Below are 57,671 nucleotides of genomic sequence, written 5' to 3'. Positions count from 1 at the left end.
AGCATCATAAATGCCAAAACAAAAAAGTACTGCTTCTTCATAATAGTTTGAGTATTGATTAATTATTGAGCTCTTTGAGTGCTTTTTTCTCAAAGATTTGCTGAATATCTTAAATATTTATTAAAGTCTCTAATTTTTTCGATGAACTACACAAAAATTTTTAACAATAAATTAAGAGTATAAGCTTCTATTAAAAACATTAAACAAAATGATAGGATTACGTACTTTTAAAGTGTGAAAGACGAAACTATTCTTACCGTAAAAAATCTCAAAATTCAATTTGAACGTCAGGGTAAATATCATACCGTTGTGCACGGTATTGATTTTGAATTAAATAAGAATGAGATTCTCGCTATCGTTGGGGAGTCGGGATCGGGAAAATCCATATCAACACTAGCCATTTTAAGCCTTTTACCTAAAAAGAAAGCGGTGATTTCTGGTGATATCGATTTTAACGATCAAGAACTTTCAACATTCTCAGAAAAGGAATTTAGAAAAATACGTGGGAACAAAATTTCGATGATTTTTCAGGAGCCTATGAGCTCGCTTAATCCTTCTATGAAATGTGGAGCACAAGTGACGGAGATTCTCCTGCAACATACAGATGTCTCCCGTGCGAGGGCAAAAGAAGAAACCATTACGCTATTTAATAAGGTTAAACTCCCGAGACCAGAAGAAATTTTTAATACTTACCCGCACGAGATTAGTGGGGGACAGAAACAGCGCGTGATGATTGCGATGGCCATTGCCTGCAAACCTGATATCCTCATTGCAGATGAGCCCACGACTGCTCTTGATGTGACTGTTCAGAAAGAAATTATTTTACTTTTAAAGGAACTTCAGCAGGAGACGGGAATGAGTGTGATTTTCATTTCGCACGATCTTGCACTAGTACGTGAGATTGCAGACAGGGTAATGGTAATGTATCAAGGTGAGATTGTGGAGTCCGCTTTCGCGAAAGCGATATTCCAAACCCCTAAACACCAGTATACAAAGGCGCTTTTAAGTGCCAGACCCTCTTTAGATAGCAGGTTAAAGGTATTACCTACGATTTCAGATTTTTTAAACGGAACTCCAAAAACCGAAGTTATTACGACAGATCAAAGGTCAAGGAAACATAAGGATATATACGCCCAAAAACCACTACTTGAAGTTGTTAATGTGGAGAAGACCTATTTCTCAAGTAGTGGTCTATTTGCAAAAAACAAAGCTGTAAGAGCTGTGGACGATGTTTCATTTAAACTTTATGAGGGCGAAACTTTAGGTCTAGTGGGAGAGTCCGGATGTGGCAAATCAACATTGGGCAAGGCCATATTGCAACTTGATCCAGCAACTAAAGGAAGCATCTTATATAAAGGAATAGACATCACGAAGCTCAAAGGGAAGGCATTGCGAAACTTACGTCGGGAAATCCAAATTATCTTTCAAGATCCATTTGCCTCTCTTAATCCTCGTTTAACGGTTGGGCAGGCGATTATAGAACCTATGGACGTTCATAAGCTATATGGCTCTAAACCTGAACGCAAAGAAAAAGTGATGGAATTGCTAGAACGGGTAGGATTAGAACGTGAGCATTATAATAGATATCCTCACGAGTTTAGTGGAGGGCAGAGACAGCGCATAGGCATTGCCCGTACTATTGCTGTGCAACCTAAACTGATAATTTGTGATGAGTCTGTGAGTGCGCTGGATATCTCAGTACAGGCGCAGGTTTTAAATCTTCTTAATGAACTTAAAGAAGGGTACAATTTTACATACATCTTTATTTCACACGATCTTGCTGTGGTAAAATATATGGCAGACCAACTAGTGGTTATGCAATCTGGAAAAATAGAGGAACTGGGAGAGGCAGATGCTATTTATGCTAATCCTCAAAGTGGCTATACTGAAAAATTAATAGGAGCTATTCCTAGAGGTTAATCCTCTTACTAGAACATAAATAAAAATACCTTCTTAGCGAGATGGGCGCAATTGCCTACAAATTGAAAAGCTTCTTTTGTGTTTTGGGCTAGCGTTCTTAATGTTTGCATCTGTAGGATATTTTGACAAAAATTTAAAAACAAAATCCGCAGGGCTCCCCCCGCGGATTTCTAACAAATCATAACTCGTAACACTCGTATGAGGTATCAAAGTTATACTTTCTGATGATACACAATCGCAACGTGGGGGCGAAGCGTTTATGTTTTCATCACTATTTCAATTATGTTTTTGGGGACTGCTAAAGTAGCATAAAAATCCAATCCACCAAACTTTATTCTTAATTTTTATAGATAAATGTTAAAAAAACGTGTATTTCATCGAAAATATTACGTTTTTAATCGGATAAAAATGAATCAAAAGATTAAAAGTAGATTTTGACGTCCAAATGCATAGGCCCCATTTTGATCCTTTTCAACACTTTTAAGAGCGGGTACTCACTAAAAATCCCAAGATCAAAATTTTGATCTTGGGATTTTTAACTAGTTATTGTGTAATCTCAAAATTGCATCTCAGGAATTCCCCCCCCTACTATTAAATTTCCTTCTGTAGATTTATCTATCTCCTCTACCGAAACTCCTGGAGCTCTTTCTAAAAGTTTGAAACCTCCATCCACTACTTCAAGCACTGCTAGATTTGTAACGATTTTCTTAACGCACTTTACTCCCGTAAGTGGGAGACTGCATTTTTTTAGAAGTTTAGATTCACCAGCTCTGTTCGTATGCATCATCGCAACAATGATATTTTCGGCACTGGCTACAAGATCCATGGCCCCGCCCATACCTTTTACCATCTTACCGGGAATTTTCCAATTTGCAATATCACCATCTTGAGAAACTTCCATGGCGCCTAATATAGTGAGGTCCACATGTTGCCCGCGTATCATCCCAAAACTTGTAGCACTGTCAAAAAAGCTTGCTCCAGGTAAAGTGGTTATCGTTTGCTTTCCAGCATTAATCACATCTGCATCTTCTTCACCTGCATACGGGAATGGACCCATCCCCAGGACGCCATTCTCACTTTGAAATTCCACGTCAATATCCTCCCGCACATAATTTGCTACGAGCGTAGGAATCCCGATACCTAGATTTACGTAGTACCCATCCTTTACCTCTCTTGCAATGCGTTGTGCAATTTGATTCTTATCTAAAGCCATAATTTTATTTTAAAGTTTCCGCTATTGCGAAATTTATCTCGAATTTATTTTGGGAGCACACTAAACATTAAATTCTAGTAATTGTATATAATTCCCATTGTCATCGTCAAAAACGGCGTCAAACCCATAATCCGTTTTTGTGAGTTCCTTTTTAAAAGTGACCCCTTTTTCCTTAAGCTCCTTAACTGTTTTCTCAATATCCATTGCGCTAAAAGATATTATAGGATAACCCATTTTATAGATTTGCGCTTTAAATTTTTTAGCAATTTCAATACCTCCGGGTTCTGTAGGTTCAAGTAGGATGTTTACCCCATCTGGATCTAATGGCGATTTTACAATCGCGAGATAATTAACAGGGTCGTACATCACCTCTTCAAAACCTAAAACTTCTGTATAATAAGTAAAGGCCTTTACAGGGTCAGCTACAAGAACACTCACCATTGCAACTTTCATAGGATGTTTCATTCGTGACATCGTATTTTGGTTTTACTAGAGAACTTTAAAAGAGCGATAGATGCCTTAAACTTATGTCGTCTTTTCTCTCACTGTGCGTTGCTCGATACGCTTTTCGTAGTCTTTTCCTTCAAAAATGCGTTGTACAAAAATCCCTGGAATATGGATTTGATTTGGGTCTAGTTCACCCACAAGGACTAGTTCCTCTACTTCGGCAACGGTGATTCTTGCAGCTCCACACATATTCGGATTAAAGTTGCGTGCAGTTCCTTTAAAAATAAGATTACCAGCGGCATCACCTTTCCAAGCTTTTACAAAAGCAAAATCGGCATCAAAGGCATATTCTAGTATGTGCATTTTTCCGTTAAATTCACGAGATTCTTTTCCTTCGGCCACCTCAGTCCCGTATCCCGCAGGAGTCCAGAAAGCTGGAAAACCTCCCTGTGCCGCTCTGCAACGTTCTGCCAGTGTACCTTGCGGAATAAGCTCTACATCGAGTTCGCCGCTGAGCATCTGTCGTTCAAACTCTGCATTTTCTCCTACATAGGAGGACACCATTTTCTTGATTTGCTTTTTCTGCAGTAAAAGTCCTAGCCCAAAATCATCAACACCTGCATTATTAGAAATGCAGGTAAGGTTATCTACATTGAGCTTTACAAGCTCTGCAATGGCATTTTCTGGGATTCCACTCAACCCAAAACCTCCCAGCATCATCGTCATCCCGCTTTTAACACCTTTTAAGGCTTCGGTTACATTGGCTACTTTTTTTGTAATCATCTATTCTGTTATTTGACTTAAAAATACGAATAAATATTATGGCGCTTTTAATTTTTAGTGAGGCGATATTGACCCTATTATACCTTTTACAAAGGTTCTATTCTTTAAATTCCTTTAAAACGGTTGCGAGAAAAATAGTAGCGCCTGTATCTTTGAGAACAGACCAGAATCTATACACATTAATGCTCAAAATCGCCTTCCACCCCATCTACAAACACCCACTCCCAGAAGGACACCGCTTCCCGATGGAAAAATACGACTTGCTCCCCCGCCAACTCAAACACGAAGGTACTTGTAGCGAAGACAATCTTTTTGCTCCAGAGAAAGTAAGAGACGAGCACGTACTCCGCTGTCATACTCAAGAGTATTTTGAAAATCTAAAAGCGCTTAATATCACTCCAAAAGCACAACGGAAGACTGGGTTTCCGCTTTCGCAGGAGCTAGTAGACCGTGAACTTATCATTACCCAAGGAACTATAGACGGTTGCCACTACGCCCTAGAAAATGGCATCGCAATGAACATTGCGGGCGGTACTCATCACGCCTACACCGACCACGGTGAGGCTTTTTGCTTGTTAAACGACCAAGCTGTGGGCGCGCGCTATTTACAATCCCAAAACCTTGCTGAAAAAATACTGATTGTAGACCTAGACGTGCATCAAGGCAACGGCACGGCAGAAATATTTCAAGATGATGAGTCCGTTTTCACCTTCTCTATGCACGGCAAGGCAAACTATCCCTTTAAAAAAGAAACTTCAGACCTCGACATTGCCTTAGAAACCAATACGGAAGATGAGGAATACTTGAAAATTTTAAAAGAAACCCTACCAAAACTCATTAAAGAGCAACAACCCGACTTTATTTTCTATCTGTGTGGAGTGGATATTTTGGCAAGTGATAAGCTGGGAAAATTAGGCTGTTCTATTGAAGGATGCAAAGAGCGCGACCGCTTTGTCCTACAGACGTGTCACGACTTAAAAATCCCTGTACAATGCAGTATGGGTGGTGGATATTCTCCAGATATCAAGGTCATTATAGATGCGCACGCAAACACCTTTAGGCTGGCGCAAGAGATCTATTTTTAGAAACTACCCTTGCAGTCGCTCTTTCAATTTTATATGGGGCGCAGTATCGCGATTACTAAAACCGTGCAATCCCACAATTACAAATAAAACGATGGCCCCTAAAAGTGCATAATATGCCACACTCTCCAGACTGTCCTTATGTCTTACAAATATGGCGATAAGCGCCCAGATGGCCACTCCAGCAAACTCCCTCATATTGCGCAACCAGACCATAAGAACGTTTACCAAGACCGCAATTGTAATCATCACCATTGTCCAGATGATTTGATTGAGTTCGCTCCCGCCCATATCCATACTCACTAGAAAAGCGCTCACATTTGCAATAGTCGCAACGGCAATCCACCCAGAATAAATACAGATAGGCCACCAGACAAAGGCGATAACCTCAATGGGCGCATCCCAGCGTTCCATATTTGTTTTTCTGACGATCTGTAACAAACTCACTAAAATACCTAACATAATAATCACAGAAAGTCCCACGTAGCCATACATAAAAGCAACGACCCAAGCCGAGTTAAAAACATTTGCGAGTGCAAACCACCATCCCGTTTGTTCTATAAATGGCGACTCTTTCTTGCTAAAAAAAGCGCGCCTTATTTGAAAAATGGAGTACCCCACAAGCATCAAAAAGATTAGCCCCCAAATTGCAAAGGCGTAACCCGCCGGTGTAAAAAGATTGCTATACTGGTCAGACATCTCGCCTATGGTCGTATCATTCCACCGTTGGGATTGGGAGAATCCGTTTACGGCAAGCACAAGGATGACAGAAAGTGCGTTTACAATAGCGTAGGTTTTTTTCATAATGCCCAAAATTTTATATAAAGGTAATTACGCTTTCGCGAAAGCGTACCCAAAATTATCCTAAGAATTTACAGCTCAACCCTCTATCTCTGAAGCAAAACGCTCGCACAAAGCCAAAGTATCCTTCACATCCTGAAACGTCGTGCGCGGATTTATCAAGCACATACGCAACACCACCTGCCCGTTGAGCACCGTGGTGACCAGTTGTGCCTCTCGAGAATCCATCACGGCCCCAGAAATTTTTTGATTTAACGCATCAAGTTGTTTTTCCGAATAGCTGTTCCCTATAGGATTAAATCTAAAGTTTATTATAGCGAGCGTGGCAGGAGAAACCACTTCCCATTTGGCACTTTTCCGGAGGAAACGTTCGGTTTTTTCGGCGATTTCTATGTTGTAGGTGATGGCGTTTCTAAAGGCCTTGAGGCCAAAAGTCTTGATGGATATATAAAACTTTAAAGCGCGGAAACGTCTGGTGAGTTGCACGCCGTGGTCGTAAAAATTGATTTCAGATTCGTTACCCTCAATATCTCTTAAATACTCAGGCTTCTCAACAAAAGTGCTCTTTAAGTGTTTGTGATGTCTTATGAGGAGGCATCCCATTTCATACGGTTGAAAAAACCACTTGTGCGGGTCTACGGTGAGTGAATCTGCCTTTGAAATGCCTTTGAGGAGCTGTTTACCGTTTTTGGCAAGAATGGCCGCGCCACCGTACGCTCCATCTATATGAAACCAAAGATCCTCTGCCTTACAGATTTTTGAAATATCTCCCAGCGGGTCTACAGTTCCCGTGTTTGTCGTTCCCGCTGTCGCTATGACACAAAAAGGTTGATAGCCTTCCAGTCTATCTCTAGCGATGGCACTTTTTAACTTTATGGTTGAAAATTTGAACTCAGAATCTGTTGGGATGAGTCGTATTTGCTCTTTAAGAAATCCAATAATTCGTAGCGCCTTAATGTTAGAAGAGTGCGCTTGGTCAGAAAGATAGATAACCGCCTTAGAGAAATCGTCTCCACATTTTACTCGTCTTGCGGTAACGATTGCCGTCAGATTTGCCATAGAGCCACCGCTTGTAAAAATCCCACCTCCCTTTTTTACAGGAAAACCAAAAATCTTGAGCAACCAACTTATCGTCACAATTTCTAACTCAGCTGCAGGTGGTGATTGCGACCAGCCTCCGCCAAAAATATTGAATCCAGTGGCCAGCGTATCTGCCATCGCACTAATATAGTTGCTCGGTCCCGGCACAAATGAAAATGCTTTGGGATGTGAGGGAATGGCACTCTTTTTCATCACTTTTTCCACCACAAAATCGAGTACCTCCTGTGGGTCAGAAGATTTTTCTGGAGCTTCTTCTAAAAAGAGTGTATCCATCTCTTCTCGCGTTCCAGAAGCATTGGGCTGTTTTTCTCGTTGCGTATGAAAATGCTCTACAACCGTATCTACAATACTGTAGCCGTAGCTTCTCATTTCTTCGGCAGAGAGCTCTAAAGTGTCTTTATTCATCATTCTCTTTTAGGGAATGACAAAGGTAGACTATTGCTCAGACCATTAAAAATAATGAAGGTGTTGTGTTGTGGGGATTCCGCTTTCGCGAAAGCGTAAGAAAAAAACCTATTCCACAAGAATTACCTCATCTGGGGTCACGACAAAAATCTCATCTCCATCCTTTGGCTCTAGCATGTAATTCCCTGTAAATTCTCCAAATGCCGGTAATATCATCTGACTAGGCTTCTTAAAAAAGCAAGGCATCTTGAGAATTTGCCTCCCCATACCCTTAAGTCGAACGCCTGGGTGTATATGACCACAAAAATTAAACAGATTTTCTCGTTCCTCGGGATGATGCGTGAGTAAGAAGCTTTCTAGAATACGCTCCTCATATAATGTAATACCAAGCTTCTCAAAGCGCAACGGCGATATAATATCGTGGTTTCCTATGACGAGTGAAAGTTCTGTCTCCTGACGCTGTACCCATTGTTCAAAATGCAACCACTCTGTATTAAGAGTGGAATGAAAAAGGTCGCCGAGAAAACAAATTTCCTTTGCCTCACAACAGTCAATTGCTGTGTCCAATTGTTCAAAGTTCTTTGAAATAGCTTCTTGAGGAACGGCACTCCCGTGCTTTCTAAAATGAGCTACTTTTCCCAAATGCACATCTGCAATGAGAAGCATTGCTCGCTCTTCCCAAAACATTGTGCCCGTAGGCTGTAGTCTAAACGTATTGTTGTGTATGGAAATGGTTGTCATAAAAGCGTGCCGCTTTTCCTAATATTAAGCGATCATCGAATATAGATTTCATCCAGAAGCAAGCCTCATTAAATTTAATCCCAGGGTATCATTACGCGGTTAAAAGAAATCTTCAAGTTCCTCTGGAAGCTCGTCACTTACACCTTCAGAATTGTACTTGTCACAATCTATTTCAATAGTAAGGTTATCTGGTTTTTCAAAGGCATCATCAGAGATTTCTAGATCTTTATCCTTATAAACATCTCTCATATACATTCCCCATATAGGTAATGCCATTGTCGCTCCCTGCCCGTAACGCAAGCTTGGGAAATGAACTGCGCGATCATCTCCTCCTACCCAAACGCCCGTCACAAGGTTAGGGACTATTCCCATAAACCAACCGTCAGATTGATTCTGAGTAGTTCCTGTTTTTCCTGCGATAGGGTTTGTAAATCCGTAAGGATATCCCGTAACTGCTTTTTTATAATCGGCGCGGTTAGATGCCCACGTTGTTCTCAATCGTTGTCCAGAACCTGCTTGAGTCACGCCTTCCATAAGTTGCAGGGTTACATAGGCCGCCTCTGCACTTAATACATCGCGTGTCTCCGGTACGTGTTGATATAAGATTGTTCCATTTTTATCCTGAATGGTACTTACGATTTGTGGTGTCACATAAACACCTTGATTTGCAAATGCAGAGTAGGCACTTACCATTTCGTACAAGCTCAAATCTGCAGTTCCCAAAGCAATAGATGGAACTTCTGGGATATTCTTTGTGTCGATACCTAGCTTTTCTACAAGCTCTAGAACTGGTCGTGGCCCCACTTTGTCCATAAGTCTGGCAGAAACTGTATTTACAGATTGTGCTAGCGCTTTTTTCATTGTTATCATCCCACCGTATTCTCCTCCGGAGTTTTTAGGAGCCCAGTCTTTTGTGTTTCCGTGTTTTCCAGCTGGAATACTATAAATGGTGTTAGGCAAAGTATCGCAAGGCGACAAGTGTAACTGGTCTACGGCAGTTGCATATAAGAAAGGTTTAAAGGTTGAACCTACCTGACGTTTTCCTGTCTGTACGTGGTCGTATTGGAAGTGTTGCATATTAATTCCCCCTACCCAAGCACGTACTTCTCCTGTTTGTGGTACCATAGACATCACACCTGTGCGTAAGAAACGCTTGTAATATCTAATAGAATCCTTAGGGGTCATTATGGTATCGATGTTACCTTGCCAAGAGAAAATACTCATATCCGTTTTTACATCAAACGACTTCCGTATTTCTTCTTCGCTTTTTCCTTCACGAGCCATAAGTCTCCATCTGGAGGAAGATTTCATTGCTCTTTCAAAAATGAGGTCTATTTCGGACTCATCTATATCTCTAAATGGAGCCGTTTTGTTCTTCTCATTCTGACTATCGAATTCCGCTTGTAGCTTTGACATATGCTTTGCTACAGCTTCTTCGGCCATTTTTTGCATACGACTGTCTATAGTCGTCGTAATGGTGAGACCATCCCGATAGATATTGTAGTATTCTAAGTTTCCATCTGCATCCTCTCCTTTCGGGTTTTCTTCAATCCACTCTGCAAGGAACTTCTTGAGGTTTTCCCTAAAGTACGTCGCAATCCCATCTGCGTGACCTTCTGGGGTGAACTTCACCTCCATAGGCAACGCCTGTAGGGAATCCTTTTCGGCAGTAGTAATCATACCGTTAATCTCCATCTGCTTGAAGACCTGATTTCTTCTCCCCAGTGATTTTTCTCTTGAAATGGTGCGGTAAGGATTGTATTGTCTCGGATTTTTAAGCATTGCCACAAAAACAGCGCTCTCGTGCAGTTCTAAATCTTGTACTTCCTTATTAAAATAAATACGAGAAGCACTACTGATCCCAATGGCATTAAAAAGAAATCCTTGCTTGTTTAAGTACATCGCAATGATTTCTTGCTTGGTGTACTGACGCTCAAGTCGCGTAGATATCACATACTCCTTTACTTTCTGAATAAGCCGCTCAAATGTGGAGCTAGGAGGATTAGAAAACAAAAGCTTTGCCAGTTGTTGCGTCACCGTACTTGCACCACCTTTTTGTCCCAGATATGCTACGGCTCGTGTAGTACCCCAAAAATCAATTCCAGAATGCTCATAGTATCTCTCATCTTCTGTAGCGACAAGTGCATCTACAAGGTTTTGAGGTAGATCTTCATATTTAATCGGTGTACGGTTTTCATTATAATACGTACCAAGCTGTTTCCCATCAACAGATAAAATCTTTGTCGCAAGGTTACTCTCCGGGTTTTCTAATTCCTCAAAGGTGGGCAACTCGCCAAAAACATTCCAACTCGCGAGCAAGAACAATAAAACAAAAGCTAGCACTCCTCCTAGAAAGAGTCCCCAGAACCATTTTATGTATCTCGTAAAAGAGTTTCCAGCCACTGCTGTTTTCTTTTTTGTTGTTTTTTTCTGCTGTGCCATTAATTTATTCCGCTTGACGTTCTATACGTAATCCTATTTCGGTGATTCCTTTTAATTTTTGGTCTGCCGCGACATTTCCGTTTGCGCGCATTGCTTGTTCTATGGTAACGGTGTAGGTTCCGCTTTCGCGAAAGCGTACTCCTTCCTTATACCACAATTTATTTTCCTTTATATCTCCTATACCTTTACCTAAGAGCTCCCCCGAGGGTTCGGCCATTTTGTACTCTAATGTGTCCGTCTCAACCTTGCCGTTAGGGTAACCCATACGCGTTATCAAAAAAAGATTACTATAAGCGTACTCGTGATTTACACGCATAGTAATAAAGGTATTATATGATGCAACACTATCTAGCTCTGGTAATTTAAAAGTAACTGGCTCCTGTTTGTCCCAACCACCATTTAAAGTCTCGTAACTAGTATAAATACTGGCATCGTCACAGGAAACAGAAAACGCCAAAACAATAATCAAACCTAAAAAGCTACGCATCTGTACCTGGTTTTGGTTTACGTGGAGTATCACGCCTGCGCGTTTTAGGTTGCGATGTCTTGCGCTTTGTATCCATGCTGGATTGCTGGTCATTGTTACGCTTTGGTCTCGGCCCCTTTGGGTTATCTTTTGTACGTTCCTGCCTCGCTTTTGGATTTCTTTGATTTCCTTTTTGAGCAGTTGCGGGTTGTTTTTTCTTTCGGTTATTGCGACGTTTTTTATGGGTCTTGGGTTGATCAAAACGGGTTAAACTGTCTTGTCCTACAACGTTACCAAAATCGATTTTAGTGTCTGCAATAAGTTCGGCGGCAAATTCTTCTAGGCTAGCTATAGGTTCTTTGGCACGGTTTGCAGCAATAATCTCGTTTGCGTGAGCGGTGGTGAGCTTGTGCCAGTTCATCCATTCTCCTTCATAAGCATACCAAAGTTCGCCCCGGAAAATGTCAATTTTCTGGCAAACGGCAATCCCCTTCTGAGTATATAATTTTTGATCTGTTTTAGGAAAATCCTTGAGCGCATCCATATAAGCATCCAGCTCATAGTTAAGACAACATTTAAGTTTCCCGCATTGCCCAGCAAGCTTTTGCGGATTGAGAGAAAGTTGCTGGTATCGCGCTGCACTTGTGGTTACCGATCTAAAATCTGTTAACCAAGTAGAGCAACACAACTCGCGGCCACAAGAACCTATGCCACCCAGACGGGAAGCTTCCTGGCGCAGACCAATCTGTCGCATCTCGATCCTCGTTCTAAATTCTTGAGCAAACTCCTTGATAAGCTGTCTAAAATCTACACGATCTTCTGCCGTGTAGTAAAAAGTACATTTAGAACCGTCACCCTGAAACTCGATATCCGAGATTTTCATCTGTAAGTCCAGCCGTATGGCAATTTGCCTTGCCTTAACTTTCATCGGCTCTTCTTTCTCACGTGCCGTTGTCCAGATGTCGATATCACGTTGAGAAGCCTTGCGGTATATTTTAAGCGTTTCGTCTGTATCTGCTTTGACCTTCTTACGCTTCATTTGTACTCGTACAAGTTCTCCGGTGAGTGTTACCATTCCTACATCGTGACCAGATGCAGCCTCTGTCGCCACAATATCACCAATACTTAATTGTAAGTTCTCACTATTTTTATAGTAATCTTTTCTACCGTTTTTAAAGCGTACTTCCGCATAGTTGAAAGGTTCTTGCCCTTCAGGAAGTTGCATATTAGACAGCCAGTCAAAAACGGTAAGTTTATTACATCCATCGGTACCGCAGGTACCATTATTCTTGCAGCCTTTAGGTTGCCCATCGGCACCCGTACCGCAATTTCCACACGCCATATTCTATCTATATATTGAGGTAAGCCCCTAAAAACGTGTTACTAACACCCGATTATAAGTTGCATTACTCGTGATTATTATTATATTTGGTAATCAAAGTCCGTTAAAGATAGTATTTTTAAGACATCTTTATCTTCATATTTTGAGGAGTGTATCGTTGTTATCCACAAATGATGTAACGATTACGCTTTGCGCGAAATAAATTAAGCATAAATCGCGGAAACAAAATTATACTAATACGACGACCTATGAAACATTTTACCCACCGAGCTTTAGCTGTCGCTATCCTCCTTTTTTCTGGACTTGCGATGTATGGACAACGCTCTGTAGTGCCTCAAGGAGGTGAGTTACATCCTAATCCAGAAGGTGTTCCCTGCCTTACTGACGAAGATTATGACTTTTATCACCAAGCCGTTGCAGAAAATATAACAAATCTCGAGGCACAAAATAAACGTGCCTTTAATGTAAATAGAGCTTCCCAGCAAGTTCTTTTTGACTGGCCTATAGCTCAAGCAGATGGTTTTGATTACAATAGCACGTGGGCAATTTCAAACTACGTAGATCATAATACATCCTTCCCAAATCAAATTTCAGATTGGGATTGTGGTACACGCTCATATGATACTGGAGGTGGTTATAATCATCAAGGAATTGACATTTATACTTGGCCTTTCTGGTGGAAACAAATGGACGAAGATCAAACAAATATCATTGCAGCACAAGCTGGCCAGATTGTTTACAAAAACGATGGTTCCTTTGATCGTAATTGTGCCTTTAATAATGATCAATGGAATGCCGTATATGTAGAACATAGTGATGGAAGCATAGCTTGGTATGGACATATGAAAGACGGAAGTCTTACCACAAAAAGTGTAGGCGATATGGTAGAGATAGGAGAATACCTAGGAGTTATAGGAAGCTCTGGAAACTCAACAGGGCCGCATTTACATATGGAAATATATGATAGTAACAACAACCTCATAGACCCTTATGATGGGAATTGCAATGATCTTAATTCTTCTACTTGGTGGAGCGAACAAAAACCATATTACAATCCAAAAATCAATACATTACTCACACACAGCGCTCCACCTCAATTTAATTTTAATCAATGTGGCGTGACAGAAGTTCCCAATGATAGTGATCAGTTTACCCCGGGTGATGATGTAATTGTGGCAGCCTACTATCGTGCACAACAGAATGGGACATCTGTTTCTTACAACGTAAAAGACGGCAATGGCGATACCGTTGCTGCTTGGACACAGGACTTTACAGACACCTTTGGCTCTTCTTACTGGTATTATACGGTTCCTACCACATCTGTAGAAGGAGTTTGGGAATTTAGCGCATCCTATGAGGGAGAAACGGTAACTAAGACTTTTAACGTAGGGCAACTTTCAGTTACTGATGAGGCTCTTATCCAGCTAGAGGCATACCCAAACCCAGCAAGTGATCAAATAAATATTCAAGCAGCTGTTCCATTAAGATCCCTTGTTCTTTATGATATTTCTGGAAGAATTCTTTCTCAAGAGCAAGCTGTAAATGACTTTAAATCTACTATCGACCTTTCGGCGTATGCAGCTGGCGTTTATTTTATAAATGCTAATGCACTTAACAGTGATGCGCAAATGACGATACGGGTTGTAAAACAATAAGCTTATTATTGTATATAATAAAACGGGCAGCAAAAATTTGCTGCCCGTTCTTTTTTAATCATTTTTAAAATTAAGTCTTCTTCTGGAATTTCAACTTCTCAGAGCGTCCTTTCTTAAATATTTTATTACTGTTTCCTTTACCGCTACGTAATGCCTTTTGCTCCTCGTAAGGAAGTCTATTTATCTCCATACAATCCGTACTACAGCAATTTTCCATTACCGCTGCACATTCTTCACATTGTATAAAAAGCAAGTGACAGGCCTCGTTTGCACAATTCTCATGAGTATCACAAGGCTTACCGCATTGATGACAATTGGAAATTACATCATCAGAAATACGTTCACCACGACGATGGTCAAAAACGAAGTTCTTTCCCTTAAATTTATTCTCTAGATGTTGTGACTTTACTTGGCGCGCATACTCGATAATTCCACCTTCCAACTGGTACACATTTTTAAAGCCCTTGTGTTTAAAATAGGCACTCGCTTTCTCACATCGTATGCCACCTGTACAATACATCACAAGTTTCTTGTCTTCCTTGTGGTCTTTTAAATCTTCTTCGATGATATCTAATGAGTCTCTAAATGTATCTACATCTGGAGTAACGGCATTTTTAAAATGGCCGATCTCACTCTCGTAATGATTGCGCATATCTACCAAAACAGTATTGTCATCCTCAATAAGTTCATTAAAAGCTGCCGCATCTACGTGCACTCCTTTATTAGTAACATCAAAGGTTTCATCATTCAGTCCATCTGCTACAATCTTGTTGCGCACTTTTACTTTAAGTTTTAAGAAAGATTTGTTGTCTTGCTCTATCGCAATGTTGAGACGCACATTTTCAAGAAAATCGATACCGTCTAGAAAATCTTTAAATTCATTGAACCGCTTTGCAGGAACCGAAAGTTGGGCGTTGATACCCTCGTGAGCCACATAAATGCGCCCTAAGACTTCCATTGCATCCCAAGCAATGAATAAGTGATTTCTAAATATTTCTGGATTCCCAATACGGGCATACTGATAGAAAGACAGCGTAAATCGTTCCTCTCCCGCTTTGTCGATGAGGGCTGCTCTTTCAATAGCGCTTAGTCTGTTGTACAGTTGCATGCTATACTTTTTTAAGGGTTATGAAAAATGAGGTGCAAAGATAGGGAAAAGACTGCAGGAAGCAGGAAGCAGGAAGCAGGAAGCAGGGAGATGGGAGATGGGAGATGGGAGATGGGAGATGGGAGATCTAAAGAAGTAAGTACTTTGCTGTTTGTAAGGGGCTTTCTGTATTTTCGTCTTAAGACAACATAATAACCAAAAACCAACTAATATGAAAATTGTAAATTTAATCATCCGCGTAGGACTCGGTCTTTTGCTCCTCACCTTTGGACTCAATAAATTTTTCTGGTTTATGCCTGACTTTGATTTTACGGGCTACCCAGAAGCAGAACATCTCTTTAGAGCACTTCGTTTTTCTGGGCAGGAAGCTACTGGAAAAGGATATGTTATGGGTCTTGTGGGCTTTACAGAGGTCCTTGTAGGATTGTTACTGGTTATTAAGAAATGGGTGCCACTCGCACTTGTAATACTCGTTCCCATTTCGGTAAATATTGTCTTGTTTCACGCATTTGTAAATCTTCCTAATATAGGACCAGCACTTTTAGTTGCAGTTTTAAATGGATATTTAATGTACAAGTACTGGAATCACTATAGACCATTATTTGCTTAGTGACTTAAATGGCGTATGCTGTTTGAACTCTGTCATTTTAATCTGGCGAATTAAAGGTTTAAACAGCATATTTGCTACAGAACGTTTGTGTTTAACATAACAGCGTAAATGCTCTGGAACAGCACCTAATGTGCTCTTAATTTCAGCGGCGGTCCGTCCTAGATTTACCTCTGCAACACCTAAATCGATTGCCATTCTCACATAATCATTGAGCATACGCGGGTAAATGGCAAACTGTTTATTGTACTCATAATCTATCCCGATAAAATGTGCATCTAGTTGCTTTCCGACCTTAAATCCGGTTGCAAAGCCCACTAATTCTTGATCTTTCCAATAGGTGTTGAAAATTAAATTTTTACCGAAGGCATCTTTTAACTGGACATAGGTTTCAATATTGAGTTTGCCTGCATTAAAAGTGGCTCCTTCTGTTACGTTACTGTATAATTCTTCAAGTCGTTTTTTGTGTTCTAAAATTTCTGCAGAGTTCAAATGCTTAACGATCAGAGACGCACTTGTCGTGTCTGCCTTGTTCACCTTGACACGGTATTTTGACTTTAGACTTTCTTTATATCTCTCAAAACTTGGCCAATTTATCGCTAGTCTCATGTTCGGCTCCATCGTAAATGATTGAAACTGGTGTTGCTCAGCTACGTTTGCGTAGGCATCTTCTTGTGCATTGAAGTCCTTGAGGAAAAAAACATTGCTGGAACGCTGAGTTTTGAGACTTTTGAACTCCCGAAATAAGTTCGGGGCAAGTTTTCGCGAAAGCGTATCGTACACCATTCTCTTAGAAAATCCATTTTTTACATACAACCCAAAAGAACCGCTCAAGAAAATGTTCCCGCAAACTAGAACTCGGGATTTTCTGTTGTTAAGATAGCATTGCACTGACCTCGCAATCCTATCCGAAAGCGGAAGATTCTCTATAGCATTGTCTAGTGCTACATCCATTTGTTGTAAAATGGCAAGCGCAACAGGACTCTTATCCTCGTAAAAAAGCAAGTATGAAAAGGAGATGTGAGGATTTGAGGTTTCAAAAGCGGCGAGAAAATGCCTTGAAAAATAGAAACTATGGTCGCAACCTAAAGTCCTAAAAGTATCCTCTGACACTTCAGAAATAGAGAAACAATACTTAGTTTTTAATACCTTCAACAGCCTTCTTGTTTTTTCTTGTACTCAAATATACGCCTAAGAAAATAAGTGCGGCCGCAAGAACACGGATGGTTGTAAGAGAATCTGCGCCCAAAAGTATTGCCACTAAAGTTGCAATAACGGGCTGCAAATAAATAAAAGCTCCTATTGTCGAAGGACGTAATTGCTTTAACGCAAAAACATTAAAAAGATACGTAAGATAGGTCGTCCCTATGACTACAAACGCCATCACACCCATTACCCGAGGAGGCAGCTCCGTCCATTGTACTTCCAGGAATTGGGGTAGCGCGACAGGTGCATTTGTAAATACCGCGATTAAAAAGAACCATTTCATTAAGGTTACAGACGAATATTTTGCAGTTAAGGGTTTTACCAAAACAAGATAAAAAGAATATGCCGTCGCATTAATAATAAACAAAATATTGCCCAGCGGTATATTAGGCGCATTTTCCTGCTGCTGCGCTCCAAATAAAATCAGGACTAACGCTCCAACAAGTCCAATCACGATTCCTGCCCCTTTAAGTAAGGTGATTTTTTCTTTAAGCATAAAGGCTGAAAGAATGAGCAATATCACAGGTGAAAGTGTAATAACAACACTACTATTAATAGGAGTCGATAGCTCTAATCCCTTAAAAAACATCAACATATTAATGGTCATCCCAAAGAGAGCACATAGAATCATTCTCCACCAGTCTTTACGGTAAATCTTCTCGCGAGGAAAAAATAAACTCGTAATCCAGAACAAAACAGCCGCGCCCAAAACCCTCAGCATTATAAACCCATATGCTTGAATATAGGTAGGCATTAAATCTTTGGCAAGGGTGTGGTTTACCCCGTAAATAAAACTAGCGCCAAAGGCTGCAAGAAACGCAAGGTGGCGCTTAGACATAAAACGTTATTTAGAAAATGCTTCTGTCGCAGCAGCGACTACTTTTTTACTATTCCCTACCAAAATCTCATCGTTTACAATCATCACAGGACGTTTAAGGAAGGTGTAATGTTCTAGAATCAATCGTTTATAATCATCTTCGGATAAATTTTGCTCGTTGAGTCCTCGCTGTCGGTACAATTGTGCCCGCTTGCTGAATAATGCTTCATAAGTGCCGACCATAGCCTTCATTTCCTCTAGCTGCTCTTCAGTAATAGCCTCAGTTTTTATGTCTTGTAAAATGACATCGTCGCTTGGGTTTATTTCCTTGATAATACGCTGGCAAGTGTTACAAGTGCTTAAGTGGTATATTTTCTTCATAATGATAATCGATTAAAAAAATGATAGCGTTTAATCTTTTTTTCAAGTGCAAAAATACCTTCTCTCATTTCAGATTTGGGTATTTTTAGAAAAAATTAAACAGTATGGACTACTCTTTTGATATTAATTTAAAAAACAGAAAAATATTAGAACGCTTTATAGACGGCCACACGCTGGCGCAGCTCAATGCAATTCCGTCAGGTTTTAATAATAATATTATCTGGAATATCGGTCACTCACTTGCTACACAACAATTACTTACTTACGGACTTTCTGGGCTCACGCCTAAAATCCCAATGGATTTTATAAGTAGCTATAAAAAAGGAACAAAACCAGAGCGCACCGTTACTCAAGACGAAGTAGATAGTATTAAAGAGATGCTCTATACTACGCTACAGCAACTAGAAGCAGACTATAATGCTGGCGTATTTAAAGACTTTAAAGAGTACACCCTATCGACTACCGGAGGTGTGCTTTCTAAGGTGGAGCACGCGATTGAGTTCAACAATTTTCACGAGGGATTACATTTAGGATGTTGTATCCAGCTTTCACGTTTAGTTAAAAGCTAAGATACGCTTCGGCAGTTTCCCAGGGGATAATGATTTCTTGTGCGCCGTCTGCATATGCAGAGACTTCATAAGAATTGTAATAAAGTACCATTCCCTCGTCTGTAAAACCTATGTTTTCAGGTAATGCAAACACATCGTCTTCAAACATAAATCCTGTGCTGTTTATGGATGCTCCATCAGGTATTTCTTGTTGGGTGCGGAATTCCGCTTTCGCGAAAGCGGTAAACGCCTCCACATCTTTAAACAGTTCTGGGATGGTCATTTCGGCACCGGTCTTGACATTAAAATTTTGAAAAAGTACGCCACCATATCCGTGTGCTCCACCTGAAAATTGATAAAAATTGGTTTGTATACTTAACACCTCATCTGAGGTATAGGTGGGCGTAAGAATCATTTCTAGCTCGTGCTGAGCAGACATTATAGAGTCTTCTGGATATGCGGTCTGGCTGTTATTTAAATAAACTTCGGCAGCTTGTTGTATCGTCTCGGACTGCTGCCCATCGATAACCAACTGAGAGATGAATTGTTTCTTAATGGTGAGATTTACCGTTTCGGTGAGGGATTTTGGGGAAGTGAGCTCAAAATAATCTAAGAACAAGGTGGGACATTGCTCATCTACACATTCCTTAAAGTCTTCTGTTTGTATAGTAATGGGCTTAAAATCATATATAACTGCCTCTTTACAACTTGAAAAAAAGAAAAACAGAATTAAAGTGACGATAGAAATACGCATACTGTAGCAAGGGGTGTTAATCATAGCCTAAAGGTAGGAGCAATTTTGGGATTGCACAAAGGGAGTGGTACATTTATAACTCGAGTAAGACACTACAAATTACATTTATGAAATTTAACACAAAGACCATTCACGGCAAGCAACATCCAGATAAAGCCTATGGAGCAGTTATGACTCCTATTTATCAGACCTCAACGTACGCACAGTCTGCTCCTGGCGACCATAAAGGCTATGCTTATAGTCGTTCTAAAAATCCTACACGCCACGCCCTAGAGGAAGCTTTTGCAAGTATTGAAAATGGTGAATTTGGGTTGGCCTTTGGTTCTGGGCTTGCGGCTATAGATGCTATTATAAAATTGCTCGATCCAGGAGACGAGGTTATATCTACCAGCGACCTTTACGGAGGAACCTACAGATTATTTACCAACATTTTTAAAAAATGGGGGATTAAGTTTCATTTTGTTAAGATGCAAAATGCAGAAAATATTGCAAACTATGTAACTAATAATACAAAACTCATCTGGGTAGAAACCCCTACGAACCCTATGATGAACATCATAGATATTAAAGCGGTTGCACACGTTGCCAAAGCGCATAACATCCTCCTAGCGGTAGATAATACATTTGCCACACCTTACCTACAACAGCCATTAGACTTAGGAGCAGACATCGTGATGCACAGCGCTACAAAGTATATAGGAGGGCACAGCGATCTCGTTTTAGGAGCTCTTGTTGTAAAAGATAAAAAACTTGCAGAAAGGCTATATTTTATTCAAAATGCCAGCGGTGCTATTTGCGGCCCGCAAGACAGTTTTCTAGCTCTGAGAGGTATCAAAACTTTGCATGTACGAATGCAGCGCCATTGTGAAAATGGAAAAGCCATAGCTCACTATCTAAAAAACCATCCTAAAGTAAATAAAGTGTACTGGCCTGGTTTTGAAGATCACCCCAATCACCATATTGCAAAGGATCAGATGAGCGATTTCGGAGGGATGATGTCCTTTTCAACTAAGGAAGACTCGCTCGCGGGAGCGTTACAGATTTTAAAAAAATTTAAAATAATAACACTTGCTGAAAGTTTAGGAGGTGTAGAATCTCTTGCTGGACATCCAGCAACAATGACCCACGGCTCTATTCCCAAAAAAGAACGTGAGGAATTAGGCATAAGCGATTCTTTAATCAGATTAAGTGTAGGCATTGAAGATGAAGAAGACTTAATAAACGATCTTAAACAAGCGTTGGGATAAGCACCCGCTGCTTTGTAAACAAACAACAGCCTCTAAAGTAGGAGGCTGTTTTATTTTTATCTTGCTTTCGCGAAAGCTTAAACACCTTTAATCTAAGTAATAAATATACCCTACATTTAACCAGAAAATCCAATCGTTTGCTCTGTTAACTGGTCTCGGATCTGGATTTAAACCGTCTACCCAGTTACTCGTATAGTAGTGCCATCTCGCATCCAGAAGCAAATCGCTGTAGGCGCTTAATTTATAACGTATTCCTGTGCTGAAGGTAATTGCCCAAGTAGAACCTGGACTATCATCTAATCCTCCGAATTTTCCATCACCTGGAAGAAAACCTTGAAAAAATACAGATTCAAATTGGCCGGTGTTTGGATTCTGAACTTGAGAATTTAAACCGTTATAATTTTCAAAATCTGAACTTATTTCTGGATTGTAAGACACAAAATGTGCCCCAAAACTAAAATATGGAGCAATTTTATAAACCCCTGCGGCAAAATCGCGAATACTCATAGGAAAATACTCTAGTTGAGTACCTAATTCAAGAACCTTTGCCTTACCATTATGATTCCTTAGCTTTAGACCTCCAAAATCATCATCACTTGCTTCCGGTCCAAAATTGTTAAGATTTGTCACGTGATAATCTATCTCATTGCGCACCTTAAAATGGTCATTAAAGTAGGTGTCGCGAGAGTAACAGTTACAGTCTGCACGATAAGAGAAATTGAGATAGTGAACGATTCCAATTCCAAAACCAACATTTCCTGCGTTAGTTTCAAAATCACTTCGCTCACCATAATCGGATTGAAAAGCCACAGGACCGGTAATAAAACCGATCTCGTGAGAAAATCCAAATTGCGCTTTTAACTCTGTATGAGTCAAAAACAACATTAAAATTGCCAATGGTAGGTATTTGGCTTTCATAGGAGGGGTAGTTTGAGACAGCGACAAATATATAAAATCTAGCGACACAGGGAAATTTTTACTACCCTATACCGACCTGAAAGTGGAAAATCCTAAAAATACATACATATTTTTACGAAAATCGAAAAATAAAAGAGCAAAATCTTAGGATAACTTATATTTGCATTATTAAAAAACGTTTAAAAACGACATTAATTATATACAACCTAAAACATTATGTCAGACAGTATTAAAAACTTTGTCGACCGCGTTGCTCAAAGCAACCCAAACGAGCCTGAATTTATGCAGGCAGTACATGAAGTTGCCGAGGCGGTTATCCCATTTATAGAAAAGAATAAAAAATATCAAGGAAAACATTTACTTGAAAGAATGGTGGAACCTGAGCGTACCATCATTTTTAGAGTCCCTTGGACAGATGCAGATGGTAATATCCAGGTAAACAGAGGGTATCGTGTAGAGTTTAATAGCGCGATAGGTCCTTATAAAGGAGGTTTACGGTTTCACCCATCTGTAAACTTGAGTATCCTAAAATTCTTAGGTTTTGAGCAAGTGTATAAAAATAGCCTTACAACCCTTCCTATGGGAGGAGGTAAGGGAGGATCTGATTTTGACCCAAAAGGAAAAACTGATAACGAGGTGATGCGTTTTTGTCAGAGCTTTATGACTGAGCTTTCACGTCATATAGGGCCTGATACGGATGTCCCAGCAGGAGACATAGGCGTGGGTGGTCGTGAGATAGGATATATGTTTGGTCAGTACAAGAGACTACGCAATGAGTTTACAGGTGTACTTACCGGAAAAGGTCTTTCTTACGGAGGTTCCTTAATGCGTCCAGAAGCAACAGGATACGGGAACGTATACTTTGCCCAAAGTATGTTAAAAACTAAAGGAGAGAGCTTTGATGGAAAAACAGTTGTAATTTCAGGTTCTGGAAATGTAGCTCAATATGCTGCAGAAAAAGCAATCTCTTTAGGAGCAAAAGTAGTTACACTTTCAGATTCTAGCGGTTTTATACACGACAAAGACGGCATTGATCAAGAGAAGCTTGACTACATTATGGAAATTAAGAATGAACGTCGTGGTCGTATCAAGGAGTATTTAGATAAATATAGTGATGCCGAATATCACGAGGGCAAAACACCTTGGGGCATCAAATGTGACATTGCCCTTCCTTGCGCAACACAAAACGAACTTCAAGAAGAAGATGCTAAAACACTTGTAGATAATGGATGTATCTGCGTAGGGGAAGGAGCAAATATGCCCTCTACACCAGAAGCTATTGCTGTATTTACAAAAGCAAAGATTCTTTTCTCGCCTGGAAAGGCATCTAACGCTGGTGGTGTTGCCACTTCGGGACTTGAAATGTCCCAAAACAGTCTTAGATATAGCTGGACTGCCGAAGAAGTGGACGAAAAACTTCACAAAATTATGCTGGACATACACGAAGCTTGCGTCCAGTACGGAAAAGATGACTCTGGCTATGTAGATTATGTAAAAGGAGCAAACATTGCTGGCTTTGTAAAGGTTGCAGATGCGATGCTGGCTCAGGGAGTTGTTTAACCCTTCAGCTTTTAAATATTTAAGGACGGCTTCTAGTCGTCCTTTTTTTATTCTGTTACCTTTAAAGCGTGATGATTATAAATGTTACGCTTTTGCAAAAGCTAAAACCTAACGATATCCCTTCTTTTAACCTTCAGGCAATAATTGTACTTTTGGCGGGTTGTATAATTACAAAATTGTGTGCGTGAAGAACCTGCTAATACTTCTATTTTTAAGTATTTCATTTTGGCTACAAGGCCAAAATTTTTCTGATGAGTGGACAGGCTATTTTGCCTATGCTCAAACAAAGGATATCACCGAAGGAAATGGCGTAGTTTATGTCGCGTCAGATAATGCAGTTTTTGCATATTCTACCCTAGATGGATCACTTACTACTCGATCTACTATTAACGGTCTCTCGGGACAACCAATCTCTAGTATATACTATAGTGCGGCTTTTGAAACATTGCTCGTGGGTTATGAGAATGGGCTTATAGATGTTATTATAGATGGCAATGCAAATGTTTTAACCGTAGTTGACATTCTTAACAAACCCTCTATCACTCCTACCGAGAAGCGCATTAACCATTTTCACGAGTTTAACGGGTTTGTATACATCTCTACTGGTTTTGGTATATCCCTATTTGACTTGGGACGGCTAGAGTTCGATGACTCTTATTTTATAGGAGATAATGGTGCCTCGCTCAATATTTTTGAAACATCCGTCTTTGGCGACTACGTATATGCAGCCACATCATCTGGCTTACGACGAGCTCTTGTAGGAAATTCTAATATCATTGACTTTAATAATTGGAGCACGACAAATGGGAATACCTTTAGAGGACTTGCCATTTTTAACGAAACGCTCTACGGAATTGCAGGTCGTAACGCCTTTAAAACCACAAATGGAGTAAACTTTTCTTTTGCATTTAGGTATGATAATATAACACCTCGGGATATCCGCGCAACAGATACAGAACTTACCGTTACATTACCAGAAAGCATCCTTATATATGATGAGAACGACAATCTCACCAGAACCATAGGAACGGTGGGTGAATTTGTTAATGACTACAATACAGCGCTCACGTTAAACAACTCTGCATACATAAGTACCAGAGGCTCTGGAATGATAGAAGTACCTCTGGCAAATGGGATGCCTAGGCAGTATCTACCAGATGGTCCTTTAGAAAATGATATTTTTAATATCCAGGCTGCAACTAATGAGGTTTGGGCAGTTTATGGTGACTACGATGTTTTCTATAACCCTTTCCCATTTAATGAAAAAGGGTTGAGTCACTTTGTAATAGATAGCGGTTGGAAAAACATCAGCTTTGAGGACGCTCTATTTACCACCGACATGGTTAACGTGGCAATAAACCCTCAAAATCCAACTCAAGTATTTGTCCCATCATTCTCAGCAGGATTATTGGAAATAAACGAAGAAATACCTACAATGCTTTTTGACGACACTAATAGTCCTTTAGAAAGGGTTTTTGACTCTAACGGATCTAATGGTGGGGTAAGAGTAAACAGCGGCACTTTTGACAGCAGTAATAATCTCTGGATTTCAAATTCGCTTTCCAGTAATGGTCTTTTTAAAGTTACTCCAGGAGGGCAATTCCAAGGTATAAGTATTGCAGAGGTTTTTCCAGATGGAGACAGACCCAGCGGGCTGGATGATATTGTTTTTGGTTCTGATGGGAACCTATTCCTAGGAACAAATAGCGCTGGACTCATAGGATACAATCCAAGTAACGGCGCTATTGCTCGAATTTCTGGAGATGAAGGTGCTGCAAACCTACCCTCAAATGATATTCGCGCACTTGCAGTAGATCGTGGCGGTACGCTATGGATAGGAACTCGAAGAGGTTTACGATTATTATTCTCACCCTCTTCCATATTTGAAGAAGGGGAAACTACGACAAACCCTATTATCATATTACAGGATGATATTCCACAGGAGCTACTTAATGATCAAGTTATCACAGAGATTGTTGTAGACGGTTCCAATAATAAGTGGATATCTACAATAGGCTCTGGAGTGTTTTTTGTCTCTCCTAATGGTCAGGAAACACTAGCCAACTTTACAACCAGGAACTCGCCGTTACCTTCAAACAATGTAAACTCAATGAGCATTGATCCTCAGAGCGGTACTATTTATTTTGCTACAGACAGAGGTATGGTTTCCTTTGATGGGACGTCTCAACCACCTGCAGAAACTTTAGAAAATGTCGGGGTTTATCCCAACCCTGTGAGACCTACATTTTCTGGGCTCGTAACTATAGATGGACTCACGGCTCGTTCTAATGTAAAAATCACAGACCTTGTAGGAAATCTCGTTTATGAGGAGGTGGCAAGCTCAGGAAATCTCACTTGGGATACCACAGCCTTTGGGAGGCATAAAGTGGCCTCCGGCGTTTATCTCATACTTGTAACAGGTCCAGATGCACTAGAGACGAATATCGTAAAACTACTCATCATCAGATAATGCTTGTCAAAACCCAAGCAATTGTTATCTCTGCACTCAAATATGGAGAGGCAGATCTCATTGTAAAATGCTACACCGCCTCCAGCGGACTCAAAAGTTACCTACTCCGCGGAATCCTTAAGTCAAAAAAAGGGAAGTTAAGAACCGCAATGTTCCAACCACTCACTCAACTCGACATTGAGGCAAACCACAAGGATAAAGGAACACTCGAAAGTATACGAGAGGCCAAAGTTGCTTATCATTACCAGACGCTCTACACTAATGTGGCAAAAAGCGCTATTGTTTTCTTCCTTTCAGACATACTACGCTCTGCTATTCAAGAAGAGGAGGAAAATCTAGAGCTTTTTAATTTTCTCGTAGCGGCAACTAGCTGGCTTGATAGCAACGATGTTATTGCAAATTTTCACCTATTATTTTTATTGCGATTGTCCCAGTATCTGGGTTTCTATCCAGATGACTCAGACATTGATAGAGAGTACTTTAATCTTATAGACGGCACCTTTGAGTTATCTGAGCTCAATAACTACTGTTGGAATGGAGAAATCATTGAGCTTCTAAAACAGCTCTTAGGCACAAAATTTGATACGTTGGAAACGATAAAACTTAACCAAAACCAGCGTACCGCTTTTGTAAACATGTTGCTCCTTTATTATGAGTTACATTTGCACGGTTTTAAAAAACCACGTTCGCTAGCAGTACTCAATACAATTTTTAATTAAATGCGATTAATAGTATCTCTCTTCATCTTATTTTCGCTTACTCTTTCGGCTCAAGAAGTTACTGTGCTCGACGTTGATACCCGTGAACCCATTGTAGGTGTTGCAATTTATAATGTAGATAAAAGTAAGACGGCTGTATCAGATTTTGATGGGAAGGTAGATGTGTCCGCTTTCGCGAAAGCGGAATTAATCACCTTTCAAGACGTAGCTCACAAGACTGCACAGTATACTAAAGCGCAGCTTGAAACCTTTAAATACAGGGTATTCCTGAAGCAGAAAGAAAATATGCTGGGTGAGATTGTACTCTCTTCGAGTAAATTTGCCCAAAGCCGAAAGAATGTTCCGCAAAAAATTGTGGGAATCTCATCTGACGATATCACCCGAGCAAATCCACAAACAGCAGCAGATTTACTCGAAGCGAGTGGCTCTGTTTTTGTACAAAAAAGCCAGCAAGGTGGTGGGAGTCCTCTGATAAGAGGCTTCTCGACAAACAGGTTATTAATTACCCTAGACGGAGTGCGTTTTAACACCGCTATTTTTAGGGGTGGAAACGTTCAAAATATAATTTCTATAGACCCCTTCATTATAGACCGAACCGAAGTTTTACTGGGTCCAGGCTCCGTGATCTACGGAAGTGATGCGATAGGTGGTGTAATGAACTTTTACACGAAGCAACCTAAATTATCCTTTACAGACGAGATTACTATCTCTGGGACTGCGGTTGCGCGTGTAAATACAGCAAATAATGAGCGTACGGGACATTTTGATATTACTCTTGGAAAACGAAAATGGTCATTTCTTACTAGTGCGAGCTACTCGGATTATGACGACACGCGACAGGGTAAACACGGTCCAGACGACTACTTGCGTAATAATTTTGTGCAGGTTATAGATGGTGTAGATACTACGGTTCAAAATGACGACCCTCTTATCCAAGTAGGTTCTGCTTTTAATAGCCTAAACCTAATGCAAAAAGTACGTTTTGCTCCTAATGAGATTTGGGATTTTAATCTCGGACTCGTATATGCGACAACCTCGGACTACGACCGTTACGACCGCTTAACGCGCAAACGGGACGGAGAATTTAGATCGGCCGAGTGGTTTTATGGGCCACAAAAATGGTTTATGACCAACTTCCAAATAAACAAAGAAGGTAATGGTATAATTTATAATCGCGCTCAGGCAACTATCACCTATCAAAACTCGCAAGAAAGCAGAAATGATAGAGATTTTGGTGGGGCAGATTTTTTTGAGACCGATGAGAATGTCGATGCCGTTTCTGTAGGACTAGATTTTACCAGGAATTTAAAAAATCGAAAAAACAAACTTTTTTACGGTTTAGAATACGTGTATAATAAAGTAGGGTCTAGTGGTCAGGTCACAGATATAACGACAGGAGATGTAACCCGAACAGCTTCTAGGTATCCTGATGGATCCACTTGGCAATCACTCGCCGCTTATGTAAGCACTCAAATTGAGCTGGATCCAAAAACAAGATTACAATCTGGACTGCGCTATAATCATATTTGGCTCACAGCAGATTTTACAGAGAACAATGCGTTTTTTGCCTTTCCCTTTGATAAAGCAGATTTGAGTACAGGAAATCTAACTGGAAGTATCGGGGTAACACACCAGCTGTCTAAAACCGTAGGGCTTAAAGCAAATTTAGGAACAGCCTTCAGGGCGCCTAACATAGACGACGTAGGAAAGATTTTTGATAGTGAGCCCGGCTCTGTTGTAGTGCCCAATCCTGATTTGAAATCTGAATACGCCTACAATGGAGAATTAGGTATAAACCTAAACTTCTCTAATATGCTAAGGTTTGACATTAATGGCTACTATACTTTGCTTAACGATGCCTTGGTACGTCGTGATTTTAACCTGAACGGTGTTACAGAAATAGAATATCAGGGCGAAGTGAGCAACATACAAGCGATACAAAACGCCTCAAAATCCGAAGTGTATGGTGTTGAATTGGGAGCAAAAGCAAACCTAACAAAGCACTTACAACTTACTGGAAACTTTAATTATACAAACGGTGTGGAGCAGGAAGAAGACGGCAGTTATGTTCCAGTAAGACACGTCGCGCCGCTTTTTGGGAATGGGCATTTGATATGGAAGAAAAAGAAATTAACGTTAGATGCTTTTGTGGAATACAGCGGCAAGTTTGATTTTGACGATCTTGCGCCTAGTCAGCAGGCGAGTCCTGATTTGTATGCTACAGATGCTGATGGCAATCCATTCTCACCAGGTTGGTACACCTTAAATCTGGGCAGTCAGTATGTGCTCTCTGACACTTGGTCTTTTACCGCAAATCTTGAGAATATTACAGATCAACGGTATCGTACATATTCCTCTGGAATTTCGGCGGCTGGAAGAAATTTAATTCTGGCGGCAACTTATAATTTTTAAAAGCTAAGTCACTTTTTACTAGCAAAGGTTTAATTTTTCTTTTACGCTTTCGCGAAAGCGTAACTATCTCCCCTTACCACCCACAACAATTACAATCTCACCCTTAGGAGGCTTATTCGTATAATACGCAAGAACTTCTGAGGCCGTTCCTCGTATTGTTTCCTCAAACAATTTAGTAAGCTCTCTTGATACAGAAACAGGACGATCTTCGCCAAAATACGATACAAAGTGTCCCAAAGTCTTAACCAGTTTGTGAGGGGACTCGTAAAAGATCATAGTGCGTGTCTCCTCTTGAAGCTGAAGAAATCGTGTCTGGCGTCCCTTTTTAACGGGAAGAAATCCCTCAAAAACAAATTTATCATTAGGAAAACCACTATTTACAAGGGCAGGCACAAATGCAGTTGCTCCTGGAAGACAGTCTACCTCTATTCCTGCTTCTACACAGGCTCTTGTGAGTAAGAATCCTGGATCAGAAATCGCTGGTGTTCCTGCATCGCTTATACACGCGACTGTCTCTCCAGCTTGAATACGCTTTACAATTCCCTGCACCGTTTGATGCTCATTGTGCATATGATGACTCATCATCTGGGTACCTATATCAAAATGCTTGAGGAGTTTGCCGCTCGTTCGAGTATCCTCGGCAAGAATGAGGTCTGCCTCTTTAAGCACCCTCACAGCGCGAAAAGTCATATCTTCTAAATTACCTATGGGTGTAGGAACGAGGTATAGTTTCAAAATTGAGTGTATTATAGTTGGTAGGAATAACTACAAAGCTACTAAAAGATTTTTCAGGTACTTTGAATGCAGTAATTTAAAATGAATAACGCTATTCTTTCTTTATAAGGGACACATCACTTAATCCAGGGTATCATTATTCTTAAAAACCTGTCAGGTCTCAAAGACCTAACAGGTTTAAATATGTATTTATACGGATTACGGCTTGTTTACTCTAACTTCTTGTAAGTGGATTTCTGGCTAGAGAAATATGTTTTATTAAAAGGAGATACTTTAACATCATTCTCTGCTTTTCCTAAAAGTCTTGTTTTAATTTTTATCTCTCCAATCTCGATTCTTGGCGCATAATTAGAACCTCCTAGGGCTAAAGATGATGATGGTCTGTCATCTAATTTGAAGTCTCCAGTCCCTTGAGCATTATCAGAAAATCCACTTCCTTTCTCAGTCGATTTAATTTCACATTCTGGAAAAGGTTCGTTTTTTATTTTTTGAGTCGTGTTCATATTGCGATAAATATCTTCTATCACTTTAAGTTCTCCCGCTGGAATTTTACGAGTTGCTTTGGGCTGTTTATTATACTTTCTTGCAAGTTTATTGTAAGTGTCTAATTGCACTTTATCCACACCTGCATCTTTGGGTCTTTTAACAATGGTACGTCCACCATTATCACTATCCTTTACCATTAAAAATTTCTGATCGTAGCCATCTGAGTATACTACCGTATCGCCTATTTTTTTATCTCGCCTGAAATTATCCTTAGCTGAGTGAATACTATTATAACTACCAAGCATAGGGTACTCAGTTATATACGTTTTAGGTGGATTTGAATATGGTACAGGTGTTTGGATATTCAAATTCTTATTTGCTTTTAAAATTGCAACAGCTTTCTCATAAGAAATTTCTTTTTCCTCTTGATAAAATTTTCCACCTAGCTCATTCATCTTCTGAAGATACTTCAAAGGGCTTGGCGGTGGCGGAGGTGGCGGTGGCAATGGTGCCCCAGGAGCTGGAGGCGCAGGTGGTGGTGGAGGTACTAACTTCATCCCTCCATTTGCCCGAGAGAAATGAGTTTTTAAGAACTCTTCATTTGCAATTTCTAAGAAAGAGGAGCCGCCGTTTTTAACTAAAAAAGAAGGTACCGCATCTTTATAATCCTCTTCCTCCCAGTCTCTCGTGATGGCATCAATGTCCTCCCTCAGTTTAGAAAGCGAGGACTGGTGTCCATTTATTTTGATTTGATCATTAAGGATCTGAATGACGAGAGCTTTTTTGCCGTTTTGGGCGGCTCCTTGTATAAATTCATTTGCGTAACTTTTTTGAGGAGGTGGAGGAGGCGGTAAGAAATCTTCAGAACCTGGGGATGGCGATGCTGGTGGAGGCGGCACTAGTTTTATACCGTCATTTGCCTGAGCAAGCTTTGTTTTTTGAAACTCAGCTTCGGCTTTTTGAAGAAAGCTTGGAGTGTTGCCCTTAGTCATAAAAGTGCTTACAGGAGTTTTTCTATATTCCGTAGGGGTCCAGTCCTCGGTTATTGCGTCTATATCCTTTCTTAGATTTGCTAGAGAAGACAATTTACCGTTTATACTGATTTCATCATTATTTATAGAGATGAGGATAGGTTTTTTGCTATATATAATAACATCCTTCATAATCTGTGCTGAGTGACTGATGTTTGCTTTCCAGTAGTCTGTTTTCCTGAGTTGCTCATCTAGCGCTTCCAGTAATTCAGGATCTGCATTTTTAGTTATAAATTGTCCTGGAAATGCCTGTCTCATCTCCTTTTGCGTCCATCCAGCAGTCACCGAGTTCATATCCTCTACGTAGGTTTCGGTGCTGGATTTTTTTCCGTTTATAGTAACCGTGTTTTCCTCAACAACTACTACGGGTACTCGACTAAAATCTGTATCTGAAAATGCGGAGTAGCCTATTTTTGACATTTTCTCGTAAAACGGTTGTGTCCAGATAGAGACAACTGTTTGACCATTTTCAAACTTGGTCTCGTAGTGGGGTAATTCTTCAGGCTTATAGTTTAGAATATCTGCATTTGCAATAGGTTGTTCATCTAGAAATAATTTGTATTCATTGGTATCTTGCCATAAATCCAAATATTTTTGAGCTGTTACCCCTTTTGGAATACGAATCTCTTGCTGGATATACCTATTGCCATCTCCATCTATAAGCACCTCTCCTTTACGCTTAAAGGAAACCCATTTATTTCCCATAGTAAAGGTTACGCCTCCATCCTTTAATTTAGGATAATATCTAGTGCTTTTTTGGTCGCTCGTGACTATATGACATATCAATCCTCCGTTATTTAGAACAAAGTTTACAATTTCTTCTCCAGAATTCTCTTTTTTCCAGGTTCCTAATAACGATTGTTTGACACCTCTAGATGCTGGAATTATTTTATAACCGTAGTCTCCAAATTTAAGAGAGCCATCCATGTTAACAGCGACATAATGCTTGAGTTTATTCTCAACACCAGTTTTAAGATAATATCCTTTATTATCTTCAAGCATCAAGAACTTGTCTTTACCTATTGCGCACCAAAGTGAGTCATTCTCCTCATAAATGTTAACAAATGGCATTTCCGCTGTTTCTGTAATCCATTCTCCTATAATTGGGATTTCTTTCCTTTCCTTCTCCTGAGCTACAATAGCCTGATTAAACAATAGCCCGCATCCCACAAGGACGGGAACAAGGAGCAGTGCTCTGAGCACTACCCGCTTCTTACTAAATGATTGTGATAACATAACGATTCGTTTTTTGGTTAATGAATAATTAAAAGGACTCTCGAGCACAGTATGATGAGTACTGCTTGCATAGCTTAGGAGTATGTTTTGATAATGTGTGATATCTTTTTGCTCACGCAGGGCTCCCTGATCTGCAAGGAATTCGTGATTGAGTTTTATGGATGTTTTGGCCAGCCAGACCATAGGATTAAACCAGAAAACAACTTGTAACAACTCTATAAAAAGTATATCTATCGTATGCTTTTCTCTTACGTGAGTCGCCTCGTGAGCCAATACTTCGGGTGCGATTTCTTGGTGTTCATACTGCTTGCGCGAAAGGAAAATCCACCATAAAAAAGAATGCGGAATTACAGCCTGTGACATTAATGCAAGCGTAAAATCAGGCTCCTCGATGGTTTTTGCCGCATAGATTTTTCGCTTTAAGCGAAATAAATTTAACCCAAACCGCACTCCAAAAAGTAGCACTCCCAATCCATAAATGCTCCAAAGAATGACATTTGTATCCTCTTTTTCTGGAGTCTCGTGAGGCATCTGTATTTCTTGAGTTGATACTTCATACGCCTGCGCAAAATCTTGAATCCAAATTTCTTCCTCAGGAACTTCGGTGGTGTAGGTAAATGTGATAAGCGGTATGGTAAAGGCAAAAATTAAACTTGCCAAAAGATAAAACCGCTTGAACTGGTGCATCGCTTTAGGCTCCAAGACGAGTTTGTAAAATCCAAACAAAATCGCCAGACAGAGCGTGCTCTTTAGGAGGTAAGGAAGTATCATTGCTTTTTGGCTTTGAGTTGACTATCAATTATGGCCTTCAGTTCCTCGAGTTCCTTTTGAGAAAGATTGGTCTCTCTAGTAAAAAAGGAGGCAAATTGCCCAGCGCTGTCATTAAAAAAATTTTTAATCAGGCCATTTACGTGTTTTGAAAAATAATCTGCCTTTTTTACGAGCGGGAAGTATTCCCGTGATCTCCCCAGCTGCTTATAATCTACAAACTTCTTATCCTGCATACGTTTAAGTAGCGTAGCAACAGTAGTCGTGGCAGGTTTTGGATCTGGATAGGCCTCTATAAGATCTTTCATAAGTGCCTTTTCTTGTTTCCAGAGTAATTGCATTAATTGTTCTTCGGAGGTGGAGAGTGCCATTTTTATTTTGTTTAGACTAATTACTCTACAAATGTAGAATAATATTTTAATTCTACAAGTGTAGAGTAAAATTTTGTGGTAAGAAAAAAAAAAGCACCTGCTATAAAGCAGATGCTCTTTTAAAAAAAATATCTTGTAAAGTCTTTTAGTTCATAAACTGAGAGAGTTGTATTACATCATCAACCTCTTTGAATTTTAACTTATTCTCTTTGATATAATTTTTAATTGCAGCTTGCTGATTTTTCTCATAAAAATCAACGACACTTTTTCTGTCTATGTCTATAGGGGATACGCTTCCACGGTTCTCTACTAGGAAATACTTTTCGTCGCTTATGCGCCCTTTGCGGTCATTTTCTAATGTTGTTTTGGCCTTTTCTGGCATTCTCAATGTCTTACCATATTTTGCATATACGACCTTATTACCTAAAGTCCCAAGTCTGTGTAAGTATCCATATTGCTGCTGTCCACTCTCATCAAAATATAACATATAAACAAATGGCTTACCGTCATACACAACATCTAAACCAATCTCTTTTTTTAAAAACGCAGGCTTACTTGCTTCTTTAGTATCTCGCATCTCAAAAAAATCATTGAGCGCATCATAACGAAGGTATTTGTCAGTCTTTTTCTGAGTAAGCCTATCTTCTACAACAGAGGGCGCAAAATTATCATTCAGATATTTTGAACCATTAAAATCTTCGAGCTTTGCCTCGATTCCCTTATTCTTATAAAACTCTGTATTTGTGGGTAATGTCTGGCTTGTGGCCACTTGCAATGTCAGGATTGCAGCAAGTACTATGTATAAACTCTTCATCATTATATTTTAAATACTGTTGTGCAAATTTCTTGCCAACTCTTATTATTAATTGAACGAACTAATAGAAAATTCACAAGGTCTGAAGCTCCGCCTTAAGTTTCTTTGTCAATCCAGCAACTACTAATTCATAACTATGATCTATGAGCTCCAGAATGAGTTTAGGTGGCAACTGCTCGAGTATTAGCGTGTTCCAATGCACTTTACTCATATGATACCCAGGGATGATGGCACCATCGTACTCTTCACGCAATTTGATACCGCGCTCTGGGTCGCATTTTAGATTTACTTGAGAAGGAAATCGCTCTAAACCACTTAGGGCAAACATCTTGCCCATTACTTTAAAAACGAGCGTCTGGGCGTCAAAGGGAAATTCTTCTGTAACTCCTTTCTTTGCTATGCAATACGATCTGAATGATTCTATATCCATCCCTATTTAATTTTATAACCGATGACTGGTTCAGCATTTACATAAATAATCAGGGATGTGCTTTTCTCCCGTTCCGTAATCATAAATCTATTGCCTTCTAATCGCTCTACAGGCCATTGTGTACCACCATTTAAGGAATATGTAATGTCTGCAGTATCATCTACTGGTAATTCAAAAAGCAATCCTTTTTTGAGCACTTTTGCAGCGATCGTTCCTTCGTTGGGTGATATTGCATCTAGACGTAAGCTTCTGTCTATTAATAAGGGTCTATTTGAAAACGCAACTCTTGATATTTCTTCATTAACATAAGCATCGTCAAAAACTTCTGGAAAATGGTTTTTTATAAAATCATCTGGAGGTGTTTTAAAGTAATAGGACGTAGGTGCTTTTATAAATTTTCCATTATAACGCCCTGCTCCCCAGGTGGCATCTATGAGATACGGCTCATCATCTATGATCGCTACATTCCACATATGATTTTTATCAAACTTCCTACCTATATCCTGCGGTCGTGTTTTCGTATCACCACGTACGATGTAACTATTTATCCCTAATAACTCACACAACCGTTCTAATGTAAGCGCATAGCCCTCACAAACTGCTTTTCCATTAATCAGCGTTCTATTTATCATCGCCTCACGTGACGTTGCGGCTTTCTGGTTTTTCTCCGCAAGGTCACGATATTGAAATTTAAAGTTGTAATACTCTTTCGGGTCATATTCCACATTGTGGATGAGCCAGGAATAGGATGCTTTGAGCTGTTGCTCTGGATTCTTAAAATCTCGCTTGATTAAAGTTGCCAGATTTTGCGCGGACTCAAAACGTTTGGGATATAGAGACACGATGCGATCTACTTCATCTGTATCCTGCGCCTGGGAATGTAGACCTATACACACAAAGACTAGAACGAAAACATATCTCATAGGTTATCTGTTATGATTTTGGCACCTTTCAATTCGGATGCTGTGGGGCGCTCAAACCAAGATTCCATAAAGTCAAAATCACTTTCGGAGACTTCAAACTGAAAGGTATCTCCTTTTTCGATATTTCTTTTGACAACACGTGACTTCCTTACCTGATATTCGGTATCTAGAAAATGAACGGTTGTGGGGAAGTTGTGCGCTTTCGCGAAAGCGTAAAAATCATCCCTCCGCTCCCGTTTTGCAAATCCTAAATCTAGAATACAGTCACTACCCACGCTTTCTAACTGGACGACCAGCTTTTTGATCATTGCGTCTACCCGAGCGATACGTTCCAAAAACCAATCTACGCCGTCGTTTTCCGTTTTATCTGGGATAAATAGAGCATTGTTCCACTCATCTATCGAGAACACAATGGCGCCCTGCTCGTCCCATAACTTCTGAGCATACGTTGTTTTTCCAGCACCTGTATTTCCAAATATAAAATGGATCATCCTTGTGTGGTTTCTTCCAGCTTTGGTTGTGTTACGGTATCCACCTTAAGTGCTTGATAATCCAGTTTCCACCCTATAGTCTCAACGAGTTGCTCCATAAGTCCTATGGTATTTAATGCCTGCTTTGAGGCTTCCATATACAGGCCACTATCTGGAATTTTATCGATAATGTGTTGCTTTGCCTCACGATTAATTTCTGTAAGGTCGTTGCTGGTAAAAGGGTTTGCCCAACCTTCTTTTGTGTTGTAATATTTAAAGTTTGTGTCGACAGAGAGCATTTCTGGTTGTGGAAAGTCGTAAAGCTTGATCGTTTTTTTATCCACATCTGCCTCCATTTTTACTTTTGTGAGGTCAAAGCCTATATGCGCTTTTGCATCGATAAGGATGAGCGCCTTTTTTGTACCTAGTAGTTTATTTACCCATTTAGTTTTAAGGCTTTCGTAATGATAGATTTCGGCAAAATCACCTTCGACCGTTATGAACTTACATACGGCACGTATCTTCTCCATAAGAATAACGGATTGCGTCTGAGATCTATGCTTACTTCTCTTTTTGCCAAAACGACCATAAATAAAATAAGCGATCACACTCCCAAAAGCGAGTCCTATAAACAGTAGTTCCATTGTGTAAAGATACTAAAACCGAGATTTGAAGATTAGAGATTTCCGAGGTGCGTGAACTTAAATCCTTTTTCATATTTTAAGCCGTATCCTAACATTCTGTCTAAGGACGCGTGAGCAAATAAAATGATTCCTACAAGTTGAAGCCATTCTAACTGGAGGTATACCCCTCCTAAGTATACTAGAATTGCAATACCCTTATGATGAAATATATTATAACTCCAAGCGCCCACCCTATTGCCTAAAATATATCCTATCATTCCTATATCTGGTGACAATATTAAAATCAGGAACCACCACCATTCAAAATCCAACAGTGAGAAAAGATAGATACCAAATATAAACTGAGCTACTTCTTCAAGTTTTAAAACCTTCTTCATAATTAAAATCAACTATTTTCCACAGCATATAAAATGGGTTTACTAGGAGACGCGTCGTTTTCAAAAGGGGCTATCTGAAGATTGAGCAGATAGGTGCCATCTGGTACATTATGGGGTACATAAATCATTTCTGTAATCGTGGCATCCAGTCTAATCTTCCCGTGAACGTCCCAGAACGCGTGATGTGCAAGAAGTTCGCCGTCATCCTTTTCCTTATCCACACTAGGAAGGTCTATAAGAAGGTGTTTTATACCGCTCATGCGAAAGCTTATCATCGCATCTTCCTTTATAAATGGCCAGTTGGTATGCGACCATTTCCTTGTTTGTTTATCACGACTATTGGGAAAGGTGCGGATTACCAAAGCTTCTGGATGTTTTCCTTTGAGAAGAGCGTCGCACTGCTTTTTTGAAATAATAAGGTCGTCACCTTCAGGTTCAGGAACGACTGTGATGACTTCGGCTATAAAGAAGAATTGTTTGAGGTGTTTATTTATAGAGTGAATCTTCTCAGTAATATGCCCGGCGGTTTCTGTATGCGTGCCGTGTGCGTGCGGGTTAAAAGTAATGGTCGTAAAATTCACATCGCCACCTGCACTCACTCTTCCTACCCAATCGCCATCTGTTACTGCCTCAAAAACGGGAGCATCCAGATACCAAGCCACCGGATTCTCACCCGCAGAAAGCGGAATTGAAATATCAATCGGCTTGGCTAGATTTACGTTGTAGAGTTTGTCTTTATGGTGGATGGTTGCTTTCATTTATGCTGAACTTGTTTCAGCATCTTGTAAACCAAAACGCTAAATTTGTATTTATACTTGTTTCAGCATCTTAGAATTGAAATGCCGAATTCTGAACTTGTTTGACAACCCTTTAAAAAGGGTTATTAATCGATAAAGTCCGATAACTCCTCTAAATTAGGGTTTTTAGTTTTAATGAGATTCCATTTCCATTCTTTATGCCAATTTTTAATCTGCTTTTCTCTCAAAAAAGCATCGTGAACATCTGGAAACTTTTCATAGTAAACTAAGACATCTACTCCATATCGTTTTGGAAATCGAGCCCCATATCCAGTTTTATGCAGGACTAATCTCTTTCTTAAATCCTTAGTTGCTCCAGCGTACAAAAGTTTTCTTTTGTGATTTGTAAGCATATAAAAATAACCAGGAACTCCCATATTAATTGGTATGTTCATTATCAGGATGCTGAAACAAGTTCAACATAAATAAGTCTGCAGCGATACCATCACTTAGGAATTTCCCCTTTTTGGTGACAACCAGCTGGTCTTCGTCTAGGAAGAGTAAATGTTCTTCTAGATGCTTTTGGGCTTGAGACAGAAGGTAGCCCTGGAATTTTTCGCCAAAACTCTCGGCAATCTCAACCAATGACAGTCCTTGTTGCGTGCGCAATCGTGTCATTACATACTCATTATACCTATCTGTAAGCGACAAGACTTCCACCTCTTGAGGTAGCTCGCTGGCAGTAATTGCTTTAATGTATCTAGGATTGTTGTTGATGTTCCAAGCGCGACGCTCACCGTCGTAACTGTGTGCACTTGGTCCTATGCCTATATACTTCTCTCCCTGCCAGTAGGCCGTGTTGTTTCTGGAATAGAAACCAGGCAAAGCAAAGTTGCTAAATTCATAGTTTTCATATCCCGTTGCTTCCATTTTCTCGATAAGCAACGTATGGTGCTCCTGAGCCACCTCATCTTCGACTGGAGGAATAATACCCTTTTTTATGAAATTTTCAAGCGCAGTTTTGGGCTCTACTGTAAGTGCATACGCAGATATATGCGGAACATCGAGGGCCAACGCTTTTTCCACATTTTCCAGCCAGCGAGCATTTGTCATCTCAGGAATCCCATAAATGAGGTCTAGAGAAATGTTTTTGAACCGCTTTCGCGAAAGCGTAATACAATCCACCGCCTCCCGAGCATTATGTGCCCGATTCATAAGCTTTAGATCTTCTTCAAAAAAAGACTGTACACCAATACTCAACCTATTGATCTGTGAAGCCGCCAAAGCTTCTATCTTTTCCTCCGTGAGGTCGTCTGGATTTGCCTCCAGCGTTATCTCTGGACTCTCCTGGATGTTATAATAGTTGTAACAGGCATCGATAAGAGCATCTATCTCACCAGTCTCTAACACAGACGGCGTTCCTCCTCCAAAATAAATATTCGAAACCGTTTCTTTTTTGAACTCGGGAGCACGCATTTTAATCTCTTTTGAGATCGCTTCCAGCATCGCTTCCTTCTTTCCCATGGAGGTGGAAAAGTGAAAGTCACAATAGTGGCACGCCTGCTTGCAGAACGGTATGTGGATGTAGATGGAGGCCAGGGTTTAAGGGTTTAAGGGTTTAAGGGTTTAAGGGTTTAAGGGTAAGATATATAGATTTTTTTGCTTTATAAAAATTTGTAGGAGTACTTTTCCTGTTTATTTTGCAGAGGCCAAAAGGAAATTTAAAATGAGGTCATTACAAACAGTGATGTATCATACTTCTACTGTCACGGTTAACTCATTTCTTAACCCTCTTCTCATTCTGTTTTACAAAGGCGTCCCAACCAGAATACTGTTTCCCTGTTTCAATTTTTCCTGAATTATAAAAATGACAAACGGCTGCTGCGAGCCCATCTGTACTATCCAGGTTTTTAGGAAGGGTCTTTAGCTTGAGAAGGCTTTGGAGCATTTTTGCCACTTGTTCTTTACTAGCGTTTCCATTGCCGGTAATTGCCATTTTTATTTTTTTAGGAAGATACTCTGTGATGGGCACTTCGCGACTCAATCCTGCCGCCATTGCAACTCCTTGCGCTCTTCCTAGTTTGAGCATACTTTGTACATTCTTGCCAAAGAACGGTGCCTCTATAGCAATCTCATCAGGATGATAGGTATCTATAAGTTCAACAGTCCTCTCAAATATGAGTTTGAGCTTTACATAAGGGTCTTTGTATTTAGAGAGTAACAACTCATTGAGTTGCATAAACTCCATTTTCTTATTGACCACTTTTATAAGACCAAATCCCATAATAGTTGTTCCAGGGTCTATGCCTAAAATGATACGTTCTTCTGCCACTGCTCTTTTTATCGTTTCTTTGCGCTATGGTGCACTTTTCTCGCAAAGCTAAACATTTCATTACGGTCACTATCAAAATTATGATCGTGGTTGTCGCATTTCTTTTTGTGTGGGAACGGTTACAAAAAGATTGGGAATCCTTTGAGGATATATTTCAAAATCAAATTGATCCATCATCGCTATATTTAAATATTGCAATATTACTAATTCTGACAGCACTAAATTGGTCGCTAGACGCCTATCGCTGGAAAGTTCTCGTAGGTAGCATTCATAAAATACATATGGGTGAGGCTTTTAGACAAACACTTGTTGCACACGTCACAGCTTTTGTTACTCCCGCAAAAACTGGCGAATATGGAACCAAAGCACTTTACTTCCCCAAAAAATATCGAAAAAAAATCGTCGTCCTCAATTTTTTGGGAAATATGTATCAAATGCTGGCAACACTGTTTTTTGGGGCAATCGGTTTAGGAGTTGTTTGCTTTATTTTTAAGCCACTTTCTTTTGTATGGTATATACTCTTTGTCCTTGCGGTAATAGGTGTGAGCTTTTTAGTCCCTCGAAATTTGAATAGATTGCGGTGGAGTATTAAAGGATACTCCTGGCAACGGGTTCAGGAATATGTGCTGCGTATTTCCAAATCCATCCGTGACAAAGCGAAAGTCCTATCAGTGATAAAATATCTCGTCTTCTCACATCAATTTTACTTTATACTCATTATGCTCGACATCGAGATTACATATATTCCTGCCCTGTCACTTATTGCGAGTATGTACCTGTTGAGTTCGCTAGTTCCTGTAATGCAGTTTTTTGATGTAGTGGTACGTGGCGGAACTGCAGTTCTTCTATTTGGACTGGCACAAATTCCCGCTAGTGTAATCTTAATCATTACCACAACAATGTGGCTCCTTAATATCGTTTTACCACTGTTACCCGGAAGCTATTTACTGTTGAAGTCTAAGAGCCTGCTCACTTCCCATAATTTAACAGATACCACATTATGATACTCTATCTCCATATCATAATAGGGATCTACACGCTTCTTTTACTGTTTTTTATTATTGGTTTTAATCGAACACCCATAGTACCGATACCTGCGAAATCCCCCAAATCTTGTTTTAGTATTATTATCGCTTTTCGTAATGAAGCAGTGCATTTACCAGCACTTTTGCAAAGTCTTTCTCAACTGCAGTACCCTCGGGAACTATATGAAATATTTTTGGTAAATGATAGCTCAGAAGATACCTCGTCGCAAACGGTGCTTGATTTTATTGCAAATCAAAAGTTTAACAACATACATCTTTTAGAAAATATTCGAACGTCTGCCTCACCTAAAAAAGATGCTATTAGAACGGCAATACACTGTGCTCAAAACGAATGGATACTCACTACGGATGCAGATTGTCTCGTTCCAGCGACGTGGTTGCTATCATCTGACAGTTTTATTCAAGCGCATCATCCAGAGCTTATTGCCGCTCCTGTAACGTTAGCAACACCCAAGACTTCTGGTTTTCTCTATGCTTTTGAAAGTCTTGATATTCACAGTTTGCTAGGCGCAACCATAGGTGCGTTTGGGTTAGGGAAACCATTTATGGCAAATGGTGCAAACTTGTGTTACCGAAAGGTATCATTCCTAGCTGTAAACGGTTTTGATGGTAATGACCACATTGCGAGTGGTGATGATATTTTTATACTTGAAAAATTTCTTAAAGCTTTTCCGCAGAAAGTGATGTACCTAAAGCATCGTGATGTTCTTGTTAAAACTTCGGCGCAGACGGATTGGGGCGGGTTCATTTCTCAACGGGTGCGCTGGGCCGCAAAGGCTACGGGATATTCGGCAGTGTTCCCTAAGGTGGTGGGAGTTTTAGTATTTTGGACGAATCTTACATCGGTATTTGTTGTTTTAGGACTTTTTATAACTCTACTCAATCAGGTTCTTTTGATGGGTAGTGGTTTTGCTTTCGCGAAAGCGGAATTACCCACATTACTATTCATTATATTTTGGAAGTTCATCATAGACGCCATTTTGATCTGGAAAGGCTTAATCTTTACAGATTCAAGACGAGACTTCACCGCATACCCTATAGTGGCACTGCTCTATCCGTTTGTAAGTGTTTATGTTGCGATGCGCGCGTTTACCGGAACGTATCGCTGGAAGGGAAGGCAATTCAAACAATAGAATTTACTATATTTACGACCCAAACCTACAATTATGAAACGCCTCCTACTTACCCTTTGCGTTGCTCTATGCTGTTTTACAGTGGCCACAGCCCAAACTCAATCATACACGATTAATGGAAATTCCTATGAGCTTCAAACTGAAGTTGAAGGCCCCTTAACCCTATTGTGGAATGTAATAGCTCAAGAATATCGCTACTTTATCAAGAAAGATGATGTCGTGACTGAGCTGACTAATACAGAGAAAAATGGCGATTACCAACAAGAATACAAAGCGCAATTGCAAAACGCTACGGCTGGAGTTGCTATGAACACCAATAGACTTAACCTTACCCTCGCTAGTTTACGCAAATTTGTAAATGACTACAATAAAAAGGTGGATCCGACTTATCAGGACAACAGCTTCCTTACAAATCTGGAGTATCGTCTAGGAGCATTTGGCGGGGTGACAAACAATATTTTTACGTTTAACCCAAACAATGAATCGACACCTCAATTTGGGATTGATTTTGAGTTATACGATGCGATTGCATTGCCCAGCCATTCTGTGGTTTTTCAGTACAAACAGACGCTGTCCACAGATGAATTTGACTACAGTTCTTCACAGTTTTCTATAAACCATCGTTTAAAGTTCATCAAGTCCAACACTATTGATGTTTTCCTCAACACAAAGTTGATCACTGTTACTAATGCCCAACGTGACACCGAAGTAATTGTTACGGATGAAAATATGACAGAAGTAACTCTAGATGACGAAGGAACAAGCTTACAGGCGCCTATTATTTTTGGCCTAGGGGCAGATATAAAGGTAGGACCAGGTTTTATCACAGTTAATTATCACGATGCAGTCTCTATTTTCAACAAATCAAACGACGAGTTTCCTGTGGATGTGAGCGCGGGTTATAAGATTAGACTTTAGGAGTGAAATCGAAATTGAAAAATGGAATTTCCTTTTTCTTGCTAAGAGACGCAAAAAGGAGTACGCTGCGTGGAGAGTCACCGGATGCACTCCCAAAAACTTTGAAAAACGGGAGCGCCACACTTAACACTTGTTACTATTCCGCTTTTACAACAACGGGCAACTTAAATTTAGTCTTTACGGGAATGCCTCTTTTTGTGGCTGGAAAAGCTTTGGGTAACTGCTGTGCCGCGTCGTGTATGTATGCTGGGAAATCAGGAATTTCAAAAGAAACGGCTTCAGTAATGTGAAGACTGTCTATACACAGTTTCCCTTCCTGATTTATTTTTAAATCGATCCAGACGGTATCCTCTAAGCTAGAAGTCACCACAAGTGGCTGCGCTTGTAAACTATTGTAAAACGCAGTTGCTATTTCGTTCTCAAAGCAGGCTTTAAGCGCAGACTGATTCTCTATACTATCACAATTAGGAAAAGTGGGATAGGAATCTACTTCATTAATATCAATGGCTTTCCAACCCTCTGCAAAATATGTTTCTGATTGAATTTTTTTAGTCTCCCATTGAGAGCAACCCCATAAAAGGAGCATCAGAAAGAGAAGAATAAAACGCTGGATCATAAAAAGCTACTTACAGTGGGAAAATTACGAAAAAACCACATAGTAATGGTCGTAATCCTCTTATCCACCCTTGTCTGCTTTCATAAATACTTCTTGGGTCAAAATATCGACACGGTACTGCGCTAAATCTCTATAGTATTTTGCCTGACGGCGGTTATCTTCCTTAAATAGTTCTATAAATCGCTCATAAAGTCTCAAGACTTCCTTTTTATCCTTATAAAAATTATCTGCCGCAACGGCTATTCCATAATGTGCAGCAATATTTTTAGGGTTCTCCCGGACTGCAAACTGGTAGTTTTCTAATGCGAGCTGATACTCTTCTTTAAGTTTATGCAACGTTGCTAGTGTAAAATAGGGGTCTTCCAGTGGTTGGTCCATTAAGAACAGTGCAATCTCTGCGTGACGAATGCCCTTATCTAAATCCTTAGTACGTTGGTATAATCTTGCAAGTGCGAGATGGTGTTCGGGATTTTTATCTTCCCCTTTTTCATTTATGAGAATCGCATACTGCTCTATTGCAAGCTGCGGAAATCCATCTTTTGCATAAGCAAATCCAAGCTTACGATGAATAAAAGGTGTGGACTGACCGAGGTCTATAAGTTTTTCAAAATAATCTATAGCCTCTGAGTACCAACCTTTATTTGAGTAACTCTGAGCAAGTAGACTTAATAATTCAATGTTTTCTGGATCTATGGCTAGGCCTTTTGGCGCGAGCTTTTCCAGCTTGTCGTATGTTCTGTTTTTTACATACCCCAACCCGATTTCATACATTGCTTTGAGGTGTGTAGAATCTGCTTTTAACGCTTTCGCGAAAGCGTCATCACTCCAGTTCCATATAGTATCACTATTTGTAACCGCAATCTGCGGCCCCATAGCCTTAAGCGCTCTCCCTCGCTGGTAGTAAAACTCTGGATTGCCAGGATATCTCTCCGACAGGCTGTTAAATATGCTATCGCCCTTTTTAAATTTTCGAGTAGCAATGAGGAGGCGCCCGTACTCTGTAGCTGCGATAACTTGAGTCTTGTCCTGTTCTAAAGAAGACTGGTAATATTGTAATGCTTTACTATCATTGCCCAATGCCTTGTAAGATCTGGCAATTTTAAGGGCTACCGGTGCATTCATAATCCCAATATCTGAGTATGTGGCAATAGCTTTAGAATGATTACCTACCGCCGCAAGACTGTCTGCCACGCGCAAAGCCGAGGACTGCGCCTCGGCTTTGTAAATAATAAGCCCAAAAAGAATTATGAAAATATATCTCATAAATTACTCTACCTTAAAAGTAATAGGTAACGAATAAAGAACACCTACTTCTTTTCCCTTTTGTAATCCTGGCTTCATTTGTGGCAATAGTTTTATGACGCGCTCTGCTTCTGTCTCTAATTCTGGATGTGGTGCTCTGGACTGAACGTTTGTGACATTTCCATTTTTGTCTATCTTAAACTGGACAAAGATTCTATTAATTCCCGATAAACCGAGATCAGACCCTAGCTTTGTATTAAAACTACGGTTTACCATTTTAGAAATAGACTCAGACATACATTTCTTTCTGGCCGTATTATCTCCTGCGCTTTCACAGCCCGGAAACACAGGAACATTGTCGATAACGGCGAAAGGAATATCGAGATTAGGGTCAAAATCATCCACTTCTTGGACTTCGACAACTTCAATGATTTCAACATCTGAAGCATTCTTATTCTCAGCTTGCCTTAGTATTGCTTGGAGCTGTTCTGTTTCTGCATCAGATAAACTTTCTCTGTCTTCTAATGCCAATTTAAGGTCTGCCAACTGCGTTTCTATAGAGGTTTCTGTCTTTTCTACTTGACTATCCTCAGAGCAGGAAACATAAAACAACATTCCGACAATCATCGGGAGGATGAGTGCGTACTTTGCAATGGCGATTTTTTTTGATTTTGATTTCTGTAACATAATGATTCGGTTTTTGATGAATGAATGATTAAAAAATGAATTTATAAATGAGAGCTGCTGGGTGCCAAATGTGGCATTGAGCAACTGTGTAAAATATTCTTCTTTTGAGGTATCGCGCACAGCTTCGGCATCTGCAAGATATTCGTGTACGATGGTAATCTCCTTTTGGAATATATAAATGAATGGATTGAACCAAAATATCACACGCAAAATTTCAAAATACAACAGATCCCAAGTATGGCGTTGCTTTACGTGAATGTGTTCGTGGGCAAGAATACGCTTTCGCGAAATCGGTTCTACCTCCTCCCCTATAAAAATATGGTTGAGGAATGTAAATGCCGCACTGCTTTCTGGAATCTGAATAATCTTTTCTCCACCCGTTCTGTACTTAAAATATTGGGTAAGCCTCCACAATTTACTGCCGAAAAACACGAGCGCACCCAAGACACCAAGACTATAAATAAGCAACCAATTAATTCCAAATCCACCAGCCTCCGTTCCTAAATCGATACCAGTATCTGGACCAGAGCCTATAAAAATCTCTGGTAGCAGTGTTGCAAATTCTCCCGAGGGGACTGCTGCCCGAAATGCGGCGATCGAAACAAAAGGAAGCAACATAGAAAGTAATGGTGTAAGGAGGAGGTAGCCCCGGTTCCACTGAAAAAATGTTTCTTTTCTAAAAAATGTAAGATAAACCGCCAGGAAAATAGCTTGAAAGCAGAGCACCTCTATAATATACTGTCCCATAGTTTCTATTTTTTATCAATTTCTTTAAGAATCGCTTCGAGGTCCTTTACAGACATATCATCTTTCTTTACGAAGAAACTTACCATACTCTTGAAACTTCCGTTAAAATAGCCATCTACCATCTTGTGCATAGAGGCTGCGCTGTAACTTTCCTTTGTAACCTTAGGGAAATAAATATGCCCTCGACCTTCTTTACGATAGTCTACAAATTCTTTGTTCTCAAGAATTCTAATGATGGTAGATATGGTGTTGTAAGCTGGTTTAGGCTCTGGCATCGCCTCTATGACCGACGCGACATTACCTTCCTCAAGTTGCCATAGAATTTGCATTACTTCCTCTTCTGCCTTTGTGAGTTGTTTCATAGTGTATTAATATAACACTGTAAATATAACTAAATAATTAGTTTAAACTAAATATTTAGTTATAAATTTTAATTGCGTGGTTATAAATGGTGCTTTTTACGCTTTCGCGAAAGCGGCCTCCTAAACATTTACGCATAAAAAAAGGAGTGATATCGCTATCACTCCTTGTACATATTATATTATTCTTCCCTACTGACTAATCACGATAAACTCAGATCGTCTATTAAGCTGGTGTTCTTCTTCTGTACATTTAACGCCATTACTACATTCGTTTACAAGTTGACTCTCGCCGTAACCTTTAGCCGTAAGACGGCTACGATCTACGCCCTTACTTATGAGCCAAGCCATTGTAGACTTTGCTCTCTTATCAGAGAGGCTCTCATTATAAGCATCATTACCTCTGCTGTCTGTATGTGAACGAATATCAATTTTTGAGGTAGGATATTCATTTAAGTATGCTAGTACTTTAGAAATTTCGAATGCGGCATCTGGACGTATGTTGAAGCGGTCAAAATCGAAATAAATTGGGTTTAATCCCAAAGTTTGGAATAAATCGTCCCCAACGGCTGCTTTTCTTATAACCTTTTCAAGGGCGATTCCGACAGTTACTTTACCACTTTTTGCGGGTGTGACTGCTGACTTTTCGGCTGGATTATACTTCTCCTTAGATCCTCGCACAACATACGATGTCTCGCACGCTACATCGAAAGAAAATATAGCATCATCTGCCACAGTTACTTTTTCAACAAGTACATTGTCCTCATCCATAAGTAAAACTGTAGCGCCAGGAAGTAGCTCTCCCGAATCAGAATCTGTTACGACACCTGTGATTACCATCTCACAAGGAGGGATAATTTCTTGTACAAAGCGATAAATATCGTCACTTCCCATTCCTCGTTTACGGTTAGATGCAAGGTAACCCACCTGCGTACTATCATTTACTATAAAAGAAAAATCATCGTAACTACTATTTATAGGTTCTCCAAGATTTATAATATCAGGACTTCCGTCTTTCTTTGTACCTAGCACATATATATCAAGACCTCCAAGTCCAGGATGACCATCTGATGCAAAGTACAGATCGTTATTTAGGCTTTTAAAAGGGAATGTCTCGCGCCCTTCAGTATTTAAAGGCCTCCCCAAATTCTTAGGCTCTCCATAAGTACCATCCTCATTTATATCTACAAACCAAATATCAGACTGACCTATCGTCCCTGGCATATCTGAAGCAAAATAAAGCTTTGTGTTATCAGGACTTAATGTAGGGTGAGCAGTCGAGTATTCGTTACTGTTAAATGGCATCTCTACTGGCGTGCTCCAAGTAGATCCTTTTTTTGTCGACTTATAAATTTTTAATTTGTTAGTCCCGCTCTCTGATTTCCTATAATTACCCTCATTGTAATTATTTCTTGTAAAGTATACTGTTTTACTGTCATTAGTAAAGGTTGTCGTACTCTCGTGAAATTTAGAATTAAGCTCTTTGCTAAAACGTGAAGGCCTAGAATAGGATTCTTCGCTCACTCGAGTGGAATATAAATCTAAGAATGGTTGATTATTCCATTTGTGAATGCGTTTACTCGCACCTCCGGTATCTCTGGATGAGGCAAATATTAATTTACCCTCATATTCTGTGGGTGCAAAATCACTATATCGTGAGTTAATTGCTCTAACATCTTCTAGGGTATAGTTGCTCTCTTGATATCCTATATTTCTAATATAGTTAGGCTCCTCCTCAAAAAGTTCTGCTCTGAGATCATCCCCATTTACCGCATTGAATTTATTCATCATACGGTCTGCAGCATCGTAATTCTTTAAAGCACGAAGCGTCTGGGAGTATCGAAAGAGATACTCTGGTCTAATCTCTGCCTCATAATTTGAAACTAGTTTTTGATACCAGCGCTCTGCATCCTCATACTGAGCATTAAAATAATAAGAATCTCCTAGTTTTTCAAACAATTCTGCAGAGCTGTACCCCTCATCGGCAATTTCTAAATAGATCTTACGCGCATCTACAAAGGCATACTGATTGAATTTTTTGTCAGCTCTCTTAAGCTTCCCCTCTTGACCTAGTGCTGTTGATCCCACTAAAAAAATCAAGATAAGTGTGATTTTAAATGTAATGATTTTCATAAATTCTGTAGTTGTTAATGGGGGAACAGTAACGGATTAAAAGATAATATAATTAAAAGAATCGAGGTGTTAACATTCTATCATATTCATTAAACAGTTCAAAACGTAAAAACACTTCAAAACTTCCGTCATTGTAGGTCGTATCTCCTAAGTCTGTAGTTTCTCTGTCATAGGCAAAACCTATCAGCATACTGTCTGACACCTGAAAACCTATTAGACCGCTTAGCGCCGCGCTCCAGCGGTAGGCTACTCCAGCGTGTAATTTTTCAAACAACAAAAAATTTGCCGTAAGATCAACCTGAAGAGGCGCCCCAGCTACTGCCTTTATTAGCGTACTCGGCTTAAACTTTAATTGATCAGACAAATCAAATGTATATCCGAGTATACCATAATAATGGATACGCTCTTTAGCCACAAAACTGGAGGAGTCATTACTATTATTGCTTTCATCAAAGTGATCCGTCTCGATAAGATTAGGAGCACTTAATCCTACATAGAAATTATCCGTGTGGTAATAAAGTCCGACGCCTATGATAGGAGATATCCTATTATCTATATTTTGACCAAAAAGTGGATCTCCGTTATTAAGAAGATTAAGTTTAGTAAAATCTACATCAAGAATATGTCCACCTCCTTTAAGTCCAAAACTCAATTTCCCTTCATCAGAAGTGTTTATAGTGTAGCTAAAGTCTACTCCTATATATGTTTCATCTGCTGGTCCTAAAGCATCGTTTACGATAGATAAACCCAAACCTACCTTTCCTTCTCCTATAGGAGAGTGTACACTCAGACTCTGCGTCTGTGGAGCACCTTCTAATCCTACCCATTGGCTCCGATGTAAACCAACAATACTCATTACACCCCGGTTACCTGCATAAGCTGGATTTATGGCAACCGTATTATACATATATTGAGTGTATTGAGGATCTTGTTGCGCATAAGTCTTAGAAGGGCTATAAAAGCCAAAAGCAACAATTACAATTACTATTAATGTTTTTATTTTCATATTGTCTTGTTTAAAACTGGCGTGACTATTACCACGCCAGTATAATTACAATCCTTATCGTGTTAAATAGATATATCCTGCTCTATGAATAGTCTTGTTCTCATTATTAACGTATTCAATCACGTAATAATAAGTACCTACAGGCAGCATCTCATCTTGACTTATGGTTGCTCGTCCTTCTGAGAATCCACGGAATGTATTTCCATTTTGCCCATATCCGTCTACCCCATAAACTTCAACTCCCCAACGGTTAAATAAACGGACCGTATTATTAGGGAAGCGATCCAGAAGCGGTATTATCCAAGTGTCATTCATACCATCTCCGTTAGGAGAAACTCCATTTGGAATTTCAATTGTATTACCCCCATCTATTGGAACATCACTATCAAGCAACACAATTGTAGGATCCTCAAAATCACCATCATTATCAAGATCCACATTAGTTAGATCATTAGGGTCATCAGAAATATCAACAACATCTACTCCCATAACGCTAACCCCTTCTGCTGTAGCAGAGTTTATCACAGATCCATTTTCTTGATCTAATGCTGTTATCGTGTAAAGAGCTGTAAAAGTAGTACTATCTGTTTCACTAGGTTGGAGGTCAATAGGTGCCCCAACAACTGTAATAATAGGATCTCCTATTACAATACCAAATACTCCAACATTACCATTATTCGTAACGCTAAATACGTATTGAATTTGATCTCCTGCAGTAATTAAGCCGTCTGCGTTTACGTCAATAGCTGTAGCTGTTTTTAAGAGATCCAAGTTTGTGATAATTTCAATAGGAACTATCGTTGGATCTTCAAAATCACCATCGCTATCCGCATCAACATTAGTATCATCACTCGGATCGTCAGATACGTCAGATACCGACACTCCGCTAGGATCTGTACCTAAAGCCGTAGCTTGATTTAATACTTGTCCCGCTTCAACATCTGCTTGCATAATAGTATACACCCCAGTAAATGTGGTAGCATCTGTTTGTCCTGGATCTAGATCAATAGGTCCACCTACAACCGTTAAGATTGGATCATTTATTGTAATACCTGTTACAGTAACATTACCATTATTTCTTATGGTAAACGTATACTGAATCTCATCTCCTGCATCTATAATTCCATTGCCATTTATATCCACAGCCACACCCGTTTTACGTAAATCCAGATTAGGATTAGGTGAAAGAGATGTTACTGTTTCGTCATCATCTGCACCTGTGTCATCTCCTGGGTTTCCGGAATCAGATGTATCATCTACAGGGTTGCCATCAGGATCTGTTCCGCTTGTTGTTGCAGTATTAACTACAAAACCAAGATCCACATCAGCCTGAGTAATGGTATAGTTAACCATTGCTGTTCCAGTTTCTCCAGAAGCTAATGTGTCTGGCGATATAGGCAAGTTTGTCACCCCTACGATAGGATCGCTCACTGTTATGTTAGCAATCGTAACATTTCCTGTATTCGTTACTGTAAACGTATATACAATAATGTCACCTACCTCTGTTCCTAATGCTTGAGACGTTTTCACGAAAGTGAGCTCAGGATTAGATGTAATAGTAGTAACAGTTTCATCATCTCCAGCTCCCGTATCATCTGCAGGATTACCAGAATCCGAAACATCTGTCACATCATTACCATCAGGATCTTGTCCAGTCGCCGTTGCAGAGTTTACGACCTCACCTGCATCAACATCTGCCTGCGTAATTGTGTACGTAGCTGTTGCTGTTCCCACTTCACCTGGCATCAATGATGATGGAGTAACTGGTAAATCAGTAATTCCTAATACAGGATCATCTATTGTGATATTATCTACAGTCACAAGTCCAGTGTTAGTCACTTCAAATGTGTACGTGATGATATCTCCTACATTATTTCCTGTAGATGATGACGCTTTCGCGAAAGTAAGCTGCGCCATAGCACTTACATCTGTAACTGTCACATCATCCTCCGTATTACCGTCAGTATCATCTCCGTCATCTGAAACATCCGACTGTGGATTACCATCTTCATCTTCACCTGTAGCACTTGCTTGATTCTCGATTGTACCAGCATCAATATCATCCTGTGTTACATTGTATGTCGCAGTAAATGTTATCGTTTCTCCTGGTAAAATATCCAGAGCATCACCTTCTCCATCCTCGTCACTACCCCCAGATTGATATACTGGAGCAGGAAGTGTTCCTGTTCCCGTAAATATGGTAGCATCCTCTAGTATAGCAATATCAAAGACCGTTACATTTCCTGTATTAACTACATTATAGGTATAAGTTATGACTCCAGTCCCAACATTGTATACGCTTAGCTTCTCTATGTCTAACATTGGATCTGCTATCGTATAACCATTGTTCTCTTCAAACGTCACAGTATTTTCAGTAACAGTTACCGTAGTAGGATCCGTCCCTTCCGTTTGATCAGCTCCAGCCGGAAGCGTAGCTTCTACAATATCTACAATGGCATCTCCAATTACTACCGTTGCAGTATAATCTCCGTTTGCATCTGTAGTAACAGTTTGAGTATTTCCGTTTGCATCTGTTATTTCTACGTCTACACCCGCTAAGTCTGGCTCGCCTGCATCCTGAGTTCCGTTACCGTTGAGATCATTATAAATATGACCCTCAACCGTTCCAGTAGGCGCTCCCGTAACTGTAATAATAACAGTGGCGGTCTCCGTTGTAGTAGAACCGTCAGGATTGGTTACCGTTACAGTATAGTCAAAGGTATCTGTGCCTGTAAATCCAGCATCTGGAGTATAGGTCACAGTGCCGTCATTGTTGATCGTCACCGTTCCATTGGCTGGATCGGTAACATCGGTGACCTCGTTCATCGTTCCTTCGAAGGTATCGTTAGCAAGTACATCGACCGTTACAGGTGTATCCTCAGGAGTACTGGCTGCATCATCCACAACATCTGCAATAGGAGTAACTCCCACTGTAACTGTAGTTGTCTCTGTAGACGTACTACCGTCAGGGTTAGTTACCGTTACGGTATATGTAAAAGTATCCGTTCCGTTGAAGTCATCCGCAGGTATGTATGTAAGAACTCCATCAGGTCCGATAGTTACCGTTCCATTTGCAGGATCAGATACTTCTGTAATTTCGAAGTCTGTTCCATAAGTTCCTGTATAACCATCGTTTGCCAACACATCGATATCAACAGGGGTATCTTCATCTGTTGTTGCAACATCTGGAACTCCTTGATCGCCTGTTACTGTAATAACAACCGTTGCTATTTCTGTAGTAGTAGAACCATCTGGGTTCGTTACCGTTACCGTGTAATCAAACGTATCAGTTCCCGTGAATCCAGTATCTGGAGTATACGTTACCGTACCGTCCGCATTGATTGTTACAGTTCCATTCGCAGGATCAGTCACATCAGTCACTTCGTTCATCGTTCCTTCGAACGTATCGTTTGCCAGAACATCAACCGTTACAGGTGTATCCTCAGGTGTACTGTCTGCATCATCCACAACATCTGCAATAGGATTAACTCCCACGGTTACTGTCGTAGTCTCTGTAGATGTACTTCCATCAGGATTCGTTACCGTTACAGTATATGTAAACGTATCTGTACCGTTAAAGTCATCTGCAGGGATATAGGTAAGCGTACCATCAGGTCCGATAGTTACCGTTCCATTTGCAGGATCAGATACTTCTGTAATTTCGAAGTCTGTTCCATAAGTTCCTGTATAACCATCGTTTGCCAACACATCGATATCAACAGGGGTATCTTCATCTGTAGTAGCAACATCTGGAGCACCTAATGCACCAGTCACCGTGATAACAACCGTGGCTGTTTCTGTAGTAGTAGAACCATTTGGGTTCGTCACCGTTACCGTATAATCAAACGTATCAGTTCCGGTAAATCCAGTATCTGGAGTATACGTTACCGTACCGTCAGCATTGATTGTTACTGTTCCATTTGCAGGATCAGTTACATCAGTCACTTCGTTCATCGTTCCTTCAAACGTATCGTTTGCCAGAACATCAACCGTTACAGGTGTATCCTCAGGTGTGCTGTCTGCATCGTCCACAACATCTGCAATAGGATTAACTCCCACGGTTACTGTAGCTGTTTCTGTAGTAGTTGTTCCATCAGGATTCGTTACCGTTACAGTATACGTAAACGTATCTGTACCGTTAAAGTCATCTGCTGGGATATAGGTAAGCGTACCGTCAGGTCCGATAGTTACCGTTCCATTTGCAGGATCAGATACTTCGGTAATTTCGAAGTCTGTTCCATAAGTTCCTGCATAATCATCGTTCTCTAACACATCGATATCCACTGGGGTATCTTCATCTGTAGTCGCAACATCATCATCTATATCGTCTAATGGTGTAACCGTAACCACTACAGTTGCAGTTCCAGTTGTTGTTGTTCCATCAGGATTAGTGACAATTACAGTATAATCAAAAGTATCAGTTCCATTGAAATCTGGATCTGGAGTATAGGTTACCGTGCCATCTGCTTCAATCGTTACCGTTCCATTAATAGGATCTGTAACCTCCGAAACTATTACTGTAGCCCCAGGATCAAAAGTATCATTATCCAGCACATCGATGTTAACTGGGAAATCTTCTGGCGTTGTAGCTGTGTCATCCACTAAGTCAAGTCCTGCATCCACTATTATCGTCACCGTAGCCGTGCTTGTGTTTCCGTTGTCATCCGTGATTGTGTACTCAAAGGTATCCGTGCCATTGAAATCCATATCAGGAGTATACGTTACCGTGCCATCACCGTTGATCGTTACTGTTCCGTTCGCAGGATCCGTTACATCCGTGATCGTAGTCGGTTCCGTACCCAGGTCGTCATTGTCAAGGACAGCGATGTCCACAGAGGTATCCTCATTCGTGCTCGCAGTATCATCCACAGCGTCAGGAGTCGATACAACAACAACTGTTACCGTTGCAGTGCTCGTGTTACCATCGTCATCCGTGATCGTGTACTCAAAGGTATCCGTACCGTTGAAGTCCGGATCTGGAGTATAGGTGATTGTTCCGTCAGCATTGATGGTCACAGTTCCATTGGCTGGATCGGTCACATCGGTCACCGTCGTTGGCTCTGAACCTAATCCATCGTTGTCAAGAACATCGATCGTTACAGGCTCATCCTCATCTGTAGTGGCAGTATCATCCATAGCATCAGGAGTATCACTGATCACAACTGTTACCGTAGCAGTGCTCGTGTTCCCGTTGTCATCCGTGATCGTGTACTCGAAAGTATCCGTTCCGTTGAAATCCATATCAGGAGTATACGTTACCGTGCCATCACCGTTGATAGTCACTGTTCCATTCGCAGGATCAGTCACATCCGTGATCGTAGTCGGTTCCGTACCCAGGTCGTCATTGTCAAGGACAGCGATGTCCACAGGGGTATCCTCATTCGTGCTCGCAGTATCATCCATAGCATCAGGAGTATCACTGATCACAACTGTTACCGTAGCAGTGCTCGTGTTCCCGTTGTCATCCGTGATCGTGTACTCAAAGGTATCCGTGCCATTGAAATCCATATCTGGAGTATAGGTCACCGTTCCGTCAGCATTGATGGTCACAGTTCCATTGGCTGGATCGGTCACATCGGTCACCGTAGTTGGCTCTGAACCTAATCCATCGTTGTCAAGAACATCGATCGTTACAGGCTCATCCTCATCTGTAGTGGCAGTATCATCCATAGCATCAGGAGTATCACTGATCACAACTGTTACCGTAGCAGTGCTCGTGTTCCCGTTGTCATCCGTGATCGTGTACTCAAAGGTATCCGTGCCATTGAAATCCATATCTGGAGTATAGGTCACCGTTCCGTCACCATTGATCGTTACTGTTCCGTTCGCAGGATCAGTCACATCGGTGATCGTAGTCGGTTCTGTACCCAGATCGTCATTGTCAAGGACAGCGATGTCCACAGGGGTATCCTCATTCGTGCTCGCAGTATCATCCACAGCATCAGGAGTCGATACAACAACAACTGTTACTGTAGCAGTGCTTGTGTTACCATCGTCATCCGTGATCGTGTACTCAAAGGTATCCGTACCGTTGAAGTCTGGATCTGGAGTATAGGTGATTGTTCCGTCAGCATTGATCGTTACTGTTCCATTAGCAGGATCAGTGACATCGGTGATCGTTGTTGGCTCCGTACCCAGATCGTCATTGTCCAATACGGAAATGTCTACTGGAGTGTCTTCATCCGTAGTCGCCGTATCATCCTCAGCATCTGGAGTGGCAGTGATCGTTACATCTACCGTAGCCGTGCTCGTATTCCCGTTGTCATCCGTGATCGTATACTCAAAGGTATCGGTACCACTGAAGTCTGGGTCTGGAGTGTAGGTCACCGTGCCGTCACCGTTGATAGTCACTGTTCCATTCGCAGGATCAGTCACATCCGTGATCGTAGTCGGTTCCGTACCCAGATCGTCATTGTCAAGGACAGCGATGTCCACAGGGGTATTCTCATTCGTGCTCGCAGTATCATCCACAGCATCAGGAGTCGATACAACAACAACTGTTACTGTAGCAGTGCTCGTGTTACCATCGTCATCCGTGATCGTGTACTCAAAGGTATCCGTACCGTTGAAGTCCGGATCTGGAGTATAGGTGATTGTTCCGTCAGCATTGATCGTTACTGTTCCATTAGCAGGATCAGTGACATCGGTGATCGTTGTTGGCTCCGTACCCAGATCGTCATTGTCCAATACGGAAATGTCTACTGGAGTGTCTTCATCCGTAGTCGCCGTATCATCCTCAGCATCTGGAGTGGCAGTGATCGTTACATCTACCGTAGCCGTGCTCGTATTCCCGTTGTCATCCGTGATCGTGTACTCAAAGGTATCGGTACCACTGAAGTCTGGGTCCGGAGTATAGGTCACCGTTCCGTCACCATTGATCGTTACGGTTCCATTGGCTGGATCAGTCACATCGGTGATCGTAGTCGGTTCTGTACCCAGATCGTCATTGTCAAGGACAGCGATGTCCACAGGGGTATCCTCATTCGTGCTCGCAGTATCATCCACAGCATCAGGAGTCGATACAACAACAACTGTTACTGTAGCAGTGCTTGTGTTACCATCGTCATCCGTGATCGTGTACTCAAAGGTATCCGTACCGTTGAAGTCTGGATCTGGAGTATAGGTGATTGTTCCGTCAGCATTGATGGTCACAGTTCCATTCGCTGGATCGGTCACATCGGTCACCGTCGTTGGCTCTGAACCTAATCCATCGTTGTCAAGAACATCGATCGTTACAGGCTCATCCTCATCTGTAGTGGCAGTATCATCCATAGCATCAGGAGTA

General features: G+C 40.5%; 50 protein-coding genes (1 of these 50 running past the window's edge). 14 read left to right on the top strand and 36 right to left on the bottom strand.

The genetic code is table 11. From position 1 onward, the window contains the following. Window positions 1–41 carry the start of a M36 family metallopeptidase gene (locus EAX61_RS08555; RefSeq protein ID WP_121917272.1) on the bottom strand. 3,907 nt of this gene lie to the left of the window's left edge, so the window shows 41 of its 3,948 coding nt (coding positions 1–41); its start codon is at window positions 39–41; the stop codon falls past the left edge of the window. 193 nt (window positions 42–234) lie between these two features. Between EAX61_RS08555 and EAX61_RS08550 the strand changes: the two genes are divergently transcribed. Next, entirely contained in the window at window positions 235–1,920 is a 1,686-nt protein-coding gene (locus tag EAX61_RS08550; protein WP_236642012.1) for an ABC transporter ATP-binding protein, read from the top strand. Between the two features lie 556 nt (window positions 1,921–2,476). Here EAX61_RS08550 and EAX61_RS08545 read toward each other — a convergent pair. The 3 genes from EAX61_RS08545 to EAX61_RS08535 are packed head-to-tail and all read right to left on the bottom strand — an operon-like array spanning window position 2,477 to window position 4,363. Next, a complete protein-coding gene (locus tag EAX61_RS08545) occupies window positions 2,477–3,133 on the bottom strand; it encodes a CoA transferase subunit B (RefSeq protein WP_121917271.1) in 657 nt (218 codons plus the stop codon). 60 nt (window positions 3,134–3,193) lie between these two features. Then, window positions 3,194–3,607 carry a VOC family protein gene (locus tag EAX61_RS08540; protein ID WP_121917270.1) on the bottom strand — a complete coding sequence of 138 codons (414 nt, stop codon included), beginning with the start codon at window positions 3,605–3,607 and terminating at the stop codon, window positions 3,194–3,196. Window positions 3,608–3,658: 51 nt separating this feature from the next. Then, window positions 3,659–4,363: a CoA transferase subunit A gene (locus tag EAX61_RS08535; protein WP_121917269.1), complete on the bottom strand. Its 705-nt coding sequence runs from the start codon at window positions 4,361–4,363 to the stop codon at window positions 3,659–3,661. A 182-nt stretch (window positions 4,364–4,545) separates the two neighbouring features. Between EAX61_RS08535 and EAX61_RS08530 the strand changes: the two genes are divergently transcribed. Then, complete coding sequence (locus tag EAX61_RS08530) at window positions 4,546–5,448, top strand: histone deacetylase family protein (protein WP_121917395.1); 903 nt, start codon at window positions 4,546–4,548, stop codon at window positions 5,446–5,448. 3 nt (window positions 5,449–5,451) lie between these two features. On the opposite strand, the gene EAX61_RS08525 is transcribed toward EAX61_RS08530, so the two are convergent. From EAX61_RS08525 to EAX61_RS08500, 6 genes are all read right to left on the bottom strand, one after another. After that, entirely contained in the window at window positions 5,452–6,249 is a 798-nt protein-coding gene (locus EAX61_RS08525; RefSeq protein WP_121917268.1) for a tryptophan-rich sensory protein, read from the bottom strand. 75 nt (window positions 6,250–6,324) lie between these two features. Further along, window positions 6,325–7,752: a pyridoxal phosphate-dependent decarboxylase family protein gene (locus tag EAX61_RS08520; protein ID WP_121917267.1), complete on the bottom strand. Its 1,428-nt coding sequence runs from the start codon at window positions 7,750–7,752 to the stop codon at window positions 6,325–6,327. Window positions 7,753–7,860: 108 nt separating this feature from the next. After that, window positions 7,861–8,493 carry a ligase-associated DNA damage response endonuclease PdeM gene (gene pdeM / locus EAX61_RS08515; protein ID WP_121917266.1) on the bottom strand — a complete coding sequence of 211 codons (633 nt, stop codon included), beginning with the start codon at window positions 8,491–8,493 and terminating at the stop codon, window positions 7,861–7,863. A gap of 99 nt (window positions 8,494–8,592) precedes the next feature. Next, window positions 8,593–10,935: a penicillin-binding protein 1A gene (locus tag EAX61_RS08510; RefSeq protein WP_121917265.1), complete on the bottom strand. Its 2,343-nt coding sequence runs from the start codon at window positions 10,933–10,935 to the stop codon at window positions 8,593–8,595. 4 nt (window positions 10,936–10,939) lie between these two features. Beyond that, a complete protein-coding gene (locus tag EAX61_RS08505; RefSeq protein WP_121917264.1) occupies window positions 10,940–11,422 on the bottom strand; it encodes a gliding motility lipoprotein GldH in 483 nt (160 codons plus the stop codon). Further along, window positions 11,415–12,743: a PSP1 domain-containing protein gene (locus EAX61_RS08500; RefSeq protein ID WP_121917263.1), complete on the bottom strand. Its 1,329-nt coding sequence runs from the start codon at window positions 12,741–12,743 to the stop codon at window positions 11,415–11,417. The genes EAX61_RS08505 and EAX61_RS08500 overlap by 8 nt, the downstream gene beginning before the upstream one ends. 248 nt (window positions 12,744–12,991) lie before the next feature. Here EAX61_RS08500 and EAX61_RS08495 point away from each other — a divergent pair, with 248 nt between their 5' ends. Continuing rightward, entirely contained in the window at window positions 12,992–14,398 is a 1,407-nt protein-coding gene (locus EAX61_RS08495; RefSeq protein WP_121917262.1) for a peptidoglycan DD-metalloendopeptidase family protein, read from the top strand. Window positions 14,399–14,468: 70 nt separating this feature from the next. Here the strand turns inward: EAX61_RS08495 and trhO are convergent, their stop codons facing one another. Further along, the gene (gene trhO / locus EAX61_RS08490; protein ID WP_121917261.1) at window positions 14,469–15,506 is read right to left on the bottom strand and encodes an oxygen-dependent tRNA uridine(34) hydroxylase TrhO; all 1,038 of its coding nucleotides are present in this window, start codon (window positions 15,504–15,506) and stop codon (window positions 14,469–14,471) included. Window positions 15,507–15,533: 27 nt separating this feature from the next. Here trhO and EAX61_RS16460 point away from each other — a divergent pair, with 27 nt between their 5' ends. Both EAX61_RS16460 and EAX61_RS08485 read left to right on the top strand, forming a co-directional pair. Next, window positions 15,534–15,698 (top strand): hypothetical protein, encoded by a 165-nt coding sequence (locus EAX61_RS16460; protein WP_161555211.1) that lies wholly within the window; start codon window positions 15,534–15,536, stop codon window positions 15,696–15,698. Window positions 15,699–15,717: 19 nt separating this feature from the next. Next, window positions 15,718–16,116 (top strand): DoxX family membrane protein, encoded by a 399-nt coding sequence (locus EAX61_RS08485; RefSeq protein WP_121917260.1) that lies wholly within the window; start codon window positions 15,718–15,720, stop codon window positions 16,114–16,116. Here EAX61_RS08485 and EAX61_RS08480 read toward each other — a convergent pair. From EAX61_RS08480 to EAX61_RS08470, 3 genes are read right to left on the bottom strand one after another with little or no spacing between them, the layout of a single operon-like run. Beyond that, window positions 16,105–17,268, bottom strand: coding sequence for a GNAT family N-acetyltransferase (locus EAX61_RS08480; protein ID WP_121917259.1), 1,164 nt, complete (start codon window positions 17,266–17,268; stop codon window positions 16,105–16,107). The genes EAX61_RS08485 and EAX61_RS08480 overlap by 12 nt on opposite strands. Continuing rightward, window positions 17,249–18,157 carry a DMT family transporter gene (locus tag EAX61_RS08475; protein ID WP_121917258.1) on the bottom strand — a complete coding sequence of 303 codons (909 nt, stop codon included), beginning with the start codon at window positions 18,155–18,157 and terminating at the stop codon, window positions 17,249–17,251. Before EAX61_RS08475 ends, EAX61_RS08480 begins: the two co-directional genes overlap by 20 nt. Before the next feature lie 6 nt (window positions 18,158–18,163). Next, a complete protein-coding gene (locus tag EAX61_RS08470) occupies window positions 18,164–18,517 on the bottom strand; it encodes an arsenate reductase family protein (RefSeq protein ID WP_121917257.1) in 354 nt (117 codons plus the stop codon). 104 nt (window positions 18,518–18,621) lie between these two features. On the opposite strand from EAX61_RS08470, the gene EAX61_RS08465 reads away from it, so the two are divergent. Further along, complete coding sequence (locus EAX61_RS08465; protein WP_121917256.1) at window positions 18,622–19,086, top strand: DinB family protein; 465 nt, start codon at window positions 18,622–18,624, stop codon at window positions 19,084–19,086. Here the strand turns inward: EAX61_RS08465 and EAX61_RS08460 are convergent. Further along, entirely contained in the window at window positions 19,076–19,843 is a 768-nt protein-coding gene (locus EAX61_RS08460) for a DUF3298 and DUF4163 domain-containing protein (RefSeq protein ID WP_121917255.1), read from the bottom strand. The two genes, EAX61_RS08465 and EAX61_RS08460, sit on opposite strands and share 11 nt — an antisense overlap. Window positions 19,844–19,917: 74 nt before the next feature. Here EAX61_RS08460 and EAX61_RS08455 point away from each other — a divergent pair, with 74 nt between their 5' ends. Next, window positions 19,918–21,066, top strand: coding sequence for a cystathionine gamma-synthase (locus EAX61_RS08455; protein WP_283806742.1), 1,149 nt, complete (start codon window positions 19,918–19,920; stop codon window positions 21,064–21,066). 87 nt (window positions 21,067–21,153) lie between these two features. On the opposite strand, the gene EAX61_RS08450 is transcribed toward EAX61_RS08455, so the two are convergent. Next, window positions 21,154–21,984, bottom strand: a complete 831-nt coding sequence (locus EAX61_RS08450; protein WP_121917253.1) for a THC0290_0291 family protein — start codon at window positions 21,982–21,984, stop codon at window positions 21,154–21,156. A gap of 216 nt (window positions 21,985–22,200) precedes the next feature. Between EAX61_RS08450 and gdhA the strand changes: the two genes are divergently transcribed. The 4 genes from gdhA (at window position 22,201) to EAX61_RS08430 (ending at window position 29,145) form a co-directional block, all read left to right on the top strand. Then, on the top strand, window positions 22,201–23,544 hold the full coding sequence (gdhA, locus tag EAX61_RS08445; RefSeq protein WP_121917252.1) for an NADP-specific glutamate dehydrogenase: 1,344 nt from the start codon (window positions 22,201–22,203) through the stop codon (window positions 23,542–23,544). 184 nt (window positions 23,545–23,728) lie between these two features. Then, window positions 23,729–26,014 carry a type IX secretion system anionic LPS delivery protein PorZ gene (gene porZ / locus EAX61_RS08440; RefSeq protein WP_121917251.1) on the top strand — a complete coding sequence of 762 codons (2,286 nt, stop codon included), beginning with the start codon at window positions 23,729–23,731 and terminating at the stop codon, window positions 26,012–26,014. Continuing rightward, window positions 26,014–26,733 (top strand): DNA repair protein RecO, encoded by a 720-nt coding sequence (gene recO, locus EAX61_RS08435; protein ID WP_121917250.1) that lies wholly within the window; start codon window positions 26,014–26,016, stop codon window positions 26,731–26,733. Before porZ ends, recO begins: the two co-directional genes overlap by 1 nt. Next, window positions 26,734–29,145, top strand: a complete 2,412-nt coding sequence (locus tag EAX61_RS08430; protein WP_121917249.1) for a TonB-dependent receptor plug domain-containing protein — start codon at window positions 26,734–26,736, stop codon at window positions 29,143–29,145. Window positions 29,146–29,208: 63 nt separating this feature from the next. Here EAX61_RS08430 and rsmI read toward each other — a convergent pair whose 3' ends face one another. The 13 genes from rsmI to ruvC form a co-directional block, all read right to left on the bottom strand. Next, complete coding sequence (gene rsmI, locus EAX61_RS08425) at window positions 29,209–29,883, bottom strand: 16S rRNA (cytidine(1402)-2'-O)-methyltransferase (protein ID WP_121917248.1); 675 nt, start codon at window positions 29,881–29,883, stop codon at window positions 29,209–29,211. 206 nt (window positions 29,884–30,089) lie between these two features. After that, window positions 30,090–33,404, bottom strand: a complete 3,315-nt coding sequence (locus EAX61_RS08420; RefSeq protein ID WP_121917247.1) for a M56 family metallopeptidase — start codon at window positions 33,402–33,404, stop codon at window positions 30,090–30,092. Beyond that, window positions 33,401–33,772: a BlaI/MecI/CopY family transcriptional regulator gene (locus EAX61_RS08415; protein ID WP_121917246.1), complete on the bottom strand. Its 372-nt coding sequence runs from the start codon at window positions 33,770–33,772 to the stop codon at window positions 33,401–33,403. Before EAX61_RS08415 ends, EAX61_RS08420 begins: the two co-directional genes overlap by 4 nt. A 145-nt stretch (window positions 33,773–33,917) precedes the next feature. Beyond that, a complete protein-coding gene (locus tag EAX61_RS08410; RefSeq protein ID WP_147448353.1) occupies window positions 33,918–34,589 on the bottom strand; it encodes a hypothetical protein in 672 nt (223 codons plus the stop codon). 70 nt (window positions 34,590–34,659) lie between these two features. Further along, window positions 34,660–35,016, bottom strand: a complete 357-nt coding sequence (locus EAX61_RS08405) for an MmcQ/YjbR family DNA-binding protein (protein WP_121917244.1) — start codon at window positions 35,014–35,016, stop codon at window positions 34,660–34,662. 2 nt (window positions 35,017–35,018) lie between these two features. Beyond that, entirely contained in the window at window positions 35,019–35,939 is a 921-nt protein-coding gene (locus EAX61_RS08400) for a transglutaminase domain-containing protein (protein WP_121917243.1), read from the bottom strand. Next, a complete protein-coding gene (locus tag EAX61_RS08395) occupies window positions 35,936–36,430 on the bottom strand; it encodes a P-loop nucleotide/nucleoside kinase family protein (protein WP_121917242.1) in 495 nt (164 codons plus the stop codon). The genes EAX61_RS08400 and EAX61_RS08395 overlap by 4 nt, the downstream gene beginning before the upstream one ends. Next, on the bottom strand, window positions 36,427–37,053 hold the full coding sequence (locus EAX61_RS08390; protein WP_121917241.1) for a DUF4230 domain-containing protein: 627 nt from the start codon (window positions 37,051–37,053) through the stop codon (window positions 36,427–36,429). The genes EAX61_RS08395 and EAX61_RS08390 overlap by 4 nt, the downstream gene beginning before the upstream one ends. Before the next feature lie 32 nt (window positions 37,054–37,085). After that, on the bottom strand, window positions 37,086–37,430 hold the full coding sequence (locus EAX61_RS08385) for a DUF4260 domain-containing protein (RefSeq protein WP_121917240.1): 345 nt from the start codon (window positions 37,428–37,430) through the stop codon (window positions 37,086–37,088). A gap of 8 nt (window positions 37,431–37,438) precedes the next feature. Further along, entirely contained in the window at window positions 37,439–38,188 is a 750-nt protein-coding gene (locus EAX61_RS08380; RefSeq protein ID WP_121917239.1) for a cyclase family protein, read from the bottom strand. 125 nt (window positions 38,189–38,313) lie between these two features. Then, entirely contained in the window at window positions 38,314–38,622 is a 309-nt protein-coding gene (locus EAX61_RS08375; RefSeq protein WP_201739436.1) for a GIY-YIG nuclease family protein, read from the bottom strand. Then, entirely contained in the window at window positions 38,606–39,766 is a 1,161-nt protein-coding gene (gene hemW / locus EAX61_RS08370) for a radical SAM family heme chaperone HemW (RefSeq protein WP_121917238.1), read from the bottom strand. The genes EAX61_RS08375 and hemW overlap by 17 nt, the downstream gene beginning before the upstream one ends. Before the next feature lie 178 nt (window positions 39,767–39,944). Then, a complete protein-coding gene (gene ruvC / locus EAX61_RS08365) occupies window positions 39,945–40,499 on the bottom strand; it encodes a crossover junction endodeoxyribonuclease RuvC (protein WP_121917237.1) in 555 nt (184 codons plus the stop codon). Between the two features lie 80 nt (window positions 40,500–40,579). Between ruvC and EAX61_RS08360 the strand changes: the two genes are divergently transcribed. From EAX61_RS08360 to EAX61_RS08350, 3 genes are read left to right on the top strand one after another with little or no spacing between them, the layout of a single operon-like run. Beyond that, the gene (locus EAX61_RS08360; RefSeq protein ID WP_161555210.1) at window positions 40,580–41,503 is read left to right on the top strand and encodes a lysylphosphatidylglycerol synthase domain-containing protein; all 924 of its coding nucleotides are present in this window, start codon (window positions 40,580–40,582) and stop codon (window positions 41,501–41,503) included. Further along, the gene (locus EAX61_RS08355) at window positions 41,500–42,678 is read left to right on the top strand and encodes a glycosyltransferase family 2 protein (protein WP_121917235.1); all 1,179 of its coding nucleotides are present in this window, start codon (window positions 41,500–41,502) and stop codon (window positions 42,676–42,678) included. The genes EAX61_RS08360 and EAX61_RS08355 overlap by 4 nt, the downstream gene beginning before the upstream one ends. 33 nt (window positions 42,679–42,711) lie before the next feature. Beyond that, the gene (locus tag EAX61_RS08350) at window positions 42,712–43,596 is read left to right on the top strand and encodes a hypothetical protein (RefSeq protein ID WP_121917234.1); all 885 of its coding nucleotides are present in this window, start codon (window positions 42,712–42,714) and stop codon (window positions 43,594–43,596) included. 136 nt (window positions 43,597–43,732) lie between these two features. Here the strand turns inward: EAX61_RS08350 and EAX61_RS08345 are convergent, their stop codons facing one another. The 7 genes from EAX61_RS08345 to EAX61_RS08315 form a co-directional block, all read right to left on the bottom strand. Further along, window positions 43,733–44,212 (bottom strand): hypothetical protein, encoded by a 480-nt coding sequence (locus EAX61_RS08345; RefSeq protein WP_121917233.1) that lies wholly within the window; start codon window positions 44,210–44,212, stop codon window positions 43,733–43,735. Window positions 44,213–44,272: 60 nt separating this feature from the next. Further along, window positions 44,273–45,475 carry a tetratricopeptide repeat protein gene (locus EAX61_RS08340; RefSeq protein ID WP_121917232.1) on the bottom strand — a complete coding sequence of 401 codons (1,203 nt, stop codon included), beginning with the start codon at window positions 45,473–45,475 and terminating at the stop codon, window positions 44,273–44,275. A 3-nt stretch (window positions 45,476–45,478) separates the two neighbouring features. Further along, window positions 45,479–46,888 (bottom strand): M56 family metallopeptidase, encoded by a 1,410-nt coding sequence (locus EAX61_RS08335; protein WP_121917231.1) that lies wholly within the window; start codon window positions 46,886–46,888, stop codon window positions 45,479–45,481. 5 nt (window positions 46,889–46,893) lie between these two features. Then, window positions 46,894–47,250, bottom strand: a complete 357-nt coding sequence (locus tag EAX61_RS08330; RefSeq protein ID WP_121917230.1) for a BlaI/MecI/CopY family transcriptional regulator — start codon at window positions 47,248–47,250, stop codon at window positions 46,894–46,896. Between the two features lie 189 nt (window positions 47,251–47,439). Then, on the bottom strand, window positions 47,440–49,380 hold the full coding sequence (locus EAX61_RS08325; RefSeq protein ID WP_121917229.1) for an OmpA family protein: 1,941 nt from the start codon (window positions 49,378–49,380) through the stop codon (window positions 47,440–47,442). A 52-nt stretch (window positions 49,381–49,432) separates the two neighbouring features. Further along, window positions 49,433–50,386, bottom strand: a complete 954-nt coding sequence (locus tag EAX61_RS08320; protein ID WP_121917228.1) for a PorP/SprF family type IX secretion system membrane protein — start codon at window positions 50,384–50,386, stop codon at window positions 49,433–49,435. A gap of 54 nt (window positions 50,387–50,440) precedes the next feature. Further along, window positions 50,441–57,658, bottom strand: a complete 7,218-nt coding sequence (locus EAX61_RS08315) for an Ig-like domain-containing protein (protein ID WP_236642010.1) — start codon at window positions 57,656–57,658, stop codon at window positions 50,441–50,443. Between the last annotated feature and the right edge of the window lie 13 nt (window positions 57,659–57,671).

The organism is Dokdonia sinensis, assembly GCF_003688895.1.
Taxonomy (GTDB): domain Bacteria; phylum Bacteroidota; class Bacteroidia; order Flavobacteriales; family Flavobacteriaceae; genus Dokdonia; species Dokdonia sinensis.
The sequence above is the reverse complement of the archived record's forward strand: the minus strand, read 5'-3'. Positions and strand labels throughout refer to the sequence as shown.

What these genes read in the sequence shown, in the direction of transcription:
- EAX61_RS08340 (WP_121917232.1), bottom strand. Translation starts at nt 45,475, where the DNA reads ATGAGATATATTTTCATAATTCTTTTTGGGCTTATTATTTACAAAGCC.
- EAX61_RS08545 (WP_121917271.1), bottom strand. Translation starts at nt 3,133, where the DNA reads ATGGCTTTAGATAAGAATCAAATTGCACAACGCATTGCAAGAGAGGTA.
- EAX61_RS08335 (WP_121917231.1), bottom strand. Translation starts at nt 46,888, where the DNA reads ATGGGACAGTATATTATAGAGGTGCTCTGCTTTCAAGCTATTTTCCTG.
- EAX61_RS08385 (WP_121917240.1), bottom strand. Translation starts at nt 37,430, where the DNA reads ATGAAGAAGGTTTTAAAACTTGAAGAAGTAGCTCAGTTTATATTTGGT.
- EAX61_RS08345 (WP_121917233.1), bottom strand. Translation starts at nt 44,212, where the DNA reads ATGATCCAGCGTTTTATTCTTCTCTTTCTGATGCTCCTTTTATGGGGT.
- EAX61_RS08510 (WP_121917265.1), bottom strand. Translation starts at nt 10,935, where the DNA reads ATGGCACAGCAGAAAAAAACAACAAAAAAGAAAACAGCAGTGGCTGGA.
- EAX61_RS08450 (WP_121917253.1), bottom strand. Translation starts at nt 21,984, where the DNA reads ATGAAAGCCAAATACCTACCATTGGCAATTTTAATGTTGTTTTTGACT.
- EAX61_RS08380 (WP_121917239.1), bottom strand. Translation starts at nt 38,188, where the DNA reads ATGAAAGCAACCATCCACCATAAAGACAAACTCTACAACGTAAATCTA.
- EAX61_RS08375 (WP_201739436.1), bottom strand. Translation starts at nt 38,622, where the DNA reads ATGAACATACCAATTAATATGGGAGTTCCTGGTTATTTTTATATGCTT.
- EAX61_RS08430 (WP_121917249.1), top strand. Translation starts at nt 26,734, where the DNA reads ATGCGATTAATAGTATCTCTCTTCATCTTATTTTCGCTTACTCTTTCG.
- EAX61_RS08530 (WP_121917395.1), top strand. Translation starts at nt 4,546, where the DNA reads ATGCTCAAAATCGCCTTCCACCCCATCTACAAACACCCACTCCCAGAA.
- EAX61_RS08525 (WP_121917268.1), bottom strand. Translation starts at nt 6,249, where the DNA reads ATGAAAAAAACCTACGCTATTGTAAACGCACTTTCTGTCATCCTTGTG.
- EAX61_RS08470 (WP_121917257.1), bottom strand. Translation starts at nt 18,517, where the DNA reads ATGAAGAAAATATACCACTTAAGCACTTGTAACACTTGCCAGCGTATT.
- EAX61_RS08535 (WP_121917269.1), bottom strand. Translation starts at nt 4,363, where the DNA reads ATGATTACAAAAAAAGTAGCCAATGTAACCGAAGCCTTAAAAGGTGTT.
- EAX61_RS16460 (WP_161555211.1), top strand. Translation starts at nt 15,534, where the DNA reads ATGAGGTGCAAAGATAGGGAAAAGACTGCAGGAAGCAGGAAGCAGGAA.
- EAX61_RS08485 (WP_121917260.1), top strand. Translation starts at nt 15,718, where the DNA reads ATGAAAATTGTAAATTTAATCATCCGCGTAGGACTCGGTCTTTTGCTC.
- gdhA (WP_121917252.1), top strand. Translation starts at nt 22,201, where the DNA reads ATGTCAGACAGTATTAAAAACTTTGTCGACCGCGTTGCTCAAAGCAAC.
- EAX61_RS08350 (WP_121917234.1), top strand. Translation starts at nt 42,712, where the DNA reads ATGAAACGCCTCCTACTTACCCTTTGCGTTGCTCTATGCTGTTTTACA.
- EAX61_RS08505 (WP_121917264.1), bottom strand. Translation starts at nt 11,422, where the DNA reads ATGCGTAGCTTTTTAGGTTTGATTATTGTTTTGGCGTTTTCTGTTTCC.
- pdeM (WP_121917266.1), bottom strand. Translation starts at nt 8,493, where the DNA reads ATGACAACCATTTCCATACACAACAATACGTTTAGACTACAGCCTACG.
- EAX61_RS08400 (WP_121917243.1), bottom strand. Translation starts at nt 35,939, where the DNA reads ATGAGATATGTTTTCGTTCTAGTCTTTGTGTGTATAGGTCTACATTCC.
- EAX61_RS08315 (WP_236642010.1), bottom strand. Translation starts at nt 57,658, where the DNA reads ATGGATGATACTGCCACTACAGATGAGGATGAGCCTGTAACGATCGAT.
- EAX61_RS08355 (WP_121917235.1), top strand. Translation starts at nt 41,500, where the DNA reads ATGATACTCTATCTCCATATCATAATAGGGATCTACACGCTTCTTTTA.
- EAX61_RS08500 (WP_121917263.1), bottom strand. Translation starts at nt 12,743, where the DNA reads ATGGCGTGTGGAAATTGCGGTACGGGTGCCGATGGGCAACCTAAAGGC.
- EAX61_RS08495 (WP_121917262.1), top strand. Translation starts at nt 12,992, where the DNA reads ATGAAACATTTTACCCACCGAGCTTTAGCTGTCGCTATCCTCCTTTTT.
- EAX61_RS08360 (WP_161555210.1), top strand. Translation starts at nt 40,580, where the DNA reads ATGATCGTGGTTGTCGCATTTCTTTTTGTGTGGGAACGGTTACAAAAA.
- EAX61_RS08420 (WP_121917247.1), bottom strand. Translation starts at nt 33,404, where the DNA reads ATGATACTTCCTTACCTCCTAAAGAGCACGCTCTGTCTGGCGATTTTG.
- trhO (WP_121917261.1), bottom strand. Translation starts at nt 15,506, where the DNA reads ATGCAACTGTACAACAGACTAAGCGCTATTGAAAGAGCAGCCCTCATC.
- EAX61_RS08475 (WP_121917258.1), bottom strand. Translation starts at nt 18,157, where the DNA reads ATGTCTAAGCGCCACCTTGCGTTTCTTGCAGCCTTTGGCGCTAGTTTT.
- EAX61_RS08330 (WP_121917230.1), bottom strand. Translation starts at nt 47,250, where the DNA reads ATGAAACAACTCACAAAGGCAGAAGAGGAAGTAATGCAAATTCTATGG.
- EAX61_RS08415 (WP_121917246.1), bottom strand. Translation starts at nt 33,772, where the DNA reads ATGGCACTCTCCACCTCCGAAGAACAATTAATGCAATTACTCTGGAAA.
- EAX61_RS08465 (WP_121917256.1), top strand. Translation starts at nt 18,622, where the DNA reads ATGGACTACTCTTTTGATATTAATTTAAAAAACAGAAAAATATTAGAA.
- recO (WP_121917250.1), top strand. Translation starts at nt 26,014, where the DNA reads ATGCTTGTCAAAACCCAAGCAATTGTTATCTCTGCACTCAAATATGGA.
- EAX61_RS08395 (WP_121917242.1), bottom strand. Translation starts at nt 36,430, where the DNA reads ATGATCCATTTTATATTTGGAAATACAGGTGCTGGAAAAACAACGTAT.
- EAX61_RS08390 (WP_121917241.1), bottom strand. Translation starts at nt 37,053, where the DNA reads ATGGAACTACTGTTTATAGGACTCGCTTTTGGGAGTGTGATCGCTTAT.
- EAX61_RS08405 (WP_121917244.1), bottom strand. Translation starts at nt 35,016, where the DNA reads ATGGATATAGAATCATTCAGATCGTATTGCATAGCAAAGAAAGGAGTT.
- EAX61_RS08320 (WP_121917228.1), bottom strand. Translation starts at nt 50,386, where the DNA reads ATGAAAATAAAAACATTAATAGTAATTGTAATTGTTGCTTTTGGCTTT.
- EAX61_RS08540 (WP_121917270.1), bottom strand. Translation starts at nt 3,607, where the DNA reads ATGTCACGAATGAAACATCCTATGAAAGTTGCAATGGTGAGTGTTCTT.
- EAX61_RS08325 (WP_121917229.1), bottom strand. Translation starts at nt 49,380, where the DNA reads ATGAAAATCATTACATTTAAAATCACACTTATCTTGATTTTTTTAGTG.
- EAX61_RS08520 (WP_121917267.1), bottom strand. Translation starts at nt 7,752, where the DNA reads ATGAATAAAGACACTTTAGAGCTCTCTGCCGAAGAAATGAGAAGCTAC.
- EAX61_RS08460 (WP_121917255.1), bottom strand. Translation starts at nt 19,843, where the DNA reads ATGATTAACACCCCTTGCTACAGTATGCGTATTTCTATCGTCACTTTA.
- EAX61_RS08410 (WP_147448353.1), bottom strand. Translation starts at nt 34,589, where the DNA reads ATGATGAAGAGTTTATACATAGTACTTGCTGCAATCCTGACATTGCAA.